Raw genomic sequence first — 57,671 nt, forward strand, 5'->3', positions numbered from 1 at the left:
GAATCAGTTGCGCTTCGATGAGGTGGCGCACGATGTCGAAGTCGGTCTGCGAAGCGGAGGGGAAGCCGATTTCAATTTCCTTGAAACCGATGGCGACCAGCTCCTCGAACAGCCGTAGCTTGCGCTCGCGGTTCATGGGTTCGAACAGCGCCTGGTTGCCGTCGCGCAAATCGGTCGAAAGCCATACGGGCGCTTGGGTCAACGTACGGGCAGGCCATTGGCGGGTGGGCAAGTCCACAACGGGAAATGCGCGGTATTTGGTAGAGGGATCAGCCAGCATAGAGACCTTGGAGTTGAAGAAACGATCACCTGGTCTCCCTGCCCGGATGGGGCTGGCTAAGGCCGGGGTCTGGGAAGACCAGGATGGGACCATGCGCGAACGCGTGCATGCGGACCCCGACCAGATGTCAGAGTCAGTAGGCGTAGCGAAAGCGGGTGGCGGTGTTTCACGGCAAGGTGCTTGATGGAGGCAATGCGGCTACTTTATGTCGCCAGAGGTATAGACTTCTATCGATAGATATTCATTTGTTGTAGAAATTTAGACATCTCATGGGTTTTGCTTCCCCCGAACATGGTGCGCATGCGCTGGATCTGCAGCATGCCCAGGCCTCTTCGCTGCCTGTCACGGGCGTGGAGCAGCGCTATCCGCCAGGCCATGTGGTGCCGCAGCACAGCCATGCGCGCGGCCATCTCATCTATGCGTCTGAAGGTGTGTTGCTGGTCGAGTCCCCCAGCGGCCAATGGCTGGTTCCGCCGACCACGGCAGTGTGGCTACGCCCGGGCATGCTGCACGGGATCACGGCGACCACGGCGGTGCGGGCCTATGGCCTGTTCGTCGACGAGGCCTGGTCCGCACAGCTGCCGGCCCGGGACGGCGTGCTGCATGTCGCGCCGCTGGTGCGCGAGCTGATGACAGCTCTGGTGGCATTGCCCCACGAGGGGCCGCATAGGCCGCGCGATGCCTTGCTGGGCAGTTTGCTGCTGGAGGAACTCAGCGCCCTGGCCCCGCTGCCGTATTACCTGCCCTGGCCCCAGGATGCGCTGATGCGACGTATCTGCGAGAGCATGCTGAGTGCACCGGCGCAGCGCACCACGGTGGAAGCCCTGGCGCGGCAGCACGCGCTCACGCCCAAGACGCTGCATCGCCGCTTTCTGAAAAGCACCGGAATGAACTGGGGCAGGTGGTATCAGCAGATGCGCCTGATGGCTTCCATCCCCCAGTTGCTGCAGGGCATGGCCATCACGACCGTGGCACTGGAAAGCGGCTATGAAAGCCATAGCGCATACACGGCTGCGTTTCGCCGCCAGTTCGGCCGCCCGCCATCGGAGTTTGTTGCGTCGGCAGGCCGGGCTACGCGGCCTTAGCCGTTCTTGCAACGCCTGCCGCATCAAGATCTTTTGCTCCGAAAATAGCTTCCAACGCTTGTTTATCAAGCGCCGGAAGCTATTTTTAATAGTGAAGGTGGATTAGAGCTTCTTCACCAGCACCTGGCTCTTGCGGCCCCAGTTGTACTTGGCCTTGCGGGCCTCGGGCAGCCATTCGGGCTCGACAGGCTGAAAGCCGCGCTTGATGAACCAGTGCATGGTGCGCGTGGTCAGCACAAACATGGTTTCGCAACCCAGGGCGCGGGCGCGTTGTTCGATGCGCTTGAGCAGCTTCTCGCCATCGCCCGTACCCTGGCTCTTGGGAGAGACGGTGACGGCGGCCATCTCGGCGGTCTTGGCTTCCAGATAGGGGTGCAGGGCGGCACAGCCGAAGATCACGCCATCGTGTTCGATGACGGTGTAACTGGCGATATCGCGTTCGATCTCGGTGCGGTCGCGCTTGACCAGCGTGCCGTCGCGCTCGAAGGGCTCGATAAGCTGAATGATGCCGCCCACGTCGTCGATCGTGGCCTCGCGCAGTTCTTCGAGCTTTTCGTCAATGACCATGGTGCCTATGCCGTCGTGCACATAGATCTCCAGCAGAAGCGCTCCGTCGGTGGAGAAGGGCAGGATATGGCTTCGCTCCACGCCATGCTCGCAGGCGCGCACGCAGTGCTGTAGGTAAAAGCCCACGTCGGTAGGCTGCTGTGCAGGCGGGAGTTGGGCCAGCAGGCGGCGTGCAGCGTCCAGCGGCAGCTCGGTATCGATGGGGTTGTTCTCGTCGGCCGGGCCGCTGGGGTCCATGCGCACGCCAGGCACTTCGGTCAGGAACAGCAGCTTGTCGGCCTTGAGTTCGATCGCCACGCGGGTGGCCACTTCTTCCATGCTGAGGTTGAAGGCCTCGCCCGTAGGCGAGAAGCCGAAGGGAGAGACCAGCACCATGGCTTCGGAGCCCAGTGCGCTGCGAATGCCTTCCACGTCGACCTTGCGCACCAGGCCGGAGTGCATGAAGTCCACGCCATCGACGATGCCTACGGGACGTGCCGTGAGGAAGTTGCCCGAAATCACGCGCACGCGCGCACCGGCCATGGGCGTATTGGGGAGACCCTGGCTGAAGGCGGCCTCGATCTCGTAACGCAGCTGGCCGGCCGCTTCCTGGGCACAGTCCAGCGCAATGGAGTCGGTGACTCGCATGCCGTTGTAATAACGCGGCTCCTGGCCCTTGAGGCGCAATTGCTCGTTGACCTGGGGGCGGAAGCCGTGCACCAGCACGATCTTGACGCCCATGGCCTGGATCATTGCCAGATCCTGGACGATGGAGCTGAGCTTGCCCGCATCAATGGCTTCACCAGTCAGGCCCACCACAAAGGTCTGGTGTCGGAACTTGTGGATATAGGGGGCCACAGACCTGAACCAGGGAACAAAGGTGAAATTGAAGACGGTGGACATGGCAGTGCGCGAAAACCTCGAAAAGCGGGAAAAAAGGCCTGCGTCGGGTATTACGCAGGCCTGAGGCGCAAAGTGTAGCGGTTACTCGCGTGCCTTCGCTGGTTGCAGCAGGGTTTTGTGCGCGCTGATCGCACAGTTTGTGGTTTTTGTGGCGCGGTGTTTTCAAAAAATGACGACTTGTATTTGAGCTAGGCTGCCTGGTGGCAGTCAGCGTCGAAACCATGCGAGGCAAAGATAGACACTCGGTCAAGCGTCCGGTTGCCGTTTGCGCAGATCTATCCGTATGTTTCATTTCACGACGCATTCTTCGGCCACGTCGAGAGAGGGCTCCAGCTCAAGTTGTCAATCCACGCGTCATGGAGTGAGCACATGCCCTTTGCAGGTCATTGCCGTCCCTGTGGATTAGATCAAGAGGCTGAGATTGCTTTCAGGATATCTAGTCCGAGAGGTGAATCCGAATCACTGTTGGAGCCCTCACATGCTGCCGGCCATCATGGGCAAGATCATGCGCGCGACTCGAATGATGGCCGGACCCAGAACCACCATGATGATGGCCGGGAAGATGCAGGTTACCAGCGGAAACAGCATCTTGGTGGGAATCTTGGCAGCGAGCTCTTCGGCGCGCATTTGCCGTTTGTGGCGTAGGTCATCCGAGAAAACCCGGAGCGATTCGCCTATGCTGGTACCAAATCGGTCTGCCTGCGTCAGCATGGCCGTAAAAGTGTGAATCTCATCAACACCGGTGCGGGCCGCCAGATTTCGTAAGGCTTTTTCGCGAGTGCTGCCGGCACGCATTTCCAGGTTGGTCCAGTGGAGCTCCTCTGCCAGGGCTTCACTTTTGATGCGAATCTCCTCAGTTACCTTGCCCAGCGCGGCATCCAGGCCCATGCCTGCTTCTACGCAGACCAGCATCAAATCGGCAGCATCGGGAAAGTTTTCAAAGATCTCGCGCTTGCGGCGCAAGGCCATCCAGCGCAGAACAAGATTCGGCAGGTAGCAGGCCACAAGAGCTGCCACCAAGGGGAAGAGCAATCGCTGGGTGCTGTCTGCCTTGCTAGCTGTCAGCATGAGAGAGTACACCGCCAGACCCAAAGAAAGAGGCAGCAGCGTTTTGACTCCAAAGTACAGCAGTGGTGCACTCTCGTGGCGGATGCCTGCATTCAGAAAGCGCAGCCGCAATGGCGTTGCATCAATGTCTTTGGTGGGTGACGACAGATGTGCAAATGGGCCGACCAGTTTGACGACTGTTTCTGTCCAGCCCTTGTCCTGAGAGGTGGGTGTCAGTGACTGTAAGCGCCGTTCGGCGACTGTTGGTGTTGCCCAGAAGAACAAGGCTCCTGCAGCCAGCATGAGGGCGGTGAAAGTGAGCAGGGCGACGATCAACATGGCGTACTCCTTGCGTTTCAGTTGGGCTCATACCCTGATACGGGCGATGCGGCGCAGCAGCAGCAGACCTATGACCATCAGTGCGGCCAACCATTTCAGAATGCTGATGCCAATAGGGTCAGTCCAGAGCGGATGCATGAATTCCGGGTTCATTAGATTGAGCAGAGCGGCCAGTCCAAATGGCATCAAACCCAGGATCCAGGCCGACATTCGCCCGTCAGCGGACAGGACGCGGACCTTGGCATGGAGCTTGAGCCGCTCGCGGATCAGGCGACTCAGGTTGCTGAGCATCTCGGTGAGGTTGCCGCCAGATTCGCGCTGTATGAGTACGGCGACAATGAAGTAGCGCAGATCTGTGATCGGCACGCGCTCACCCAGATTGGTCAAGGCCTGATGTAGCGATGTGCCATAGTTGATCTCGTCATGCACCAGGCGAAACTCGCCGGCGATAGGTTCGGTCAGTTCCTCTCCTGCCATTTGCAGGCTTGCGGAAAATGCATGGCCCGCGCGCAATGCTCGCGCTATCAGATCCAGCGCTTCGGGGAGTTGGCGCTCCATACGTTTCAGGCGCTGCAGTCTTTTGCGTTGCAGAAACAGCCATGGAAAGGAAGCCAGCGCCAAACCTAAAAGCACGCCCAGCTCCATAGGTTGGCGAAGCATGATGGTTGTTAGCATGCCTAGCGCAAACAACGTTGCACTGCCGAGCAGCAAGCCCGAAACCGTCCAGTCCAAGCCTGATTGAACAATGAAACGGTCTAGTTGGTGCGCGCGCGGCATGGTTTGCAGCACCCGCTGCATTCTGGGCATATCGCTAAGTGTGCGCTCCTTGACAAGCTTGGTCGGATTGCTGTTGTCATCGGCTGCTGACAAGGCTCTGAGCCGGCGTTCAAGCCGCTTTGCCTCAGGACTCTTGTACTGTTTCCAGATCGTGTGCAGTGCTTCCAGCAGCAGGAGTACGGCTACAAACACCAGACCGATGATTACAAGGACCGAGTGGGAAGATAAAAAGGACAGCATGGCGGCACCTTTTTGCGGAGTTCATTGATAGTGGCGTTCTGGAGCGAAGATGCTGTCGGGCAAAGCAATGCCGAAGCCTTTTAGCCGATCGGCGAACTTGGGTCTGACACCCGTGGCGTGGAAATATCCTTGGACTTCGCCGCTTGCGCCGACGCCGGTCTGGGTAAAGGCAAAGATCTCCTGCATGGTCACTACATCGCCCTCCATGCCAGTGATCTCCTGGATGCTGGTGATCTTGCGTTTGCCATCCGTGAGCCGGAGTGCCTGCACGACTACCGTTATGGCCGATGCAATCTGTTGGCGTGCGGCCTGATGCGGCAGATTGAGGCCTGCCATGCCGACCATGTTCTCTAGCCGTGCCAAAGAGTCGCGTGGCGTATTGGCATGGATGGTCGTCAATGAGCCTTCGTGGCCGGTGTTCATGGCCTGCAGCATGTCTACCGCTTCGGCGCCCCGGACTTCGCCGATGATGATGCGATCAGGCCGCATGCGCAGTGCGTTACGCACAAGGGATCGCTGCGTGATTTCGCCACGGCCCTCTATATTGGGCGGGCGCGTTTCCATGCGCACCACATGAGGCTGCTGCAGTTGCAACTCGGCCGCATCCTCGATGGTGACCACGCGTTCTACAGCAGGAATATAGCTAGAGAGGATGTTGAGCAGCGTTGTCTTGCCGGCTCCTGTGCCGCCAGAGATGATCATATTCACCTTGGCCTTGGCCAGAGCCTCAAGAACCAGGGCCATGCCAGGTGTCAGGCTTTTGAGGTCGTTGATCAGATTTTCCATGCGCAGCGGGATATGGGCGAAGCGCCGGATCGACATCATGGGGCCATCAAGGGCCACGGGCGGAATGACCGCATTCACGCGCGAGCCATCTGGCAGGCGGGCATCGACCATGGGGCTGGATTCGTCGATGCGCCGGCCTATGCGTGAAACGATCTTGTCAATGATGCGCAGCAAATGCTTTTCATCGGTAAAGACAACGGGCGTCAACTCCAACCGGCCCCGGCGTTCCACATAGATCTGATCGTAGCGATTGACCAGTATGTCCGATACTGCAGGGTCGGCCATCAACAGCTCGAGTGGACCGAAACCCAACATCTCGTGCTGGATATCTCGGATCAGCATTTTTCTTTCAAGATCGTTGATGGCTGCGGAGTCTTCAGCCAGTAGTCGCTCGGTCATGGTCGCAATTTCTTGCTGCAGTGTCTGCACGGATACTGCATCCAGGGCAGCAAGATCAAACCGCTCCAGCAGCTTGGCATGAATGCGGCTTCTGAGTGCCAGATAGGCCGCAGAGTGACCATAGATGGGGGTGGATGGCGGAGGAGGCTCTGTTGCGGGCATGGCCGACATATCTGCGGACTCGGACACGACCTGCAGCAGAGGCTTGGGCGTGCGTGTCGATGGCGCGGTCAAGAAATCTCGTAGTGACATGACAGTCTCCTTCTGCAATACGGATGCCTACGCCCGGCGAAAGAGCCGGTTCAAAAAATTACCGTTTTCTTCATGAGCCCGAGGTGACAGTGCATCGGCCCAGGCCGTCAGCTCGCGCACCACGCTGCTGCTGCGAGCGGATTCGGCCAGCGGTGCTCCAGCATTGATGGCTGCTTGTACTTCCTGGGCAGAGTCGGGAATGCTGCGCCATTGCTGTTCCAGGCCCAGGGTCTTGCGCACTTCAGACAGCCCGATTTCGCTGCGCCTGTCCACCCTGTTCAGCACCGGATGCAGGCGGCTTTCCGGGTAGCCCAGATCGTGGAACATGCGCAGCAGCTTTTGCGCATTGCGCACGGCGGGTACGTTGGGCAGCAGCACAGGAACAATGCACTGCGCTTTGTCGAGCACGCGTAGAGCCAATGGGTCCAGCACGCGCCCCATGTCCAGCAGCACGAAGTCGTAGTGCGTGGCAGCCAGTTGCACGATGGCCTCAATATGCCCGGGCTCCACTTCCATGGCATGCATGGCATCTTCGGGGGCTGCCAGCACATGCAGGCGCGGTGTGATCTTTACCGTGCTGGCCGTGAGAAAAGAGGCGTCAAGGCGGTGAAGGTCACGTGCCACATCCGCCAATGTCGAGCTTGGCTTGCCTTCATGCAGATAGGGCAGCGCATCGCCAAACTGCAGATTCAAGTCGATCAACAGCACGGAGTGCTTTTGCGCCAACGCCCAGCCCAGATTGGTGGCCAGGAAAGTGGCGCCGGCACCGCCCTTGCAGGGCAGAAAGGCCATGACTTGCCCTTGTGCACGGTTGGGGGTGCTGTCCTGCAATTTGCTGGCAAGACGCTGAACGGCATCGGCCAGCGCCTGCGGCGGCGGAGGCGATGGCAGAACCTCGCGCACGCCCGCCCGCATGGATTGCAGCAGAAACTCTGGTGTCTGCTGGGCGCACAGCAGGACCACGGCCATGCGTGGGTGATGGGTGGTCACCTGCTCCACCGGGGCCAGGTCTGAAGGGTCGCAGCACATACCATCGACGATCATCAGATCCGGAAGCTCCTGCTCGGCAATCGTGGGCATGCGGGTCTTGCCACCCTCGAAGGTCTGCACCTGGTGCGACTGCTCTTGCAGCACATGGGCCATCTCGCTGAGATGGGTGGTGTTGGGGGAAATGATGGTGATTTTCATAATGACCCTCGCTGCTCAGCCGCATATACCGGGTGCGCCGCTATTTGGATCTGTACCCATGGATTCGCGCGGCAGATAGGTTGAGAAACCCGGCATCGGAATGGCACCCCGCAAGCTGAAGCCGATAGGGGATATCCATTGATAGTTCAGGTTCTGGATACGGACATTGACAGCGCCGCAGGTGGCTGTTGTACAGGCGTTGTTTTGATTGCCTGCAGCGTCGTACCACTCCACTATTACGTTGTCCGTTGTGAGCTGGGGTAGGAATTTCTGCATCCGATCCAGTACCTTGGCTGAGCCCTTGGCGCATACCACGGCGGTGCGAGCTCCCCAGCGCGTGGCTTCATTGGCTGCATTCCACGTCCAGAGCATGCGGGCAAAGTCCATCAGGCCCAGAAAAAATGTCAGAAAAATCATCAGCACCAAGGCAAACTCAATCATCGTGGCGCCTCGTTGCGGGTTGTTAGCTGGTTTTTTCATAGTGGAGCCCTCATCGTGGCGCTGATATCCGCAAAATTCACCGTGCCGAAATTCACGCCGAAAGCTCCGGAAATGAGCGGTGTGAACTTGTAGCAAGGTGGGGCCGAGGTGGCGCAACCTGCGATACGGATGGTGACCGTGTTGATGACGGGGGACGCGCCTGCATGCTGCCAGGTAGGCTTGGGAATCTGGCTGACCGATAGACCTACGGCCAGTGGGCTCCCTGTATTGGCCACATTGCCAAAAACGACCAAATTTTTAGCGTTGTTAATCAGCCCTTGGGGATCACTGGTTGCAATGCTGGGATCCTGTACAGAGAGATAACGCGAAGCATCGCGCACGGCCTTGGTCAAGGTGTTGTACTGGTAGAGCGCGCGGCCAAATTCGGTGGTGATAAAAGTCAGTATCAGCAGTAGCGGGAGAATCAGCGCGAACTCAATCAGCGCTACACCACGATGGCTGGATAAGCGAGGGGATTGCATGGTGAGTTCTCCTTGGCCTATTGCACCAGTACCGGAACCAATGGTCCGCCTGCATTGGCTGGCAGACCTCCTGTAGCGCAGGGGTTGCCGGTCGTGGTAGATGCGTCGCTGATGAATTCGAGCCACATTTTTTCCTTCTTCCCATTGGCGGCCTTCGCCATTGGGTGAAGCGCCAGCACGCAAGCAAAGCCGGTCAGTTGTAGCTTTGGTGCGGCGCAATCCACCACACCTACCGTCATGATTCTGCGATTTCCCCCCTTGGTGTAGTCGGTGCCCGCATAGTTGCCAGTCGTCTTCAAAGCCTTGGTGTCCGGGTTCTTGTTGTCCCCTTCATAGGGCGCATGCGTGCTGCGCTTGGTGCTGAAAAGGGCGTCGTATCGGCCGGGGTTCTTTCCACTATCGTCTGCGGCATACCACGCATAGCCTGTTTCGTCGGGAGGACTGTCAGCTTGGTTGTATGAGCCTTTGTAAATGCCAAAGCGCGTGTTCCAGGCATCAACGGCTCCGTTGGTTTTGCCATTCTTCGACGGGTCGGTCACGTTGGTGGCAGTCCCGGGCAAGTTGCAGGCACCGTTACCTGCAAGCAGGTTTTTGATTTCATTGGCTCCCCCTCCAGAGCCGGTGTAGTCGAGCCATTTGAACGCACCCGAAGCTTCGACTTCGTCGTTGCTGTTTGTGACGCCCGAGAGCCACTCGCCTCGCGAATAGCCGAACGGCGAGCTTGGGCTCTTCTGGCAAATCCCGATGGGCATCAAGCAATTGGTTTGGGAGGGCGCGCGAGTAGCCACGGCCAGCGCCTTCACCGACTGGTTAGCGCCGTAACTGGCATTGCCACTGAATGCGCCCAGAGCCTGCAATAGCCAAGGCAGCAGGCCGGTGCGGGCGTGTTCGCAGCGGGCGTATTTGGCAGAGGTAACCGGAAAAGTGGTGCTGTAGCTGCCGTTCAGTGCATCACTGAAACTGATGTCTGATACTGCAATGCCAGCGCTGGCGCCCTGGAAATGCACACGGTTGCTATTACCTGCTGCGAGGCCTGCATTGACGGCCCGGGTACGAGCGTCGCTGGCACCGTCCAGTTCCTGGGCTGCTGCCAGTGCACAACTGTCAGTGGCCGTCTGCAGCTCGGTTTTGACCACAAACAAGCGGCCAAAATCCAGCGCAAAGCCCATAAAGCCCAGCAGAAACAGCAAGGCCAGGGCAACGGTGATGATGATGGCACCACGCTGCCGCCGCAGCGCGGCGGCAGAACCGCCCATGAGCCGGGCTGTGGGCCAGAAATGTGGGTGGTTTTTCATGGTGTTTAGCGGGTATGTGGATAAGGCTGCTTTAGCGAAAAGCCAAGACTGTCTTGCGGCAGTAGAGGCTTTTGCTATGAGAGCAGTCAAATCAAGCGCAGGCTCCAGCAGTCGTCAAGCAAGCCGAGACTCGGCCAAGCCAGGCCGCGAAACCGAGATCAGTAACGTTCATCGCAAGAATCAGCGTCAAGGAAACCACGGCAACGATCAATGCGTACTCAATGATCTGCGCGCCTTCTTCGTCGCGGACAAAGGATTGCAGGGAATGGCCAAATTGCTGAGCGATCTTGTTCATGGTGATACCTCTAAAGTGAATAAAGAATGGAAACACATGAGATGCATGCCGACTTTTTGGGGCGGCGGTAAGTGGCGTGCAAGGCCGCGATGCGATCTGCTCTCCTTTCAAATTCAATGGTGTGGAACTGGTTAATCGGCTTCGGGAAATTCCGAGGATTAGGGGGTGCCGCCACCCCCTCCACCACTGGAGTTGCTGGTCAGCGAGCCGCCAATATTGATCACATTGACTGCTCGTGGCGGGGTTCTATAGCTTTGCTCGTAGCGATCCATGGTGTGCGCCGTGGCACGACCATCCATGCCGGTGGCGCTATCCACACCGACACCAGGAGTCTTGCCGGCTTCAGGGTTGAGGGTCATCTGCATGCGGGCGGTGCGCACAGCCTCGCCAAAACGAGCGTCGTAGTGGGGGGTTGTGCTGCTGCAGCCCGCGAGCAGGGCGGCGAGGGCCACGGGAAATAGGATGCTGCGTTCGATCATGGCTTGCCTCCGGTTCAGGTGGGCGGGTTCAGGGGGGCGGGACGGTCAACCGAGGGCTCGGCCGGTGCTTGCGGTTGCAGCTCCTGAGGTGCTGCAACTGGAGCAGGTGCCGGAGCTGAGGTTGCAGTGCCGGATGGCATGGTTGCGGCGGGCACAGTCTTCACGGCTGATGCGGGCTTGGAGCTCTCCAGCGCCCCGTTGAGGTAGACCTCGGCGCGTGAGGGCGGCACATGGTTGTCGGTGGGCACTCTGGGTGCTTCGGCCAGAGCCTGTACCAGGCGCGGAGTGATGATGAACATCAGCTCAGTCTGATCGGTCTGGAACTCGGTGCTGCGGGCCAGCGCGCCGAGTACAGGTATTTCCCCCAATCCCGGAAAGCGTTTGACGGCCTCGGTGATATTGTTTTTGATGAGACCAGCAATGACCAGGCTTTGCCCGTCATTGAGCTGCACCGTGGTGTCCGCGCGCCGTACCGAAAGCGAGGGAATGACCGAGGTGACGCCGTTGATGGCGGTGAAAGGTGACCCTGTCTGAGACAGGTCGGACACTTCTGAGACCAGCTTGAGATTGACGCGTGAGCTACCCAGTACGGTGGGCGTGAACTTGACGCCGATACCGAACTCTTTTTCCTCGAGCGTCATCACTGGCACGCCGTTGGTATTGCTCTGCGACACGGGAATAAAGATCTTGCCGCCCGAAAGAAAGCTGGCCTGTTGGCCGCTGATGGCCATGATGTTGGGCTCGGCCAGAATACGCACCAGACCGTCGTCTTTTTGGCCGTCAATGCTGATCGAGCCTTTGCCTATGCGCATGGCGCTCAGCAGTCCGCCACCGCCACTCAGGAAGTTGGATGCGATGGAGAAGGTATTCATGCCATTGCTGGTGATGCGCTGGCCCGCAAGACTGGCGCCGAGCTTGTCGAGCAATGTCTTGCTGACTTCGGCGATCTTGACTTCCAGCATTACCTGATGCGGTGAAGTGGTGCGCAGCAGGTTGACGATTTTCTTGCTGTCGCTGTAGGCGCCGGCGAGCGTCACCACATCGTCCAGGCGCAGCGGATTGCTGATCTCTCCGCTGAGGACCAGGGCATTGTCGGCGCCCTGGACGCGAATGCCGCGCTCCTCGGGCATGAGCTCGCTGAGCTTGGTTTGCAGCGGCCCCGGGTCCATGGTGACGATCACGTCCTTGATAAAGCAGGCACCCTGGGCGTTTTGCAGGATGACGTTCATGGAGCCCGACTTGCGGCCGCGAAAGAACAGGTCTCTGGGGCTGAGCAACTGCACTTCGATATCGCCCATGCCGTTTTGTACCTGCATCTGCGGCTGTCCGTTGGCGGCTGCCTGGCCGACTCCCGGTGTCTGGCCGCTGACCAGGATGCGCGCCATCGGCGAGTTCAGCGGAATGACCACGGATTTACCCAGCGTGACCGTGGTCGGGTCCTCTGTGTGAATGGCCGTGCAGTTCCTGGCGGGCAGGGTGGTGCGGGGAGCTGCGGGAGCGGCCGCAGCCACCGGGCCGGGCTGGGCAGGCGTGCCCGCAGACTGGGCCAGCACAGGTACTGAGCTGGCGAGCAGCATGCTGGCTGCTATATATAGGTGATGATGTTGCACGGCCGACCTCTCTTAGTTGTTGCGAGTAGAAGATCAGAAGCAGTTGAGAGTGCGAGCACCGCCCTGGATCACTTCGACACAGGTGGCTGTCGAAGCCTGGGGTGCGGGCCTGGCTCGCTGCATCACGGGTTTGGCGGGTGCTGCGACCTTCACGGGGGCAGGCACGGGCTCAGGTGTTCCAAACAGCTGGTGCTTGGTGATGCCAGCGGTGCTGGTGGGATCTTTGTCAATCTGGTTGCGCAGCACCAGTGAGAGATTGCCTACGCTGCGTGCAAGATCGAGTTTCTCGGCATCTTCCGGGCTCAGCTCGAGCGTGACGGCACTCACCACTTTGGGTTTGGTCTCGTCACGATCGGCCTCCTGGGCCACGGCCAGGACCAGCACGTTCTCCAACACGGTTTTGCTGATCTGGCGTGACTCTTCTGTCTTGCCGTTCTGCTCCTGCTGGGCATTGACCACCACGTCCACGTAATTGCCGGGCAGGGCAAAGCCCGCAACACCGACCACATCGTTGACGCGTACCGTCATGGCCCGCTTGCCCGGAGCGATGACGGCAGCCAGTCCGCCTTTGGTGCCTACGGGGGCCAGCTTGCCTTCGAGCACGGCTTCGCCGCGCAGCACTCCGACCTTGACGACGCGATCCTGCAGCTGTTGCATATCATGGAAAGCGCCATCGGGTATGGAGCCCCGCGGCCAGTCCACGGTGTTCAGCATGTTCGGCAGAATCTTGCCGCCCAGTGGAATGTCGGTGGCAGCAACGACCACCTTGTCGGCGTCCAGGCTGCCGCGCTGGGCGACCCAGTTGGCGGCGTAGACTGCAGCCGCCAGACTGGCCAGTACGGCGAGGACAAACAGACCCAAAGCTTTGAGGTTTTTCATGGGAGGCTCCCGCTATGCCGTGATGTAAGTGACTAGACCCAGGTGAACTGCCGAGCGACCAGGAACGCCAGGGTTCCCAGGGCGATGCTGACGCCGTAAGGCAAAGTGCCTACCGAATGCGCCGAGTTGGAGCGAGCATCGGGGCGGATCCCCGCAGCGACATTGACGTAGAGCAACTGCATGGCCTCGGCCGAGTTGCGCACCAACTTGCCTGACGTGCGATGCCAGAGTACGTAGGTGATAGCTACCAGGCCGCCGGTGATGAAGACAAAGAGCACGGTCTGCCAGGCGGCTACGGGGCCGAGAAAGCTGCCGACCATGGCCATCAATTTGACGTCGCCAGCTCCCAGGGCGTGCAGCAGATAGAGAGGCAGCATCAATGCCAGACCTACTGCCATGCCGCCCAGTGCCCAGAAAAAGCCGCCGGTGTGGGGGTGAGGGGCCAGCAGGCCGTAGAGCAGGGCCAGAGCGGCGCCGCCGAAGGTCAGGCGATTGGGAATGCGACGTGTGCGCAGGTCGCAGATGCTGGCTGCCAGCAAAAGCAGCAACAGGATCAGCGAACGCGGCTCGGTGAAAACGGCGGCCACGAGTTCGGATGCTGCGCTGAGTTCGGAAGATGTCATGGTCAATCTCCAGTCCTGTGTTCAGCGAATCCTGTTCGGGCCTCAGAGTTGACGCTGGCGGTTTGCTGCGTTCAGCTCATCTGACTGATGTCTACAGGATTCGGGTGATATGTGACTAAATACAATTTTTCTATCAACTTCATTCTTTTGTTTAATTTTGTGGAAATGCTATTCCTATAGAAATCGCTTATCAATATGAGAGTTCGTAAGGATTTTTCTAATCTGCATGAGATGCAAATGTGACGCCGTTGTAGGTTGCGTAAGCAGTGGTCTCATGCGCTGGCTGACGCAGATTGGCTCACGCCGCATGGTGGGTCTTGGGTCGTGAGCGAGAGACCTGTAAGGCGTGGGGTCGGAGCCTGAGTGTCTGGGCTCTTTGATAGCTTCCGAGCAAATCGCGCCGGCCTTCGAAGGTTAGGTTCCTGCCTGGCATCTGCCATCGGCGCAGGCTTGGGAGCACGCTGAAGTGCGTTTCAAGCGTTACCCATTTTTAGAGGCTTGCAGTGTCTGCCGGTGTATGGCCTGGCTGCCTCGGTATGGTGGCTCGGTGACTCTGGACAAGGCCGGAGCCGGGGTTGAGTAGCCGCTTTGAGGGATGGGATTGAGGTAATCCTCGACAACCCGCAGTCATGGGCCGAGGCAGTTTGTTCGCCAGACGCCAAGGCGGCGGTCTGGCTGCCTGTCTGCTGTGGGTGCAGGCTCAGTCCATCCTGCAATCGCCAGCTTTGACGTTGATAGCAGTCGTCTTGCCGGCTTCAGGCCTTTGCTCTGCGCTGGCTATGCAGGCCCAGCAGCACCAGCACGACGGCCACCAAGGGCAGCATGCCGATATTGATGCCGTTCCAGCCAGCGCTGTGCAGCAGCTGGCCCGATCCGAACGAGGCCACGGCCACTGTGCCGAAGACCAGGAAGTCGTTGAGTGCCTGCACCTTGGCGCGTTCCGAGGGACGGTAGCACTCGGTCAGCAGCGCCGTGGCACCGATGAAGCCGAAGTTCCAGCCCACGCCCAGCAGAATCAGCGAGCCCCAGAAGTGGAAGATATCCAGGCCCATCAAGGCCAGCAAGCCGGCCGCGCCTATCATCAGCAGGCCCAGAGCTGTCACGGGCCGCTTGCCATAACGCGCAATCAGCTTGCCGGTAAAAAAGCTGGGTACGAACATGGCCAGTACATGCCATTGGATGCCCATGGCGGCTTCGCCCACGCTGTGGCCGCAGCCCACCATGGCCATGGGGGCAGCGGTCATGAGGAACGCCATCAGTCCGTAGCTGACCACACCGGCCGCGCAGGCCACGACGAACTGGGGCGTGCGGGCAATCTCGCCCAGAGGCCTGGCGTCACCAGCCACGGCGGTTTTGGTCTGAGGCGGCTGCAGGCGCAGGCCCATGAGCAAGGGCAGGGCCAGCAGGGCCAGCACCGCCTGGCTGTAGAAGCTGCCGGCAAACGGTGTGGCGGGCAGGGCGTCGCGCGTCCAGATCACCACCTGCGGCCCGATGATGGCGGCAATCAGCCCCCCGATCATCACGCGCGAAATGGCCTTGGCCTGTTGCGCGGGCTCGCTCACCATATCGGTGGCGGCGAAGCGGTAGCTCTGCACGCAGGCCGCATAAAAGCCGGCCAGCGCCGTGCCTATGCAGAAGGTGACGAAGTCGCTGTGGGCAATGCCTTGCGCGGCGACCACGCCGGAGATCACGCCCAGAACGGCGCCCAGCACATAGGCCGCGCGGCGGCCCATGCGGTTCATGATCCAGGCGGCTGGCAGTGTGGACAGCGCCAGCCCGAGCTGGTAGATGCTGACCGGCAAGGTGGACGCAGTGGGGTTGGACGACAGTTGCTGCCCGACCAGACCGCCCAGTGAGATGATGATGGGCGGAGAGGCACCTCCCAGGGACTGGGCTGCGACCAGCAGGCCCATATTGCGGCTTTGTTGTGTGTTGTTGTCTGATTGCATAAATCGCTTCGGCTGTCCATGCTTGTACGCAGATTTGTCACATCTTGCAGCATTCATATTGGCCGAACATTAAAAGGTTTGTTGCGGGTATGGTGCAGTCGCGAGCCTGGTGATCGAAGTGAATGGGAGTGATATGACGCTGAAATGCCTTACTGGCCGGGTTGCAGGCCTGAGCACTGCTCTGGCCCTCATGAGCTGGGCATCGATGGTGCATGCCGGGACGGCAGACGCCCCGCATGAAGCGGTGGTCTGGTCGGCCAGCTATCGCGGCGAGATCGCCGGCAAGGCGGTCAAGCTGGAGCTGTGGCGACTCGACGGCGCCGTCGGAGGCAGCTATTGCTACGAGCCCTGCAATCGGCCTGGCGCAACACTTGATCTAAAAGGCTCGGCAAGCGGGCAACTGACCGAGACGCCGATGGCGGGTGCAAGCGATCCCAAGCCTTCGGGCCGCTGGTCGCTGGCGGCCTTGCCTGGCATGGCGCCACCACGTTTGCAGGGCCAGTGGCAGTCCATGGACGGCAAAAAGCGCTGGCCGGTCAATCTGCTGCGCCAGCCCCCGGCTTTCTCCCATGCGCCGCATTACGAGTTGCGTCTGCTGATGGATCAGAGGCTGCGCTCTCTGGCTGACTGCGGCGAACATACGGATCTTCTGGTTTCCGCCATTCAGGTCTATGAGAAGGGGCGTCTCAAGCAAAGCCTGCCAACCGCTGCCGTGGGCAGTTGCTGGCTGGTGCAGCCGCGCTGGGTGGATGCGAATTTTGACGGCTGGCCTGACCTGACCCAGCCGCTGGATCTGCCTGCGGGGCCGAATATTGCGCACCGTACCTGGCTTTACGACCCGGGCACGCAGAAGCTGGTGCTGGGGCCGCAGTCCCTGCAGGACATCAGCTCGCCCGCCTTCGATGGCAAGGCCAGGCGCATCTACAGCGAATGGCGTGCCAGTTGTTGCAGCCATGGCGTAAACATCTATGCCTGGAAGCCTGCGGGGCTGGAACTGGTCGAGCAGGCTGAAAGCTATATGCTGCCGGTGCGCAAGGGCGGCAAGCTCATGGCCTGCTATCAGGTGCCGGACTATGCGCAAGGCCATGTGCGCTGGCCTGCAGGCCTCTACCAGCGGGGAGGCGAGCTGAGTCTGGGGCAGGAGCCCGCTGCCGACTGGTGCGATGATGATCCTGCCGCGACCAGGGGCCAGAACCAGGTACAGGTGCTGGCCGAGCCCAGGCCCGGACAGCCGCCCCAGATCCTCAAGGCCTATGGGGCAAGTTACCGCAAGGTCGATACGCCCAAAGGTGCCCGCTACTGCCCCGATATCGCAGTCTTCGATGCCGATGCCCACAAGGTGGTGCGTGTGCTGATGAGCGAGAACGCCGAGCAGGACTGCGAGGTGGAAAATCCAGCTCGGGTCCAGCATTGAAAACGACTTATCACTATGCATGGAAATCGCTTGCTGCTATCGTTTTAAGAAAGTTTGCTTGTTATACAATTTAACAAATTGAGACTCATTCTCAAAAAGCCTTAGCCACGCACTTCGTTTTAGCCATAGGAGATCAATCAAAACGAGGTCTACATGGCAACCCCAGTTCGTGGCGGCGCAGGCAAGGCGCCGTCGGCTCCAGCGCTCGCATCCACGCAGTTCGCTCCATTCGCGCATTGGCTGTCTTCTGCGGCCTGCCGCAGCCCCCGCTCAGCCGTGGGGCTGGCGGTGTTGGTGGTTTTGAGTGCCGGCGCCCAGGCCCAGTCCCAGACGCCGGACCCGCAGGAAAGACGCCTGGGCGAAGTCACGGTTTCCGGCAAGCAGGACGGCAGCGCTCTGCCCGCGCTGGCCCCTGGCGCCCAGGTCGCCAAAGGGGCGGCGCTGGGGCTGCTGGGCAATGTGGATGTGATGGATGCTGCTTTCAACATCACTGCCTACTCCGAAGAGCTGATCCGCGACCAGAATGCGGCCACGCTGGCTGCCGTGCTGGAAAACGACTCTTCGGTGCGCTTCACCACCAATACCGGCCATGTCAACGAGAACTATGTGATTCGGGGCTTCGACGTCAACGCCAGCGAAGTGGCGTTCAACGGCCTGTACGGTCTGGCGCCCGACAGCCATGTGCCGACCGAGATGGTCGAGCGCGTGGAACTGCTCAAGGGCCCCGGTGCACTGCTCGGCGGCATGGCTCCCAATGGAGCGGTGGGCGGCGTGGTGAATGTGGTCAGCAAGAAGCCGCTGGCCGATGATCTGACGCGGCTGACCACCACTTTCACCTCAGGCTCGCAGCTGCAGGAGCATGTGGATGTATCGCGGCGCTTCGGCCCCGAGCGCCGCCTGGGCATACGCTTTAACGGCGCGCTGTCCAGCGGGGAGACCGAGGTCGACGACCAGAAGCGCCGCCGCCGTCTGGGCGCCGTGGCGCTCGACTATCAGGGCGATCGCTTCACGTTGGGACTGGATGCCTATCACTACAAGGTGAACCTGGACAACGGCAGCCCGGTGATGGTGAGCTTTGGCAAGATGAAGAATCTGATTGCGGCGCCGGATGCCAGCAACAATCTGTTCCGCGGCGTCAACACCGAAGTGGAGAACAAGTCGGTGGCACTGCGCGGCAGCTTCGAGCTGAGCGATAGCTGGCAGCTCTACGGCAGCCTGGGCAAGGCTTGGCATGACTATGCCGGCCAGCCCACGGGCACACGTGTGGTGCTCAATGCCGTGGGCGACGGCTCTGCCGTAGGTCAGACCTATAACCTGCAGGGCTATACCAACAGCACGGCGCTGGACGCGGGTTTGCGCGGACGCTTCAAGACCGGCGATGTGGGCCATCAGCTGGTGTTCTCGTTCAACGAGCTGCAGCAGCAAAGCGGGCGCGCGCTGCCCATCGTGGTCAGCAGCAGCTACACCACCAATATCTACGACCCGGTGCTGCCGGTTCTGGCAGGCCCGCGCAATGCCGTGCGCCAGGAAAACGACAATGTGATCCGCAGTTTCGCCGTGGCTGATACCCTGAGCCTGCTGCAGGACAGGCTTCAGCTGACACTGGGCGCACGCCACCAGCGCGTGAATCAGAAGATGAAGGGCTATGACGAGAGCGCTGTGACTCCCATGCTGGGCCTGGTGGCCAAGCCCTGGGGCGAGGATCTGTCCTTCTACGCCAATTACATCGAGGGGCTGAGCCCCGGTCTCGAGGTCGGTTCCACCTATGCCAATGCAGGGGAGACATTCGCGCCCTACAAATCCAAGCAGATGGAGGCGGGAGTGAAGTGGCGCCGCGCAGGCTGGACGAATACGCTGTCGCTGTTCCAGATCGAGAAGCCTTCGACCACCATCGATACGGCGGCCAATACCCTCAAGCTCAATGGCGAGCAGCGCAATCGCGGTGTGGAGTGGAATACCTTTGGTGCCGTGAGCCCCAGTTTGCGCGTATTGGGCGGCATCACGTACCTGCAGCCCAAGCTGACCAGCACCCAGGGCGCCAACAACGACGGCCATGATGCTTTCGGCGCGGCGCGCTGGGCGGCCAATCTGGCGGCAGACTGGGATGTTCCGGGCGTGGCCGGCCTGGCGCTGAACGCACGTCTGGTGCACACGGGCAAGCAGTGGGTCAACTCGGCCAACACCTTGCGTGCACCGAGCTGGACGCGCTTTGATGTCGGCGCCCGTTACACCACGCGCGTTGCCGACAAGAAAGTGGTCTTGCGCGGTACGGTGGACAACGTCTTTGGTCGCAACTACTGGGCTGGAGCCTTTGCCGACAACTTCCTGACCGTGGGTGCACCGCGCACCGTGCGCATCAGCGCTGCCGTGGACTTCTGAGGCGGAGGAAGCATCAATGCATGAAGATCATCAAGGTTTGTCTTTGCCGGTGACGCGCCGCAGGCCACCGGGCAAAGGGCTGCGCTCTTTGCTTGTTCCAGGTCTGCTGGCAGCGGCCAGCGTCGGCATCGGCGGCCCGGCCGGTGCGGCCCGGCCCTTGCCGGCCGACACCGCTCAGAGCGCGGCCAAGGCGGCCTCGTCGCTTTCGGTGCAGGAGCCGCTCTCCGGCAGGCTGGCGTCGGGACAGAAGCTGAGCCTGCAGCTGGAGGCTCCGGCCGGCGCAGTGGTTCGCGGCAATCTGCAGGCGCTGGGCGTGGTGCTGGATGTGCAGGCACCTGACGGACGCCATCTGCGGCGGCTGAGTCAGGGCGCAGGCGTCGATCACGCATTTACCTGGCAAAGCCGGGGCAAGGCGAAGGAGCGTCTGGTGCTGCGCGCAGAGAATGCTCAGCCTTATGCGTCGTCAGCAAGCGGCATGTCGGTGGCGCAGGGCGGGCACAGCGATGCACCGACCTATGCTGCGCCCAGTCCTGGCGCCTACGAGCTGACGATCACCCAGGTGCTGGCGCCGTTGGCGGCCGGCCATGCGCCTGCGCCAGAGATCGAACGCGAGCCGCTGCGCAGCCCCAGGCTCAAGGCCTTGCAGGAGCGGCTGGCGCAGGGCGGCGACAGCCGCAGCTTCTGGCAGGAAATGGAACGCCAGGGCACGCCGCTGATCGAGCCCTGGGATGCCGAGCATCAGCTTGTGAGCTTTGTCTGGCGCGGCGCCGGGCAGTCCGTGCGGCTGTTCGGCAGTCCCTCGGGCAATCATGAGCCGCTGCAGCGCCTCGGAGGCAGCGATGTCTGGTGGGCCAGTTTCGTCATGCCCAGGGATGCACGGCTCAGCTATGGCTTTGCGCCCGATGTGCCTCAGGTTTCGGCCGATGCCATGATTCAGCGCCGATCCATTCTGTCCACCTTGCAGCGCGACCCCCTCAATCGCCAGAGCTGGGGGCGGTCTGCGGATCTGCAGGCGGTGCAGGATCGCTACGACGGGCGCTCCGTGCTGACACTGGCCAAGGCGCCGCCCCAGCCCTGGAGCCAGTCCCGTGTCAGCGTGGCAACTGGCCAGTTGCAGCGTCACTGGCTGGGCAGCCAGGCACTGGGCAATGGACGCGATATCTGGATCTACAAGCCGCAGGGCTGGCAGCAGGCCGATGCGGCTGGGCGTTCCCTGCTGGTGCTGTTCGACGCCCAGGCCTATCTGCGCCAGGTTCCCACGCCCGCCATCATCGACAACCTGATGGCCGACGGCCTGCTGCCTGCAACAGCCGTCGTGCTGGTGGCCAATGGCGCAGGCGACGCGCGCAGCCGCGAACTGCCGCCTAACCCGGTGTTTGCCGACTTCATGGGCAAGCAGCTCATGCCCTGGCTCAAGGCTCAGGGCATCGCGGCCGGACCTGAGCGCACGGTGATCGCAGGATCGAGCTATGGCGGCCTGGCTTCAAGCTATGTGGCGCTGCGCTATCCGCAGTGGTTTGGCAATGTGCTCAGTCTTTCGGGCTCCTATTGGTGGGCTCCCAAGGGCGAGTCGCCCAATTGGCTGGCTCGCCAGTATGAGCAAGCACCGCAACTGCCCATTCGCTTTTACTTTGATGCCGGCCTATACGAAGGGGCTCGCGGTGGTCAGGCAGGCATACGCGAAACCAGCCAGGAGCTGGGTGATGTGCTGCGTGCCAAGGGCAACAAGGTCGTGCAGCGTGTGCACAGCACCGGTCATGACTATGTGCACTGGCAGGGTTCGCTGGCCTGCGGGCTGCTGGCGCTGACGGGGCGCGAGCCATCGACCGAGGGGCTCAAGGAGCAGGTTGAACAGGCTTGCGGGCTCTGAGTCTGGGAAGCACAAAAAAAGGGGCTGAAAGCCCCTTTTTACTGGGCCCGCAGCACTTGCTGGTGAAGCGCTGGAGGCTTTCACGCAAGCTTCTACTTGAGCTTGTTGCCGCATTCGCCGCAGAACAGGTCATTGGCGGCTACAGGAGCGCTGCAGGCGGGGCAGCTCGGCGCAGCCTGAGCCAGGCGGGCTTTTTCAGCGGCTTGTGCTTCGGCGCGTACCCGGGCCGCTTCACGCTCGGCAGCCTGCTGTTCGGCCTGTGCCTTCAGACGCTGGGCCTCGGCTTGCTGACGTGCTTCTTCAGCAGCCTGTGCAGCGGCGCGCTCCTCAGCTGCCTTTTGCTGTGCTGCGCGCTCTGCGGCCTGGGCTTCGGCCCGCTGGCGTGCGGCCAGTTCCTGAGCTTCGGCAGCCTCGGCCTCGGCACGCTGGCGTGCGGCCTCGGCTTCGCTACGCTGACGGGCTGCAGCCTCTTCAGCGCTTTGACGAGCTTTTTCCGCCGCATCGGCGGCAGCACGCTCGCGCGCCTGCTGCTCTGCAAATGCCTGTTCGGTGGATGCTGCTGTGGCGGCAGTCAGGCCTGCGGCAGCCGCTGCTGCGCCAGCCGTTGCTGCGCCAGTCATTACCGCGCCAGCGTTGGCATTGCTGTCGTTGCCGGGCGGGGTGTCGGTGGCGGCGGGCTTGGCTGTGGCTTCCTGCAGGCGCTCGCTGGCAGCCTGCTTGGCACGCTCGGCAGCGGCCATGGTGCGTTCTGCGGCAGCCATGGTCTGGGCCTTGGCTTCCTCGGCCTTTTTGCGTACATCGCCAATCAGGCTGTCCAGTGCACCCTCGGCCTCGGCAGGGTCCACGCTTTCACGGGCCTGCAGATAGATCAGATTCATGCCCATGATGGCCACCTGGGCCAGCAGTGCGCCCACCACGCAATAGAGAACGCCCAGGCCGGCGATGAGGCCGGTGCTGCCGCCACCCATCATGCCCATGGGATTGAAGCCCCCGCCGTAACCACGGCCGTAGCCGCCGCCCATGAACATGCCGGCCATGGCGCCGGTATCCCCGGTAATGCTCATGGCCATACCGGTCAGGGAGACGGTGGCAGGCACCAGTCCCGCAAACAGCATGAAGCAGACCAGGCCCAGAATGACGTAGAGCACGACTTCCATCAGCACCACTTCGACCAGGCGCTTGCGCGCGATGCTCAGCACATTGGCCAGCGCAGCCTTGACGGACAGGCCGCTCCAAAGCGCTGGGCCCATCAGCGGGCCGACGACCCAGATCATGGCGATCAGCAAGGCTGCGGCGACCAACACCAGAATCGGGTGGACCACAAAGGCAAGAATGCCGCCGAGCACGGGAATCTTGCAGATGAAGTAAATGACGGCAGCCAGCAGGTAGTAGGCCAGCGTGGCAACAAATATCGCCAGACCGACCAGCAGGAATTTGGGAAGGCACAGCAGACCGGCCGATGCCGCCGCCGAGAAGGAGCGTACGGGCTCGTTTCTGGCCTTGTCCATGAGCATGATGCCGACGCCTGAAGAGCCGGCCAGCAGCGCGACGACGGCCGCCAGCATGAAGATCAGGTACATGAAAAAGCCGGCCTTGACCAGCATCCAGGCCGCGCCTGCTATCAGTGCGCCGGTCAGCAGCAGTGTCAGAAAGCACAGCAGCAGCGGTCGCCACTGAGTCAGTCCTTCGGCGGCTCTGGCGAGTGTGCCAAAACGTATTTCTCCCAGGGGTTGCTCTCTCATTTTTCGTCCTGTCTGGTGGTTGAGGCTGGCTGGTGTGGCGCGATGAGCCGCTGGCTGGCCGGGGGTCAAAGCTTGCCGCGGATTTCGCCGGCTTCTATGGTGTAGCGCTCCACGCCGGCGGGCAGGCCAGTATCGATCTTCTTGATGACAGTCACGGGTTTGCCGCCTTTGGACTGGGTGGTGCCAGTGGCGGTATTCACACGCCCGGCCCTGACATCCTCGTCGGACTGATCAACCACGATGCTGGATGAGCCCCGGTTGTCGGCCAGTTCATTGGCCAGTTCCTTGAGCACATTCATGGCCTGCGTATATTCCTTGCGACCCTTGGCAGCCAGCGGCATCTCCACGGTCAGTGCTGAGAAACTGCGCATCTGGTGTGTCTGTCCCGACTGCCCGTCGGCAATGCTGACGGTCCTGGTCTGTAACGGCCCGGCCACGGCGCGTTGTTTGGCCGGCAGCTTCTGCATGGCTTGCACGGCCTGGGCCTGCATGCTCTGCGCATGCTGCGTCTCCTGATCCAGAGCGGCCTGCAAGCGGGCAAAGCGCTCGTTCTGTCCGCCCGAAACAGCGGTTGCGGGCGCGCCGCCGCCAGGGCCGCAGCTAGGGTCTGCGGAATTGGTGACGCGCGAGAGCATGCAGCTCAGCGATGTGGAGGCATCTTGCAAACTGGCGCAGCCGCCGAGCAGGGTTGCGGCGCAGGCGAGCACAGTGAGTTTGAGTTTTTTCATGGCTTTCAATCCAGCAGGTCATCCAGTGATGGCGCGGTGTTCTTCTTGACTGGAGGTGTTCTTGCAGGGGCCGGCATGGGCGGTTTGCCCGACGCTGGAGCTGAGGACAGCTCCGGGCTGGCCGCTGGAGCGGGGGGGGCGCTGACAGTGTCTGGGGTCGTCACCACGGGGGCGACTGTGGTGGCGGGCGCGTTGTCTACGGCGCCGGCAATCGTGGCATTTTCGGCAGGCGCCGTTTGTGCTGTGGTACTGCCGCCCAGCGGGCCGACCAGGGCGTCGGCCTTGGCCTTGTCTTCGGGCGAAATCCCATCCTTGCCGGCTTGGGACGAACTGGATGCGCTATTGCCCGAGCTGGTCAGGCCCTTCATATTGCTTGCCATCATCACACCGCCTGCGATGGCTGCGACCAGCAGTGCCAGCGCCACCCATTTGATCCAGGCATTGCTGCCGCGCACCGGTTCCTGGGGAAAGGCCGGCGTGCGGTCATTGCGCTGCGCAAAGCTTGCGGCAGGCTCCGACTGTGGCGGCCTTGGCGCGGGTGTATCCATGGGCTCGATCAGGGGAGGGGCCAGGCTTGCGCTGTCAATGGTCTGCGAGGCATCTGAAGGCATGGGCGGCGCAGCTGCCACTGCGGCATGGTTATCGCCGGGGCGCTCGAACACCAGGCCGCATCGTGTGCAGAAGCGGGCCTCGGGCTTGCAGACAGCCTGGCATTGGCTGCAGGTTTTTTCAACAGCAGTGATTGCCGCTTCCGGTGCTTGTCTGGCGCCGCAGTTCTTGCAGAACTTGGCATTCGGAGAGAGCGGATTGCCGCATTGGGAACAATTCATGGTCTGCAATCGAGAAAAGAGTCCGCTGGAATGGCCGCTCGGCGGCATTGCTGCCTGGGCAATGCGTGGAATATGGGCCGGTTTTTGCGCATTGGCATGAACCGGTACGGACCCTGAAAAATGATTTGTATCTTAGCGGCGCATTTGCCGCAGCCTGTCGGATCGCTTTACGGGAATGTAAGCACGTTCGGTTTTGACAGCTTTTTGTCAGGCATGGCAATCCATGAATGGGGTTTGGATTAATGGAGCTGCGCGGAGTTTCAAGGGATTTATGGCGTAAGTGACTGATTTGAAAAGAAGGCAATAAATCAGGTGCTTTATGGAAGCCGGGATTGCCGGGAAAAGCTCGGATCTCGAAATCTGTTTGATTTTTGCAAATGCTTCAAATGGTTGAGAGTGTTTTGCGCTGTAAAGATTTCAACGAAATACAAGCCTTGCTGAACCCCAGGAGTCAGCAAGGCCGGTAATCACTGCTGCGCAATCAGCGTCAGCAGCTCGATTCGTGGCGCCACGCCAAGGCGTATGGCAAAACCGGCCCACAGGCCTGCTCCGCTGCTGACCAGCAGCTTCATATTGCCGACGTCATATTCGCCGCGCACAAAACCGTTGTTGACGGGAGCCACCAGCCAGCGGTCCATGCCCAGGATCAGTCCGCCGTGGGTATGGCCCGATATCTGCAGATTCACGCCCTTGTCCGCGTTATCGCGCGCGAATTTGGGCTGGTGCGCCAGCAGGATATGAAACGCTGCGCCGGCCTTGCGGGCCTGGGCGGCAACCGCATCCACATCGGGGGGGACGCCTTCGGCGACCTCGGGGTCGGCGTTGTTGGGCGAGGTCCGGCCGAACACCGGGTCGCCGATGCCGGACAGGGCCAGCTTGCTGCCCTTGATGTTCAGCAGCTGCATGCGGTTTTCCAGCAGATTCAGGCCCAGGCGGCGGAACTCGCCCATCCAGGCGTTGTAGCCGCTGTAGTACTCGTGGTTGCCCGGCGCCGCCCAGACGCCGTAGCGCGCGCTCAAGGCGGCCAGCGGCGCCACATGGGCGCGGCTGGTGGCGACATCGCCGTCCACCATGTCGCCGGGCAGCACGATCAGGTCGGGCGTGGTGGCCAGGGTGCGCTGCACGATGGTCTGCACATAGCTTGCATCATTGACCGGGCTGGCGTGGATATCGGCCAGCACGGCAATGCGCAGGCCCTGCAGGGCGGTGGGCAGGTTTCTGACCGCGATCTGTTGCTCATGCACCCTGGGCGGCTGAAGGGCGTTGAAGATGCCGATGGCGCTCAGGCAGCCGGTCGCCACCACGGCGGCTGCGGTAAGTGCGGGAAGGTGTAGCAGCTGCGCCAGGCTGGTTCGCCCCATGAGTCGGGCAATCAGCCACAGCAGATCGCGCAGCAGCACGAACAGCGCCAGCATCAGCAGCATGGCCAGAATCCAGCCGCCGGGAACCTGCAGGCGCGCCACCACGGCGTAGGGCAGGGCATTCGTCTGCACGGCCTTGAGCAGCAAGGCCGGCGCAATGCCCAGCAAGGCCGTGATCAGCGCGGCCAGCAGGCGGGCCAGACGAGAAGTACCGTTGAGGCTGGAGACAGGCCACCAGAGCCAGAGAGCCAGAAGAGGAATGACGAAAGCAGCAGTCGAAACCATGGGCAGGAGGGAAACCGAAAATTGCCGCGAGCATAGCAAGCGTTGGCGTCCCCGCGATGAACGCTGCTGCTGCCGTCATCTCCGGCGCAACGCAGTGCGTTGAAAATGGCGCGGCACGGCTGCTTTTGCCATTGCTGCGCAAGACTGGTCAAGGACGGGGATAATCCCAGCCCTTATGTCTTTGAAGATCAACTTCCCCGAGTCGCTCCCCGTATCCAGCCGTCGCCAGGAAATCATGGAGGCCATGGATCGCCATCAGGTCATCATCGTCTGTGGCGAGACCGGCTCGGGCAAGACCACGCAGCTGCCCAAGATCGCACTGGCGCTGGGCCGGGGCAGGCTCAATGCCGCGCCCGATGCCAACGGCCAGGTGCGCGGCCATCTGATCGGCCACACCCAGCCGCGCCGCATTGCCGCCAGCTCGGTGGCCAAGCGCATTGCCGAGGAGCTGAACACCCCGCTGGGCGAAGTGGTGGGCTACAAGGTGCGCTTTCAGGACACGCTGCAGAAGAACGCCTCCGTCAAGCTGATGACCGACGGCATCTTGCTGGCCGAGACCCAGACCGATCCGCTACTCAAGGCCTACGACACGCTGATCATCGACGAGGCGCATGAGCGCAGTCTGAACATCGACTTTCTGCTCGGCTATCTCAAGCAGATCCTGCCCAAGCGCCCCGATCTCAAGGTGGTGGTGACCTCGGCAACCATCGACGCCGACCGCTTTGCCAAGCACTTCGAATCGAAGAACGGTCCTGCGCCCGTGATCATGGTTTCGGGCCGCACCTATCCGGTGGAGATGCGCTATCGCCCGTTCGAGGGTGAAAAGGACAAGGATCTGAACGACGCCATTGCCGATGGCGTCGATGAACTCTGGGCCGGCGGCAAGGGCGGCGATATCCTGATCTTCCTGCCCGGCGAGCGCGAGATTCGCGAAGCCGCCGACCATCTGCGCAAGCATTTGCAGCACTCGCCCACGCTGCGCAGCGCCGAGGTGCTGCCGCTGTTCTCGCGCCTGTCGCAGGCCGAGCAGGACCGTATCTTTGACGGCCATACGGGCAGGCGCATCGTGCTGGCCACCAATGTGGCCGAAACCTCGCTCACGGTGCCGGGCATTCGCTATGTGATCGACGCCGGTACGGCGCGCGTGAAGCGCTACTCCTTCCGCAGCAAGGTGGAGCAGTTGCTGGTCGAGCCGATCTCGCAGGCCGCTGCCAACCAGCGCGCGGGCCGTTGCGGTCGTGTGGCCAACGGCATCTGCATTCGCCTGTATGACGAAGAGAGCTTTGTCAGCCGCGACCGCTTCACCGACCCCGAAATCCTGCGCTCCTCGCTGGCCGGCGTGATCCTGCGCATGAAGTCGCTGGGTCTGGGCGATGTGGTGCATTTCCCCTTCCTCGAAGCGCCTTCGGGTCGCGCCATTGCCGACGGCTATCAGTTGCTGGCCGAGCTGGGCGCGGTGGACGATCACGGCCATCTGCTGCCCATGGGCAAGGAGCTGTCGCGCTTGCCGCTGGACCCGCGCGTGGGCCGCATGATTCTGGAGGCGCGCGAGCGCCGCGCTTTGGCCGAGGTGCTGATCATCGCCTCGGCTCTGAGCGTGCAGGATGTGCGCGACCGCCCCATGGAAGCGCAGCAGCAGGCCGACCAGGCACATGCCAAGTTCGACGACGAGAAAAGCGAGTTCAGCGGCTATCTGCGGCTGTGGAAATGGCTGTCGGATGCGCGCGGCGGCAAGGTCGTGGCCAAGAGCCGCAAGGAGATGGCGGCCCAGCACGCGCCTGCGGCCAGGCCCAATGCGCGCAACCAGGCCTTCCTGCCTGTCAGCCAGCGTGCCAGCGGCGCGCAGGTCGAAGGCACGGTTGAGGAGCGGCTGGCGCTGTTCAACCCTGCCGATCAGGCCCAACATGCCGACGAGGCCACGCACAAGATCAGCAACCGCCAGTGGGAGCAGCTGCTGCGCCAGAACTTCATCAATATCCGCCGCGTGCGTGAGTGGCGCGACATCCACTCTCAGCTGCTGACCGTGGTCAAGGAGCAGAAATGGCTGCTCAACAACGAGGCTGCCGGCTATGAGGCCGTGCACCTGTCCATGCTGTCGGGGCTGCTCGGCAATATTGGCTACAAGGCAGAGGAAAGCGAGAGCTATCTGGGCGCGCACGGCATCAAGTTCCACCCGCATCCCGGCGCTCACCTGAGCAAGAAGCCCGGCCGCTGGATCGTGGCGGCCGAGCAGGTCGAGACCTCGCGCCTCTACGGCCGCGGCATTGCGGCCATAGAGCCGCAGTGGCTGGAGGAGGTGGGCGGCCATCTGCTCAAGAAGCAGCTGCTGGACCCGCACTGGAGCAAGAAGCAGGCCGATGTGGTGGCGCTCGAGCGTGCCACGCTCTACGGTCTGGTGGTCTACAACGGCCGCCGCGTGAGCTACGGCCGCGTCGATCCGCACGAGGCGCGCAATCTCTTCATCCGCCAGGCGCTGGTGGAGGGCGAGTGGGAAACGAAGTGGCATTTCCTGCCCGCCAACCTCAAGCTCATGCGCAAGGTCGAGGAGCTGGAGCACAAGAGCCGTCGCCAGGACGTGCTGGTCGACGACGAGCTGATCTTTGCCTTCTACGACCAGCATCTGCCCAAGGATGTGTACAGCGGCGCGAGCTTCGACAAGTGGTTCCGCGCCGAGAGCAGGAACCAGCCCGAGCTGCTGCGCCTGTCCAAGGACGAGCTGATGCGGCACGAGGCCGCAGGCATCACCACGGACAAATTCCCCAAGACCGTGAAGCTGGGCGGTGCCGATTGCAGCGCCAGCTATCTGCACAGCCCCGGCGACGCGCGCGACGGCATCACGGTCACCGTGCCGCTGTTCGTGCTCAACCAGGTGTCGGAGGAGCGCGCCGAGTGGCTGGTGCCGGGTATGCTCAAGGACAAGATCCAGGCGCTATTGAAGAGTCTGCCCCAGCGCCCGCGCAGCCGTTTCGTGCCGCTGCCCGAGAGCGCGGCACGGCTGGCCGAGCTGTTCACCGAGAACGAGCGCTGGGCCCAGGGTGGGCTGATCGACGCCTTGCTCAAGCAGGTGCGCGACGAGACTTCGCTGGATGTGAAGCGCGCCGACTTCAAGCTGGACATGCTGAGCCCGCATCTGTTCATGAACTTCCGCATCACGGACGAGCATGGTCGCCAGCTGGGTCAGGGCCGCAATCTGGGCGCGCTCAAGGCCGAGTGGGGCGCCAAGGCACGCGGTGCATTCCAGGCGCTTGCTTCATTAAAGGTAGCTGCTGGCGCAAGTGATACAAGAATTTCCGAGTCAAAAGCATCTGAAAATGATAAGGGTAAGGCGCAAGCAGCTCCTAAAAATGATAAGTCTGCGGCGGGCAAGCCGGCCCAGTCGCATGATGCACGCTACAAGGACTGGAGCTTTGGCGAGCTGCCCGAGCTCATGGAGATCAAGAAGGGCGGCACCACGCTGATCGGTTTTCCGGCTCTGATCGACCATGGCGACGCGGTCGGCATCGAGGTCTTCGACGAACCCGAAGCCGCTGCAGCAAAGCACCGCGTGGGCCTGCGCCGGCTGTTCGCGCTGCAGATTCGCGATGCGCTCAAGTATCTGGAAAAGAACATTCCCGATCTGCAGAAGATGGCCGTGGCCTATATGCCGCTGGGCACGCAGGAAGAGCTGCGCGGCCAGATCATCGATGTGGCCATAGACCGCGCCTTCCTGCAGGAGCCGCTGCCGAGCAACGAGGCCGACTTCAAGCAGCGCGTGCAGGACGGCCGTGGCCGACTGACGCTGATTGCCAACGAGGTGGCTCGCATGTCGGCCACCATTCTCGCCGAATACGCAGCCGCCGCGCGCAAGATCAAGGACACCAAGAACGCGCCGGAGGCCACCAAGGACGCGAGCGAGCAGCTGCAAAAGCTGATGCCCAAGAACTTCATCGCCGTGGCCCCCTGGGCGCAGCTCGGTCATTACGCGCGCTACCTCAAGGCCATTAGCTCGCGTCTGGACAAGTACCGGGCCGACCCGGCGCGCGATGCCGCCAAGCTCAAGGAGCTGCTGCCGCTGGAGCAGCGCTACTGGCGGCTGGTGGCCGAGCGCAAGGGGCAGGTCGATGCCCGCATGCAGGAGTACCGCTGGATGCTGGAGGAACTGCGCGTGAGCTTTTTTGCCCAGGAGCTGCGCACGCCGTATCCGGTTAGTGCCAAGCGGCTGGACAAGGTCTGGGCGCAGCTGCAGCAGTGATGACGGCCTGACGCGCGCGGCCCTGCCTGACTAGGCGGGCCGGCTTTCGCCCTGCAGCAGCGGATTGCGCGAAAACAGCTCCACGACCCAGTCCACAAAGGCGCGCACCTTGGCGCTGAGGTGGGAGTTGGGCGGATAGACCACGTAGATCGGCAGCAGGGGGTGCTTCCAGTCCTCCAGCACGCGTTGCAGCTGGCCGTTTTCCAGGTACTTGTGAATCTGGAAGCGGCTGAGCTGTCCTATGCCCTGACCGGCAAGGATGGCGCTGATATAGGCATTGCCTTCGTTGACGCCCAGGTGGGCGGGACTGGCGATCTCTATCACTTCGCCGCCCTTGTGGAACTCCAGCGGATAGCGCCGCGCCGAGACAGGGGAGAAATAAATCACATTGCGATGGCCGGACTCCAGATCGCGCGGGTGCCGGGGCACGCCGTGGCGCTGCAGATATTCGGGTGCGGCAACGGTGATGAATTCCAGATTGCCGATGCGGCGCGCCACCAGGGACTGGTCGGCCAGCTCGCCGCCGCGGATTACGCAGTCCACGTTGTCGCTGATCAGGTCCACGGTGCGGTCGCTCACGCCCAGATCGATCTGTATCTCGGGATAGCGAGACTGGAACTCACTCAGATGGGGAATGATGAGCAGACGCGCCACCGTCGTTCCCACATCCACGCGCAGACGCCCGCGCGGCGTGGTGCGGGCCTGGCTGACGCTGGCCTCGAGGTCGTCGAAGTCGGCGAGCAGGCGCACAGCGCGGTCGTAATAGGCCGCACCATCGGCGGTCACGGTGACGCGACGCGTGGTACGGTTGAGCAGCTTCACGCGCAGGCGCTCTTCCAACGCCTGAACGTTCTTGGTCACACTGGCTTTTGGCATTTGCAGCGAATCGGCTGCACGCGTGAAAGTGCCGGCTTCCACGACCCGCGCGAAAATACGCATGGCCTGTATCTGATCCATGGGATCTCCTTGTCCTCGTGAAAACCCGGACTCGCCGAGGATGCGGGATTCTCACACACAGCTCACACCGTCATTGTTCGAGAATTGGAAACAGTGTGGCCGCGTTTGCGGGGTTTATGCCGTCAATTGCTGTTGCTACATTTCTGTTCCATCACCCGGTCCTGTCCGGAAAATCCATGTCAAACACCAAAGCCACCGCATCGCAGCCGATTCCTCATACCGACACCACGATCTCCGTGGCCGACGGTGTACAGGCCGATGTGCGCATATACGGCGGCAAGCGGCGCGGCGAAGTAGTCCCGCTGGTGCTGCATTTCCATGGCGGCGCCTTTGTGGCCGGCGATCTGGACAACGGTTGCACCGTCGGCAGCTCGCTGGCGGCGGCCGGGGCCTGTGTGGTGTCGCTGGCTTATCCGCTGGCACCCGAGCATCCGTTTCCGCGTCCGCTGGAGCTGGGCTACGAGGTGCTGCTGTGGGCCTACAAGCAACGCAGCAAGCTGGCCGGAAAGGGCGCTCCGCTCTATCTGGCCGGTGAAGAGGCTGGAGCCAATCTGGCGGCCGGGGTCTGCATGATGGCGCGCGATCAGCAGCAGCCGCCGCTGGCCGGGCAGATTCTGATCTCTCCCATGCTGGACCCTTGCTCGGCCACGCCTTCGCAGCGTGCCGCTCAGGGCGAGTCCGTCGAATGCAAATGGGCTTCGGGCTGGTGCCAGTACCTGGGCGAGCCGCATGATGCGGAGCACCCCTATGCGGTGCCGGCGCGAGCCCGCCGTCTCGCGGGACTGCCGCCGACGCTGATTCTGGTCGGCGAGGCCGATCCCATGCGGGATGAGGCACTGAACTATGGCGCGCGCCTGGAAGCTGCCGGCCTGAGCGTGCATCGCCATGTGTTTGCCGAAGCCGGGCAATGGCCGCAGGCGCTGCTGGAGCAGCCGCCCGAGTCCTGCCCTTGCGCCGCGCAGCTGCAGGAGCAGCTACGCCAGTTTTTCGAAACCACTCGATGTCGGCTCTGAGCTGATTTTGCCCTGCTGAGACCGCTGACCTGATCCGGCCCCGTGGGCCGGAAGCAGCACGGCTGCGCCTTTTTCTTCTCTTTCTCATTCGATTCCTGGCCTGAGCGCTGGAAGGGATGAGTCTTGCCTGCCGCCGAAAGAGCCGCTACCGCTTTCAACCCTTGAATAAAGACATTGCCATGAACGAGCACTCCAAACTCTCCAACCGCCGCCGGTGGGCCGCCGTCGGCGTCGCTGCTGCCGTGATCGCCACGACTGCCGCCATGCTGGGCCTCTCATCGCATGCCGAAGCGCCCGCTGCGCAAGCCGCCGCGCCGGCTGTGCCGGTTTCGGCAGCCCAGGTCCTGCAGCAGGACGTAACGCTGTGGAATGAATTCTCCGGCCGCCTTGAAGCCGTGCAGCGCGTGGATGTGCAGCCGCGCGTCTCGGGAGCGGTGCAGGCCGTGCATTTCAAGGAAGGCGCGCTGGTCAAGGCCGGTGATCTGCTGTTCACCGTGGACCCGGCGCCCTATGTGGCAGAAGTCGATCGCGCCGAAGCCCAGGTCGTTGCCGCCAAGGCGCGCATGGCCTATACCCAAAGTGAGTCTGAGCGCGCCACGCGTCTGTGGGACGAGCGGGCGATCGCGCAAAAGGAATACGACGAGCGCGTGAATGCCCGGCGCGAAGCCGATGCGAATCTGCGCGCCGCCCAGGCTGCGCTGCAGACCGCCAAGCTGAACCTGGGCTACACCCAGGTCAAGGCTCCGGTGAGCGGGCGCGTGGGTCGCATCGAGGTCACGGTGGGCAATCTTGTGAGCTCGGGGGCCGGAGCGCCGGTGCTGACCACCCTGGTGTCGGTGGACCCGATGTATGCCAGTTTCGACGCCGACGAGCAGATTGTGGCCCAGGCGCTGCAGGGCCTGCAGAGCGCAAGCCAGGGGCGCAGCACGCGTGCGCTGATTGAAACCATTCCCGTGCAGATGGGCGTAGGCACCAGCGGCGGCACGCCTTATGCGGGTCATCTGCAGCTCATAGACAACCAGGTCGATGCCAAGAGCGGCACGGTGCGTGTGCGGGCTGTGTTCGGCAATGTGGACGGCACGCTCATGGCCGGCCAGTTCGCGCGCATTCGCATGGGTCAGCCCCAGACCACCCAGGCCGTGCTCATCAACGAGCGCGCCGTGGGCACGGACCAGAGCAAGAAATTCGTGCTCGTGATTGGTGCTGACAACAAGGCCGAGTACCGGGAGGTGCAACTGGGCGCGCCGGTGGACGGCCTGCGTGTGGTTACTTCGGGCCTCAAGGCCGGCGAGCGCATCGTCGTCAACGGACTGCAGCGTGTGCGCCCAGGCGTGGTGGTCGCGCCTCAGGACGTGCCCATGAACGCCAAGGCAGAGCTGGCTGATGGCCGCAGCGCCGCCAAGCAACCTACGGTCTGAGAACCCTTAATCCTCCGACACCATGAACCTTTCCCGATTTTTCATCGACCGCCCGATCTTCGCGGGCGTGCTGTCGGTGCTTATCTTTCTCGCAGGGCTGATCGCCATGCGGACGCTGCCGATCTCGGAATACCCCGAGGTCGCTCCCCCTTCGGTGGTGGTGCGCGCCCAGTACCCGGGCGCCAATCCCAAGGTGATTGCCGAAACCGTGGCCACGCCGCTGGAGGAATCCATCAACGGCGTGGAAGGCATGCTCTATATGGGCAGCCAGGCCACGACCGACGGCGTGATGACGCTGACCGTGACCTTCGCGCTGGGCACCGATCCCGACAAGGCCCAGCAGCTGGTGCAAAACCGCGTCTCCCAGGCCGAGCCGCGCCTGCCCGAGGAAGTGCGCCGCCTGGGCATCACCACGGTCAAGAGCGCCCCCGACCTGACCATGGTCGTGCACATGGTCTCGCCCAACGGCCGCTATGACATCGACTATCTGCGCAACTATGCCGTGCTCAACGTCAAGGACCGCCTGGCGCGCATCAAGGGTGTAGGCCAGGTGCAGATCTTCGGCGGCGGCGACTATTCCATGCGCGCCTGGCTGGACCCGCAGAAGGTGGCGCAGCGCGGTCTCTCGGCCGCCGACGTGGTGGCCGCCATCCGCGGCCAGAACGTGCAGGCTGCGGCCGGTGTGGTCGGCGCCTCGCCCGGTCTGCCTGGCGTTGACATGCAGCTGTCCATCAATGCGCAAGGCCGCTTGCAGACCGAGGAGGAGTTCGGCGACATCATCGTCAAGACCGGTGCTGACGGCGCGGTGACGCGCTTGCGCGACGTGGCCAGGCTGGAGCTGGGCGCGGCCGATTATTCGCTGCGCTCCCTGCTCAACAACGACCCCGCCGTGGGCATGGGCGTGTTCCAGGCCCCGGGCTCGAACGCCCTGGAGATCTCGGCCAATGTGCGCTCCACCATGGCCGAGCTGCAAAAGCACATGCCCGAGGGCGTGGAGTTCCGCATCGCCTACGACCCCACGCAGTTCGTGCGGGCTTCCATCAAGTCCGTGATCCAGACCCTGCTTGAAGCCGTGGCTCTGGTCGTTGTGGTGGTGATCCTGTTCCTGCAGACCTGGCGCGCATCCATCATTCCGCTGCTGGCCGTGCCGGTGTCGGTGGTGGGTACCTTTGCCGTGCTGCACCTGCTGGGCTTTTCCATCAATGCGCTGAGCCTATTCGGCCTGGTGCTGGCCATCGGCATCGTGGTGGACGACGCCATCGTGGTGGTGGAGAACGTGGAGCGCAACATCGAGGCCGGGCTGTCGCCGCGCCAGGCCACCTACCGCGCCATGCAGGAGGTGAGCGGGCCCATCATCGCCATCGCCCTGGTGCTGGTGGCAGTGTTCGTGCCGCTGGCCTTCATCAGCGGCCTGACGGGCCAGTTCTATCGCCAGTTCGCGGTGACCATCGCCATCTCGACGGTGATCTCGGCCATCAACTCGCTGACCCTGTCGCCCGCGCTGTCCGCGCTGCTGCTGCGCGGCCACGATGCGCCCAGGGACGCGCTGACACGCGGCATGGAGCGCGTGCTGGGCGGGTTCTTTCGCCGCTTCAATGCCTTGTTCCGTCGCGGCTCGGATGCCTATAGCGGCGGCGTGCAGCGCGTCATCGGCCGCAAGGCGCTGATGCTGGTGATCTACGCCGTGCTGGTGGGCGCGACCTGGGGTCTGTTCAAGCTGGTGCCCGGCGGCTTTGTGCCGGCCCAGGACAAGCAGTATCTGGTCGGTTTTGCCCAGTTGCCCGATGGCGCCACGCTGGACCGCACGGAAGACGTGATCCGCCGCATGGGCGAGATCGTCAAGAACAATCCCAATGTGGAGGATGCCATCGCGTTCCCCGGACTGTCCATCAACGGCTTCACCAACAGCTCCAACTCGGGCATCGTCTTTGTCACGCTCAAGCCCTTTGCCGAGCGCAAGCATGCCGACCAGAGCGGCGGTGCCGTGGCGGGCCAGCTCAACCAGGCCTTTGGCAGCATCCAGGAAGCCTTTATCGCCATGTTCCCGCCGCCCCCCGTGGCAGGCCTCGGAACGACCGGCGGCTTCAAGCTGCAGATCGAGGACCGTGCCTCGCTGGGCTACGACGCCATGGACGCGGCCGTGAAGGCCTTCATGGCCAAGGCCTACCAGACGCCCGAGCTGGCCGGCCTGTTCACAAGCTGGCAGGTCAACGTGCCCCAGCTCTATGCCGCCATCGACCGAACCAAGGCGCGCCAGCTCGGCGTGCCCGTGACGGATATCTTCGAGACACTGCAGATCTACCTGGGCAGCCTGTACGCCAACGACTTCAACCAGTTCGGCCGCACCTATAGCGTGCGCGTCCAGGCCGATGCCGCCTACCGGGCGCGTGCCGAAGACGTGGGCCTGCTCAAGGTGCGCTCCACCACAGGCGAGATGGTGCCGCTGTCGGCGCTGATGAAGCTCGAACCCAGCTTCGGGCCAGAACGCGCCATGCGCTACAACGGCTTTCTGGCCGCCGACGTGAATGGCGGGCCCGCGCCCGGCTTCTCCTCGGGCCAGGCACAGGCCGCCGTCGAGCGCATTGCTGCCGAAACCCTGCCGCCCGGCATAGGCTTCGAGTGGACCGAGCTGACCTACCAGGAAATCCTGGCCGGCAATTCCGCCGTGCTGGTCTTCCCCATCGCCATCCTGCTGGTCTTCCTGGTGCTGGCGGCGCAGTACGAAAGCCTGACCCTGCCGATTGCCATCATCCTCATCGTGCCCATGGGCCTGCTGGCCGCCATGACGGGCGTGTGGCTGAGCGGCGGCGACAACAATGTGTTCACGCAGATCGGGCTCATCGTGCTGGTGGGGCTGTCGGCCAAGAACGCCATCCTGATCGTGGAGTTCGCCCGCGAGCTGGAATTTGCCGGCCGCACGCCCGTGCAGGCCGCCATCGAAGCCAGCCGCCTGCGCCTGCGCCCCATCCTCATGACCTCGCTGGCCTTTGTCATGGGCGTGCTGCCCCTGGTGCTGTCCACGGGCGCGGGAGCCGAGATGCGCAGCGCCATGGGCGTGGCGGTGTTCGCCGGCATGATCGGTGTGACGGCCTTTGGCCTGTTCCTCACGCCGGTGTTCTATGTGGTGCTGCGTCGTCTGGCTGGCAACCGGCCCCTGCAGCAGCACGGCAGCCATGTGGCGCCGATCAGCGAGCCGGGTCACGGCGCCTCGGCCCTGCCCATGCCTGCTGCGCCGCGCGGCCATGACGAATAAGCCCAATCAACCATGGATTCCGATATGAAAACGATGCAAGGCATTCGATCCCTGATGCCGTCCCTGAGCGTGCTGACGGCAGCTTTGGTGCTGGCAGGCTGCGCCAGCGCACCGCCCACGGTGGCCGAGCATGCCGGCGTTGCCGTGCCAGCAAGCTTCAGCGCCCAGGCCGCAGCCGCGGGCTGGACGCAGGCTGCCCCGGCCGAGGCTCAGCCGCGCGGTGCCTGGTGGCTGGTATTTGCCGACGCCGAACTCAGCGCTCTGGTGGAGCGCGCGGGTGAAGCCAATGCCGATGTGCAGACCGCTGCGGCACGCCTAGCTGAAGCCCGCGCTTTGCTGCGCTCGGCCGATGCCCAGCGGCAGCCGCAGATCGGGGCCTCGGGCGGCGCTGTGCGCCAGGCCGGGCTGAGCACCGCGAGCGGCATGCAACCCGCAACCCTGGTCACGGCCGGCTTGAACTTCTCTTACGAAGCGGATCTGTTCGGCAGGCTGTCGCGGGCCAGCGAAGCGGCACGCGAGGATGCCAATGCACGCGAAGCACTGCTGCAGAGCACGCGCCTGATGGTGCAGGCTGATGTAGCGCAGACTTATCTGCAGCTGCGTTCGCTGCAGACCGAACGCCAGCTGGTCGAGCAGAGTCTGGTGGCCTATCGCGAGACCTTGACACTGATCGAGAAGCGCTTCCGGGCCGGCGATGCGGCAGAGCTGGATGTGGCGCGCATGCAGACCGAGGTTTCGGCCACCGAGGCCGAGACGCTGGCGCTGGAGCGCCAGCAGGCGGCCCTCACGCATGCGCTGGCCGTGCTGGTCGGCGATGTCGCCACTGGCTTCACGCTGGCTGCACAGCCTGTGCTGGCAACGCTGCCTGTGATTCCGGCAGGCGTGCCTGCGACGGTGCTGGCGCGCCGCCCCGATGTGTCGGCGGCCCAGGCTTCGGTGCTGGCTGCCCAGGCGCGCGTGGGCGTGGCGCAGGCTGCATGGTTTCCGGCCATCACGCTCACGGGCAATGGCGGCTATGCCTCGCCGGAGCTGGGCGATCTGTTCAAGTGGTCGGCACGCTCCTGGGGCATAGGCGCCTTGCTGTCCCTGCCCATCTTCGACGGCGGCCAGCGCGCAGCGCAGGAAGAGGGCGCCCGTGCGCGTCTGGAGGCAGCCGTGGCCGCCCAGCGCGGCCAGGTGCTCGCGGCCTTTCGGGATGTGGAGGATCAGCTCAGTGCCTTGCGTCTTCTCTCGGGTCAGGCCCATGTGCTGGGGCAGGCCGTGCAGTCTTCCGAGCGCGCCACCCATCTCTCGGACGTGCGCTACCGCAACGGTCTGGTGAGCCAGCTGGAGCTGCTCGATGCACGCCGCAACGAGTTGCGCAACCGGCGCCAGGCCCTGCAGGTGCGCACCGCGCAGTACACGGCCACAGTGGCGCTGATTCGTGCGCTGGGCGGAGGCTGGGATAGCGGTGAGCCGCCTGCGGCTCGCGGATGAGGAGGGGCCTGTTCCGGGCAGGCCTGAGCTGGGCCCAGATGCAGCATCATCGCAGGCTCTGTGCCGGCCCGCGTCTACCGCTGTCGGCAGCTGCCTCTCTGCGTTGAGTGATGAAGCTCGGCACAAAGGTCTTCGGCCGCTAAGAGGCGGGCTCTAGCCTATCCCCACGTGGTGACCGGATTGCAAAGCGCAGTCCTCAGTGCGCGTACCGCGCTATCTACCGTGGTGAGTACCGGCAGGTTCGACGCTTGCTCGCAAACCGCCCTGGCTCTTGCCATGCTGAACTGCGCCAGAGCGATACGGGTACATCCTTCGTCTCTCAATCGAGCGGCTTGGGCTGCAATGAGCGCGTCGTGGCGGGCCAGGTCTCCCGCATTCATGGCCTGCAACGCGCCTTCGGCCAGAGCCAGAACGAGGTCGGCATCCGGACCGAACTCGGGCGGCATCGACTTCAGCGTGGGAGCAAAAGTCGCGATGAGTCCAATTTTTCCGGGCTGTCGCAGTGCTTCGGCCACCATGGCCTCATTGGGCCGAAGCACCGGGAGGTCGGCATGCCGCGCAGCGACCGCATCGATGCAGGGTCCGAATGCCGAACAGGTGAAGAGAATAGCCTGGGCACCCGTGCCCACTGCGTAGTCGGCCAGGACCTCGAAGCGCCTGTGCATGGCTGTGTCGAGTCCGTGGCTGCTTCGTGCGAGGTCTGCCGACAGGCTGTCGTCCAGCAGGTTCATGCGAACGGCTTGCGGCCAGTCTCGGTCGAATGCGGCGTTGATGGGCTCGACCGAATGGCTAAGGGCGTGAATGAGAGCAATCCGAGTCATATGTTGGTGCCTGGAAGTTCGAGGATGTCAGATGCCCTTTGAAGAAGGGTTCTCGAAGCCTTCTCTGGTTTCTGCATTGAGTGGGTAGTTGATGTTGGTCCCCTTCGGTGGAATCGGCGACATGAACCACTTTTTGTAGAGTGTCTCCATTTCGCCTGATTTCATCATTCCGACCACCACGCGGTCTACCAGCGCCTTGAACTGCGGGTCGTCCTTGCGCAGCATCAGAGACTGATTTTCTGTGCGCAGGTTTTCACCCGTGATGATGAATTCCTTCGGGTTCTGGGTGTTCGCGATAAGACCTGCCAACAAGATGTCGTCGAGCACGAAGGCGGCTGCGCGGCCCGAATTCAGCAGCAGAAAGGAGTCGAGATGGTCTTTCCCGGACAATTGTGTGACCTCCAGCACCTTGCCACGGTTGGTTTCACGCAGGAGTCGGAACGAAGTCGTGCCTGCGGTGGTGACAACCGACTTGCCTTGCAAGTCAGCAATGCTCTTGATGCCTGAGCTGGCCTTGACTGCCATGCGCACGTTGTATCGGAAGATGTCCGGAGAAAATGCCACGTCCTTCTGGCGTTCTACCAAATTGGTCGTGGAGCCGCACTCAAGGTCGACCGTCCCGTTCGTCACAAGAGGGATGCGGTTCTGCGACGTCACCACCTGGTACTTGATATCGATTTTGGGCTGTTTCAGCTCGGCCTTGATGGCGTCCACAATTTTCATGCAGATGTCGAGGCTGTAGCCGATGGGGGTGGCGGTATCGGAGATGTATGAGAATCCGAAGGAGGCCTCGCGGTGACCCAGGGTGATAGTCCCGCTCTCCTTGATCTTTTTCAAAGTAGGCGACTCCTGTGCGAGGGCATCCAGTGCGGGGACAAGAGCAGTGGCCATCATGGCAGCAGCCGCGACGTTTCGGATAGACAAGCGCATGGTATTCCTGAATGAGAGAGTGGGGTTGAGAACGGGGAGTGGGAGTCTTCAGGCCGCGATGGCGGCTTGCCGGGTGATGGCGTCCACGGACTCTGCCAACAGACTGGCAATGGTCTTGAGCTCATCGCGGCTGGCGATATAGGGCGGTGCAAGCAGCACATGGTCTCCGTTGACTCCATCGACAGTGCCTCCGAACGGATAGCACAGCAGGCCCCGCGCCATGGCGTCCTTCTTGAGATTTGCATTGACCTTGAGCGCCGGGTTGAAGGGGCGTTTCTCGGCTTTGTCTGCAACCAGCTCAATGCCCCAGAAGAAGCCACGACCGCGCACGTCCCCCACGTGAGGGTGGTCGGCGAAGGTTTCGCGCAGCAGCGCACCGAAGAAGGCGCCGTCCTCCTGCACCTTGGCCAGAAGTCCGTCCCGGTGGATGACCCGCTGGACGGCAAGCGCCGCAGCACAGGCGACGGGGTGTCCTAGATAGGTGTGCCCGTGCTGGAAGAAGCCGCTGCCGAAAGACATGGCGTCAACAATGTGCTTTTTTGCAAGCACCGCGCCTATGGCCTGATAGCCGCCTCCCAGTCCCTTCGCGACGGTCATCAGGTCCGGGCTGATGCCTTCCTGCTCGCAGGCATGCAGAGTCCCGGTCCGTCCCATGCCGCACATTACTTCATCGAGGATGAGAAGCACGCCATGGCGGTCGCAGACTTCGCGCACGGCCTTGAAGTAGCCAGGTACCGGAGTCAACACGCCTGCCGTTGCTCCGCCCACGGTCTCTGCCACAAAGGCGATGACTCGCCCCGGACCTTGGGCGAGGATGGCCGTATCCAACTCTTGCGCCAGCCGTTGTCCATATTGCTCGGGAGTTTCTTCGGCGCGTTGTTCGCGATACGGGTAGCAAGGCGCCACATGCGTGGCAGGTACCAGAATGGGAGCGAAAGGGGCGCGGCGCCATTCGTTTCCGCCGACGGCCAGAGCACCCAGGGTATTGCCGTGGTAGCTCTGTCGCCGGGCAATGAAATGTGTGCGCTCAGGCTCTCCGATTTCCACAAAGTACTGGCGTGCCATCTTCAATGCGGATTCCACAGCCTCGGAGCCACCGCTGACCAGATACACATGGCTCATGCCTTCAGGCGCTGTGCGGATGAGCTCGTCTGCGAGTTCCTCGGCCGGCCGAGAGCTGAAGAAACTGGTATGCGCATAAGGGAGCTGGTCGATCTGGGCGTGCATCGCCGCAATCACGTCTGGATGTCCGTGGCCCAGTGATGAAACGGCTGCGCCCCCGGATGCGTCCAGGTAGCTATGGCCGCTGGCATCCTGAATTCGCATGCCGTGAGCCGATACGGCAACGGGTGGGGCGGTTCGCAGATGGCGGTGAAAGACGTGCGTCATGTGGAAGATTCCGAAAGCTGATACGGGTGCTTGGAGGCGTTGCTGTGTTTTGGAACTAATGTTCTATTAAAAGTATTTAATGGAACAAATGTTTCGTCAAGAGGTATTTTGCTGAGTTGTATGCTTTGGGAACATTTGTTCCATAAGCTTTCCAGCCAAGCATCTGGCGAGGAAAGCTTTCGATTGAGTCTTCAACCATGACTGTCAAAGACGAGCTGCGAGGCCGCTTCAACTCACTGAGTCCAGCTCTGCAGCGGATTGCGAAATACGTGCTGGACCATCCCAACGAAGTGGTCACCAGTTCGATGCGCACCGTGGGTATCAGTGCGGATGCACGTCCGGCGACGCTGGTGCGATTTGCTCAGCAGCTAGGATTTGCCGGCTGGCCGGAACTCAAGCAGGCGATTGCGCAGGAGATGGGCTTGGGTCGGGAAGCCTATGGCGACAGGGCCCGCTCTTTGCTGGAGCGCGCCAGTGAGCAAGGTCTGGCGGGCGAGATATTTCAGGTTCACAAGGCGAACCTTGAGGCCACGGAGCGTCATAGCAGGAGCGGGCTCAACGATGCGGCCGTCTTGTTGGAAGCGGCGCCCAATGTTCATGTAGCGGGGTTTCGTGCCTGCTTTCCCATCGCGTTTTCTTTCGTCTATGTGTATCGGCTTTTCAGAAATTCCGTGCATCTCATAGACGGCCAGGGCGGCTCTCTGGAGATGCAGACTCGATCCATGACCGAGGAGGATGCACTCCTGGTCATCAGCTTCGCGCCCTATTCCCGGGAGGTGCTGCAGGTGGTGGAAGCAGGCAAGCGTGCTGGCTGCAAAGTAATTGCCATTACCGATAGCGATGCCTCGCCGCTGTCGCTTTTGGCGGATGTGACGTTGCTTTTTTCGACACAGAGTCCTTCATTTTTTCCATCGATTACCTCGGGGATGGCATTGACAGAGTCGCTGCTGGAACTACTGGTCAGTCGCGCGGGCAAGCCGGTCATCGACCGCATTGAGAGGGCAGAGGCCCACCTGTTCGAGTCAGGCGCCTATGTGGATGCCGGGGGCCGTAGCCGAGGCAGCTAGTACCGCCGAGGGCGCGGGGCACCTAGCTCGTAACAGAGTGACGCGGCAGGGCACCCCATCTCCAATGACGCAGCAGCTCAGGAGGGCATGTATTGGAAAAGCCGGAGACGGCAGCGAGCCGTTGGTGCGGGCAATCGACGCAGCCCGCACGTGGTCGCTATGGTTTCGGTTGATTTGATGGGCGTCAAGGCAAGACTTGAGGCTCTGGAAACGCAGGTGCCAGTGGTGCTAGATTCATTGACGGTCCATGTGGATCGTCAATGGGTGCTTCATGAACATCACTTTTCACGGTGCGGCGCAGTCGGTTACGGGCTCCTGCTTTCTGGTCGAGGCGCATGGGTGTCGCTTTCTGATCGACTGCGGCATGGCCCAGGGCGGCCGCGAGGCTGACGAGCACAACCAGCAAGCCTTTGCCTTTGATGCCGAGGGCCTGGACTTCGTCGTTCTGACCCACGCGCACATCGATCACAGTGGCCTGCTGCCCAAGCTCGTGGCTCAGGGCTTCAAGGGCCCTATCTATGTCACTCTGGCCACCAAGGACCTGCTCGAAGTCCTGCTCAAGGACAGTGCCCATATCCAGATGATGGATGCCGAGCGGGCGGCGCGGCGTCAGCGCGAAGGCAAGCGGCGCGAGCGAGAGCCGGCGGTTCCTCTGTACTCGCTGGCCCATGTGGCGAGCACGCTGGAGCAGGTCCAGGCCATGCCTTATCGCCACAGCTTCGAACCTCATCCTGCGGTGACAGTATGTTTTCAGGATGCCGGGCATATTCTGGGCTCGGCCATTGTGGAGCTGTGGCTGGCAGATGGTCATGGCGGCTCGCGCAAGCTGGTGGCCAGCGGCGATCTGGGCCAGCCGGGGCGGGTGATCCTGCGCGACCCCACGCCGATCATGGATGCCGATCTGCTGCTCATCGAGTCCACCTATGGCGACCGGCAGCACAGGAGCACGGGCGATACCCTGGAGGAGCTGGTCGATGTGGTCACGCGCACGGTTCCCCATGGCAATGTGGTCATCCCGGCATTTGCCGTGGGGCGCACGCAGGAGCTGCTCTATCACTTTCTGCAGCTGATCCAGCAGCAGCGTCTGCCGCCGGTAGAGATATTTGTGGATTCACCCATGGCGGTGGCGGCCACGGACATCACGCTGCGGCACTTCGGCGTGTTCGACGAGGAGGCCAGGCAGTTGCTGGGCAGCGTCAAAAGACTCAAGGAGTCGCCGCACATTCATTTCATCAGCGATGTGGAGGACTCCATCAAGCTCAACCGCATCAGGAGCGGCGCGGTCATCATCTCGGCCAGCGGCATGTGCGATGCGGGGCGGGTGCTGCATCATCTGAAGAACAATCTCTCCAGGCCCGAGTGTGCCGTGGTGATCTGCGGCTTTCAGGCCGAAGGTTCGCTGGGGCGCAGACTGGTCGACGGTGCCAGGCTGGTGCGCCTGCTCGGCGATGAAGTCGAGGTCCGTGCCGGCATCCATACCCTGGGCGGCTTTTCGGCCCATGCCGACCAGCAGGCCCTGCTGGACTGGGCGGCCGCGTTCACCCGCCCGCCGCAGCAGACCTTTGTGGTGCATGGGGAGCCGCAGGCATCCCGGGCCTTGGCCGCGCTGCTGCACGAGCGCCTGCATTTCTCGGTGCAGGTTCCGCAGCCCGGCCAGGTCTTCGAGTTCTAGCGCGTGCCGGGAGTCTCCGATATGCGTAATCCTCCTTGCGCGCGCCCTGTTGCATGATGTTCTGGCGGCGAAGGCTGATGCCGGTCGAGACCGGATTCGTGCAGCGGCTTTTCGGCACTGCGCTGGATGAGCTGCTGCCCGGCATGCGTCTGCATGTGCGGCGTCTGGGCGATACCAGGCGGGCGCTGTCCCTGGGGGGCGGGCGCATCTATCTGCCGCGCAGCTTTTTTGAGCAGGCTGACCCGCATCGGCCGCTGCGGCTTGCCCACCCTGTGGTGGCAGGCGTCTTTGCCCATGAGCTGCTGCATCAGTGGCAGCGTCTGCAAGGCCGAGCGGTGACGTGGGAGGCGTTCGGCCTGCATCTGCGCGCGGCATGCCTGCGGCGCGACCCCTATCACTATCGGGTCTGTGCAGATCCGCAGCAGATGCTGCAGTGCTTTCTGGACGCAAGCGTGGAGCAGCAGGGGCAGATCTGGCAGGACCATGTTCAGGCCCTCGTGCAGGGCCAGCCTCTGGCCTGCATGTGCCTGATTGCCGAGCATGTGTTCCAGGCTCAAGCTGGCCAATCCAGGTTGGGCCGGGTCAGCAAAGGCTAGGCAGCCGGGTTGAGTGCGGCTATCAGATCGTGCTCGTCCACATCGCGCGCCGCGCCGAACCCTGCGACATGCCTGCCGCTTTGCGGCGTGATGCAGACAAAACGAAAGTCGCCCAGAGCCGTCATGGGCTCGGCTTCGGGAAAGCGCTCCAGATAGCTGGCCCGGGCGCCTTGCCACAGGCCGCTGTCGCGTGGCGGAGTGGATGCCACGCCCTGGATGCTGATGCGCTCCAGCGCATGCACGGCTTCGCCAGCGGACTCTGGCCTGCTCATCAGCAGGCTGACGGCGGGATGCCGCTCCATGGCCTGTGTGTGGCTGGCCAGCGCGCTGACATGCAGTACCAGACAGCTGAATTCGCCATTCCAGGCCCATGGCACCAGAGACAGGCCCGGGGCCGGAAGATATCCGGGCGCTGAAGAGCCGGCCTGCGGCTGTACGGCCAGGGCGGCGGTGCGCTGGCTGGCGAGTAGCTGGCGCAGCGACTGCTGCAGGCGTGATTCATGAGGCATTTGCGCATGGTAAGCCATAGCGCAGAGCCGGAGCAGGGCGAGCCGCGCCAGGCCGCACCAGTCGTCACCTGCGTGACCGACTGTTGGGGGCATCCCGGATGCCGGGCCGAGGTTGCAGGCCTAGTCTTGCGGATTGATTAGTCCACCCGGACTATGTATACGCTTTTCTGATTGCCTGACTCATGCCCGCTCACCACAAGTTTTGGCCTAATCGGCTACCATATTCCATCACCGTTCCAGCAACTAGCGTCTGGGAAAACCTTGCTATCAATGCCAGGCGCTACCCGGACAAGGCCGCGCTGGTGTTTCTGGGGCGCACCACGACCTATAAGCAGCTGTGCGAGGGCACGGAGCGCATGGCTGCCTATCTGCATGGCCTGGGCGTGAAAAAAGGCGACCGCGTCATCGTGCTGATGCAAAACAGCTCCCAGTTGGTGCTGGCGCATTACGCCATCTTTCGCGCCAATGCGGTGGTGGTGCCGGTCAATCCCATGAATACGGCAGAGGAGCTCAAGCACTACATCACGGATTCGGGCGCCAAGGTGGCCATCACCACGGCCGATCTGGCGCCGGAGCTGGCCAAGGCCAGCAATGCACTGGAACCCTCCGAGGCGCTGCAGCACTTGCTGGTGACACGGTTCACCGACGGCTTTGATGCCGATGTGCAGGGGCCGGATGCGCCGCCCGAAGCCTGGCGCAACTGGCTGCTGGGCGAGCGCGAGCCTGCCAGCTTGAACCACGGCCAGGTCCATGCATGGACGCAGGCGCTGGCCTGCAGCGAGCTGCCGCCGCCGCATACTGCGGGTCGTGACGACCTGGCATTGCTGCCCTATACCAGCGGCACCACGGGCCAGCCCAAGGGCTGCATGCACCTGCACCGCAGCATCAACCACAATGCCGTTTCCGGCGCGATGTGGGGCACGGGCAGCAGCGAGAACGTGGTGCTCGCCGTCGTGCCCATGTTTCACATCACGGGCATGGTGTCCGTGCTGCACAGTGCCATCTACATGGGGGCGACACTGATCATCATGCCGCGCTGGGAGCGTGAACTGGCAGGGCGCCTGATCTCGCACTATCAGGTCACGAGCTGGACCAATATCCCGACCATGGTGATCGATCTGCTGGCCAGTCCCAACTTTGCGTCCTTCGATCTCTCCAGCCTCAAATACATCGGCGGCGGCGGCGCCGCCATGCCCCAGGCCGTGGCCCAGCGACTGCTCGAGCAGTACGGGCTGCGTTTTTGCGAGGGCTATGGCCTGACCGAAACCGCCGCACCTTCGCACAGTAATCCGCCCGACCATCCCAAGCAGCAATGCCTGGGCATTCCCTTCATGAGTACCGATGCGCGCGTGATCAGCCCCGACACGCTGGAAGAGGTGGCCCAAGGAGAGCAGGGCGAGATCGTGGTCAACGGTCCCGAGGTGTTCGAAGGCTACTGGCAGCGCCCCGAGGCGACCGAGCAGAGCTTTATGGAGCTTGATGGCAAGCGCTTTTTCCGCACCGGCGACCTGGGGCGCGTGGATGAGGATGGCTACTTTTTCATCACCGACCGGCTCAAGCGCATGATCAATGCCAGCGGCTTCAAGGTGTGGCCGGCCGAGGTGGAGTCGCTGATGTTCCGCCATCCCGCGATTCAGGAGGCCTGCGTGATCTCCGCCAAGGATGCCTATCGCGGCGAGACCGTCAAGGCTGTGGTCGTGCTGCGTGCCGGCCATGAGGCGACGACGGCAGAGCAGATCATCCAGTGGTGCCATGACAATATGGCAGTCTACAAGGCCCCACGTCGGGTGCAATTCGTGACGGCTTTGCCCAAGAGCGGCAGCGGCAAGGTGATGTGGCGAATGCTGCAGGAGCAGGAAGCCGCGGTCTGAAATGCAAAGAGGGGGAGTGGCGGAAAGCAGCTGGAGTCGAACCAACCCGGGAGCGGCTGACGCCCCCCACCGGGTTTGAAGCCCGGCCGCGCCACCGGGCACGATTGCCTTCCTTCGAGTCAAGAGTGGAGGTTGCCACTCTTGTAGAAGATAAGACGGTGATTGTAGCCAGCAATCCGGCACCTGATGACAAACAGAACGTCAAGGCCGCATATCCGGCTCTATTCTGATTTGATAGCTTGTTGCGTAAGCGGGATAAGGAATCTGGACTGATTTCCGCTGATTTTCATTGCAGGCTCAGCGTGGCGTGCTATTCCAATGAACATCAGGGCGCAGCAGATGGGCGTCGCGCACGCGGCGCGTGTAGCCGGTTCGGTCGAAGAATTCGAGAATCTGGATGGCGCGCTTGCGGCCCAGACCCGTGGCGTCGCGGAATGCGCTGGCTTCCACTTCACCCCTGGCGTGCTGGCTGGCGATGTCGGCAACCAGGGCGGCGAGTTCGTCCATGCGCGACGGTGCATAGAACAAATCCTTGACGACCTGGAACAGCTGGCCCTGGCGCGAAAGCTTTTTGAGCAGCTGGCGCACCAGCTCTTCGCCAGCTGCATGGTCGCGCGCCAGATCGCGCACCCAGGGCGGGTCATAGCGGCCTGCAGCAATGGCGGGCAGCAGTTTTTCGGCCAGCGTCTGCTCGGCGCTGCTCAGCTGCACGCTGTGCTGCGGCAAATGCAGCCAGGCGCCGGTGCTGGCTAGCAACTGGCTGTTGAGCAGGGCATCGACCAGGCCCTGATAGAGCGCGTCGTAGCTGCCTTGCTGCAGGCCGGGCAAGGCCATGCGCCTCAGTCTGGCCGCGTTGACGCCGGGCTCGTCGGGCGATTTTTCATGAAAGCGCGCCAGGCTGTCGATGACCTGGGTCTGCAACTGCTGCCAGCGCTGCAGGCCAAGCACCAGGGCATCGCCGCCGGCGATGGGCAACTGGATGGTGTCGGCAAGGCTGGCCTCGGGGAAGGCATGGCCGCTCAGACGCACCAGCTGCGAACGCGCAATGCCGTGCGGGGCCTGTGCGATCAGCGGTCTGAAGTCGTTGCGGGCGATTAGCTGCTCCATGGCGTCGAGGTAGGCCATGCGCTCTGCGCTGCGGCGCTTGCGGCTCGGGGCATAGGGGTCGAGCACCATGCCGCCGGCGATGGTGCGGCTGGCCTGGGCGTTGCGCAGAATCAGGCGGTCGCCGGGCAGGGCAAAGACCGGCGCATCGAGCACCAACTGCACGCGGGCCTCGGTGCTGGGCTCTATGGCCTCGTCCTGCAGCAGCGCCACATGGCCCGTGGTGCGCTTGGTGCCCAGGTGCACATGGACTGGCGTCCACTGGGCCAGCAAGGGCGCTTCGCCGAGCAGGTGCAGATGAATGTCGAGGCGGTCCGTGGCCTGCAGCAGGCGTGGGTCCATGATCCAGTCGCCGCGTTCGATCTCGTCCTTGCCTATGCCCGCCAGATTGAGTGCGCAGCGCTGGCCGGCGACGCCGCTGTCGCTGCTCTGGTTCTGTGCATGAATGCTGCGCACGCGCACGGCCTGACCGCTGGTCGAATGCGCCAGCGTGTCGCCCACTCGCACCTGGCCATTGAAGACCGTGCCCGTGACCACCGTGCCCTGGCCCGGCAGCGTGAAGACGCGGTCCACGGCGAGCCGGAACAGTCCGTCTCGGGGACGCGCCTGCATCATCTGGGCCTGCACCTGCAGATGTTCGCGCAAGGCCTTTACGCCGGCATTGCCGGGTTCTGCGGCATTGGTCTCGAAGATGGGGCTGTCGGCCAGTGCAGTGACGCCGAGAATGGCGTTGATTTCGCGATGCACGTCGGCAATGCGCTGCGGCAGCACGCGATCGACCTTGGTCAGCGCCACGCTGCCACGCCTGACACCCAGCAGCTGCAGAATTTCCAGATGCTCCAGGGTCTGGGGCATGACGCCGTCGTCGGCAGCCACGACCAGCAGGGCGTGGTCAATGCCCACGGCTCCGGCGGCCATGGTGTGGACGAATTTCTCGTGGCCCGGCACGTCGATGATGCCCAGCACATCGCCGTTGGGCAACGGGCTGTAGGCATAACCGAGCTCTATGGAGATGCCGCGGGCTTTCTCTTCCTTGAGACGGTCGGTTTCCACGCCCGTGAGCGCACGCACCAGCGTGGTTTTGCCGTGGTCGATATGGCCTGCGGTTCCGATGATCATGGTGTGCTTGTAGTTTTGTTGGCTGCTGGCGCTTGTGTATCAAGCGATGCAAGGTGTTTTTGTATAAATTCCAGGGGCCGGGGCCATGGGACTGCCTCAGGCCAGCTGCGGCAGCTGCGCGGCAAACAGGGCCTGCGCCGGGTGTTCGAGACAGCGCAGATCCAGCCACAACGCATCGTCATGCAGCCGCCCGATCACGGGCCGGGGCAGGGCGCGAAAGCGCGCTTCGAGCCGGGTCAGCTGGCGACCCGCATGCTTGCCGCTGGCCGGATAAATCCTGAGGCCGAAGCTGGGCAGATTTTCCACGGGCAGGGCGCCGCTGCCGATCTGGCTGTTCATGGCCGCGATCTCCACCACATAGTCCTGGCCCAGTGCCTGCTGCAGCAGAGGCTGCAGCTGCTCGGCCTGGATCTGCATGTCGGCGGCCTGGCGCGTGAACAGGCGCAGCGTGGTCAACTCCTGGGCGAGCTTTTCAGGGTTCAGATACAGGCGCAGCGTGGGCTCCAGTGCCGCCAGGGTGATCTTGCCCACACGCAGCGCGCGTTTGAGCGGGTTCTTCTTGATCTGGGTGATCAGCTCCTTTTTGCCGACGATGATGCCGGCCTGCGGGCCGCCCAGGAGCTTGTCGCCACTGAAGGTGACGATGTCGGCACCGGACTCGACCGTCTCGCGCACCGTGACTTCATAGGGCAGGCCCCAGTCGCGCATGTCGATCAGCGTGCCGCTGCCCAGGTCCACAATCATCGGCAGATTGCTGTCGTGCGCAATGCGGGCGACATCGGCGTCGCTCACCGCCTTGGTAAAGCCGGTGATGGCGTAGTTGCTGCAGTGCACCTTCATGAGCGCGGCCGTGTTCTCGTCTATGGCCTCTGCATAGTCTTTCTCATGCGTGCGGTTGGTGGTGCCGACCTCGACGAGCCTGGCGCCGGCGCGGGTCATGACATCGGGAATGCGGAAGGCGCCGCCGATTTCCACCAGCTCGCCGCGCGAGACCACGACTTCCCTGCCCGTGGCCATGGTGGACAGCACCAGCAGCACGGCTGCGGCGTTGTTGTTGACAACGGTGGCGGCTTCAGCGCCGGTCAGCTCGCAGATCAGCGACTCGACCAGATCGTCGCGATCGCCGCGACCGCCATCTTCAAGGTCATATTCCAGGTTGGCCGGGGAGTTCATGGCCTGTACCACGGCATCGATCGCGGCCTGCGGCAGCAATGCGCGGCCCAGGTTGGTGTGCAGCACCGTGCCGGTGAGATTGAAGACGGCTTGCAGGCGTGGCGCAAACCGGGCCTGAAGCTGGCGCTGCGCAGCTTGCACGATGCTGGCGATGTCGGCCTGCACGCTCTGGCCAGGCTGATCGGCAAAACCCAGGAGCTGCTGGCGCAACCCCGTCAGCACATCGCGGACTGCCTTGGTGCAGGCATCGAGGCCGTAGGACTCGCGCAGCACCTGCATCTCGATCGCGAGCAAGACCTTGTCCACGGCGGGAAGCTGAGATGGGTGCGAAATTTCAGGGGCGGTCGCTGCGGTATTGCTCATGGCCAAGGTGTGTCGGGTCGTCAAAAAATGAAAAAGGCGGCAGGAGTTCCTGCCGCCTTCATTATGGTGGCGGTTGGAGCCGGCAGGTTTACGCCGCAGGGTCCACCAGTTCGTGATCGGCCTCGCCTTGCTGCTCTTCGGCCACGGCCACAAACAACAGAGGATTGGCGCTGGCGCGCTGGAACTGGGTCTCGCTCATCAGCAGATCCAGCATCAGGCTGGCCAGATCGTCGACGAGAGGTTCGACCATGGGGTTCTTTTCCTGATTCACGATCTTGCGGTAGCTGCCGCATTCGTCGCATGTCTCGGCCAGAACTTCTTCGCCCGAACCGTCAATGCCCTGGTAGTGGATGCCCTTGGTCGATTCGCAGTGCGTGCACTTGACGCGAACCATATGCCATTCGCAGGCACAGGTGCCGCAATGAGCGTAACGGTGACCGGCCACTTTGCCGCCAATGCGGATGACGCTGGCCACAGGCTCGCTGGCGCAGACGGGGCAGATGCTAGCGGGGTCGGTGTAGGGAACGTCGCGGCCACTGAGACTGGCCGAGCGCTTGGCAAAGGTCACTTGCAGCGCAGCCATGATGAAGGGTGCCATGCCCACGTGGCGGGCGGCGACTTCCTTTTGCAACAGCTTTTTGGCAATGTCTGCACGGGTCTCGGGAGTCAGTGCACGCAGCTCCTTGAGCAGGGGCTGCAGCGGTGCAGGCAGGCCTTCGCTACCCTGCAGCGTGTCGAGCATATTGTCCAGTACGGCTTGCCAGGCGGGATCGATGGTGTCCACTGCGGGCAGCAGGGGCATGGAGTGCTCCTGAGCACGCGCCATGAGTTCGGCATCGGGCGCAGATATCTCGATGGTGGCGGCAGCCTTGTGCTGCGCATCCATGATCTGGGCCACAAACAGCAGATAGTCTGCAATGGGATTGCCGTTGGCCAGCTGGCGCAGGCGTGCAGCGCGTTCGGCGAACAGACTGCTTACCTGGGGCAGCAAGATGCGGGGAAAGCTGGTGTGATCCAGTGCTTCGATTTCACCGGGTTGAAGAATGCGTTGCATTGACAGGGTTTCCAAATGAATCAGCCGCCGAGCGCCGATAAACGCTTGGCGGCTGGGTTGTTAGGGGAGAGGACTAAAAACCTTAGTCGTTGTCACCCGTCATCTTGCGGTACCAGCCGCGGTGGTGTTGCTTGGCCCAGGCTCGCGTTACTGTGCCATAAAGCATGGCGCGAATGGTGCCACGAGTCCAGATGGCGGCATACACGTGCATGATGATCAGGCCGATCATCCACACGGCAGCGATGGCGTGAACCACCGAGGCCGCTCGCACCACGTTGACCGGCAATGTCCACCAGGCGCGCCACATCAGAAAGCCGGTGATCACGATCAGCAGCATGCCGATTACCAGGCCCCAGAACAACAGCTTCTGACCACCGTTGTATTTGCCCTGTTCGGGCATGTCGTGGTCGTCGCCATCGATCATCTTGTTGACGTTCTTGAGCCATTCGATGTCGCGCGGCTCAACGATGTTGAGCTTGGCAAAACGGCAGGCCATGATGACGAAGAATGCGCCCATGACAACCCCGATGTAGGGGTGCAGGATGCGGGTCCAGGGACCGCCACCGAACAGATTGGTCAACCAGAAGAAGGCCGGGTGAAAGAACGCCAGACCAGACAGGGCCAGCAAGATGAAGCAAATGCCTACCACCCAGTGGTTGGCGCGCTCCGATGCGTTGTAGCGCACGAGGTCGCGAGGATTGCGTTTCATTTGCCGTTCTCCTTGTTCAGCGCTTCGGCGTCCTTGCGTTCCATTTCATCCTCAAGGTCCTTGGACACGTCGTTGGGTCCCTTGGTGATGTAGTGGAACAGGCTGCCGATTGCGGCTGCACCCAGTGCGGCCATGGCCAGAGGCTTGGCTACACCCTTCCACAGCGACACCATGGGGCTGATGGACGGATCGTCCGGCAGGCCCTTGTACAGCGAAGGTTTGTCCGCGTGATGCAGAACGTACATCACGTGCGTGCCGCCCACGCCTTGCGGGTCGTAGAGGCCTGCTTTTTCGTAGCCGCGTTCCTTGAGGTCCACGACACGGCGGGACGCTTGCTCCTGCATGGCTTCCTTGGTGCCAAACTGGATAGCGCCCGTGGGGCAGGTCTTGACGCAGGCGGGCTCCTGGCCAACAGCCACGCGATCCGAACACAAGGTGCACTTGTACGCCTTGTTGTCCTTCTTGGAGATGCGCGGAATGTTGAAGGGGCAGCCCGTGACGCAGTAGCCGCAGCCCACGCACTGGTCTTGCTGGAAGTCCACGATGCCGTTGGCATATTGGACGATGGCGCCAGGCGAGGGACAGGCCTTCAGGCAGCCCGGGTCTTCGCAGTGCATGCAGCCGTCCTTGCGGATCAGCCACTCCAGGTTGCCTGTGGCTTCGTTTTCGTACTCGGCAAAGCGCATCACGGTCCAAGACTCCGACGTCAGATCCGTCGGGTTGTCGTAGACGCCTGCGGCAACCGTGCCGATTTCGTCGCGAAGGTCGTTCCACTCCATGCAGGCGGTCTGGCAAGCCTTGCAGCCAATGCATTTGGAGACGTCGATCAGCTTGGCGACTTCCCCCGCGTGCGCACCGCGTGCGCTGGGTGCGGGGGTCGTCGTGGCCGAGCGGCGTTTGATATCGAGAGACATGGTTGAGGACATCAGCGTGGCTCCTTAGATCTTTTCCACCTTCACGAGGAAGGTCTTGGATTCAGGGGTCAAGCTGTTACCGTCACCCACGGAGGCTGTCAGGTTGTTCGCCAGATAGCCCTTGCGTCCCGTCGTGGAGAAGCCCCAGTGAATAGGCACACCCACATGATGGATGGTCTTGCCATCGATCTTCATGGGCTTGATGCGCTTGGTCACCACGGCAACCGCCTTCACGAAACCGCGCTTGGACGAAACCTTGACCTTCTGGCCGGTCTCTATGCCCAGTTCCTTGCCCAGTGCCTCGCCGATTTCCACGAACTGCTCGGGCTGAACGATGTTGTTCAGCTGAACATGCTTGGTCCAGTAATGGAAGTGCTCGGTCAGGCGGTAGGTCGTGCCTACATGCGGGTAGTCCTTGGGGTCGCCCTGCGTGTCCTTGGCAGTTGCCAGGATGCGCATCACGGGGCTGATGACGGCCTGCTTGTTGTTGGGGTACATGGGGTTGTAGCCCAGCGGGTTGTCAAACGCCTCGTAGTGCGTGGGGAACGGACCTTCTGCCATGCCCTTGCGGGCAAACAGACGGGCCACCCCTTCGGGGTTCATGATGAAGGGATTGATCACCTCGGGATCCAGGCCCACGGCCACGTCCGGCACGTCCGCTCCACCCCACTGCTTGCCGTTCCACTTGATCAGCACGCGTTCGGGGTTGAAGGGCTTGCCCTGGCGGTCGCAAGACGCGCGGTTGTAAAGCACGCGGCGATTCGCAGGCCAGGCCCAGGCCCAGTTCAGCGTGTTGCCTATGCCTGTGGGATCGCTGTTGTCACGACGAGCCATCTGGTTGCCGGAAGAGGTCCAGCTGCCAGCCCAGATCCAGCAGCCACCCAGGGTGGTGCCGTCATCGCGCATTTCGCCAAAGCCCGCCAACTGCTCGCCGGCCTTGCGGATGAGCTTGGTGGGGTCCTTGGGATCGAACAGATCCACCAGCGCACGACCGTTGTATTCCTTGGCCACTTCCTCGGAAGAGGGGTGATCGGCTTCGGCATAAGGCCAGTACAGATTGGTGATGGGCTCGGAGAACTTGCCGCCGTCCTTCTGATAGAGAGCCTTCAGGCGCAGGTGCAGACCGGACATGATGGCAATGTCGGTCTTGGCCTCTCCTGGGGGCTCGGCAGCTTTCCAGTGCCACTGCAGCACGCGCGAGGAACTGACCACGGCACCGTCTTCTTCAGCGAAGCAAGTGGTTGGCAGGCGGAACACCTCGGTTTGAATCGAAGCCGAGTCCACGTCGTTGAATTCGCCGTGGTTCTTCCAGAATTCCGAAGTTTCCGTAACCAGCGGATCCATGATGACCAGGAACTTCAGCTTCTTGAGACCGTCGCGCACGCTGTTGCTGTTGGCCAGAGCCGCCAAGGGGTTGAAGCCTTGAGCGATATAGCCGTTGACCTTGCCCTGCGTCATCATCTCGAAGATCTGCAGCATGTCGTACTGCTTGTCCAACTTGGGCAGATAGTCGAACGCCCAGTTGTTTTCAGCAGTTGCGGCCGGGCCCCACCATGCCTTCATCAGGCTGACATGGAACTTGGGCGTGTTCGACCAGTAATTCATCTGACCGGGACGCAGCAGCTTTGGCGTGCGAGTGGCGATGTACTGGTTGTAGTCCTGTTCGGCTTCGTTCGGCAGCGTCAGGTACCCGGGAAGCGAAGCAGACAGGATGCCCAGGTCCGTCAGGCCCTGGATGTTGGAGTGGCCGCGCAGCGCGTTCATGCCGCCGCCAGCGACACCGATATTGCCCAGCAGCAGCTGGATCATGGCACCGGTACGCAGGATCTGCGCACCCGTGGTGTGCTGGGTCCAGCCCAGTGCGTACAGGATGGTGGCAACACGGCCGGCTTCGGCGGTCGAAGCAAGCTTCTCGCACACGTGCAGGAATTTTTCCTTGGGTGTGCCGCAGATGGATTCCACCTTCTCGGGGGTATAGCCGGCGTAGTGCTTCTTGAGCCACTGATAGACGCAGCGAGGGTGTTCCAGAGTGGGGTCCACCTTCACGAAGCCGTCTTCGCCCAGTTCGTAGTCCCACGACGCCTTGTCATAGGTACGCTTTTCAGGGTTGTAGCCGGAGAAAATACCTTCGTCGAACGCAAAGTCCTCGCGCACGATGAATGAGAAGTCCGTGTAGTTCTTCACATACTCGTGGTGGATCCTGTCGTTGGTCAGCAGGTAATTGATCACGCCGCCGAGGAAGACGATGTCCGAGCCGGAGCGGATCGGCGCATAGAAGTCAGCCACGGATGCCGAGCGGTTGAAGCGCGGATCGACCACCATGAAGTGAGCCTTGTTGTGCTCCTTCGCTTCGGTCACCCACTTGAAGCCGCAGGGGTGTGCTTCGGCGGCATTGCCGCCCATGATCAAAATAACGTCCGCGTTCTTGATGTCGACCCAATGGTTCGTCATCGCTCCACGGCCAAACGTCGGGGCAAGACCTGCCACCGTCGGGCCGTGTCAGACACGTGCTTGGTTATCGAGTGCAAGAAGGCCCCAGGAGCGGGCCACTTTGTGTGTGATGTAGCCGGCTTCGTTGCTGGAGGCCGAAGCGGCCAGCATGCCGGTGGTCAGCCAGCGGTTGACCTTCTGGCCTTTTTCGTTGGTTTCAACGAAATTGGCGTCGCGGTCTTCCTTGAGCAGCTTGGCGATGCGGTTCAGTGCCTCGTCCCAGGACATGCGCTTCCACTCGGACGAGCCGGGGGCGCGGTATTCGGGGTACTTGAGGCGGCTGGGGCTGTGGACAAAGTCCAGCAGCGATGCACCCTTGGGGCACAGCGTGCCGCGATTGACCGGATGATCCGGGTCGCCTTCCACGTGCATCACGGACAGACGGGAGTTTTTCCCGCCGTCGCCCAGGGAGTACATGAGGATGCCGCAGCCTACGGAGCAGTAGGTGCAGGTTTGACGGGTTACGGTGGTGGCTGACAGTTTGTACTGTCGCACCTCAGCAAGGGCGGCTGTGGGTGAGAAGCCCATCAGCGCCAAGCTTGAACCCGCCAGAGTCGAACCAGTCACTTTCATGAACTGGCGTCTGGAGAATTGGTCCATTGTGGGGTACCTTTTCGTATGAACGCTTATGTGAAAGCAAATTTTACGACCCCCCCCATTTTTGATAGCAGTTACAAACCCTTAATTCTTGACTAACGTTGAGCGACTTTGAGTTTTATGTTTCGTTTTTGTTTTTCTTAATGACGGCGATAGTTTTCAACCTGCACCTCTAAACCTATCAACTTTCTGCTCGAAAAGCCATCGGTCAGCAGGCCGGGCTGAACAGGAAATCCCTAATCTGTGTCGCTTTTGCGTGTTTCGGCAGGAGGGGGAGCGACGGTGGGAGCAGGGCCTTCTACAGGTTGTTGCGGATCGGTTGTTGTGCGCTTTTGCGCGATTTCCCGGTTCAGCAGCTTTTCCTCCTGCTCCTGCATGGTGGCAAACAACTCCCAGGCCGCC

The 57,671-nt window shown here is 62.3% G+C and carries 44 protein-coding genes and 1 tRNA gene (2 of these 45 running past the window's edge); 13 read left to right on the top strand and 32 right to left on the bottom strand.

What is annotated here, in order from left to right:
- On the bottom strand, positions 1-280 hold the start of the coding sequence (locus tag EIC84_RS02925) for a 2-isopropylmalate synthase (RefSeq protein WP_003067944.1). It extends 1,400 nt beyond the left edge of the window; only the first 280 of its 1,680 coding nucleotides appear in the window; it begins with the start codon at positions 278-280; the stop codon falls past the left edge of the window.
- A 269-nt stretch (positions 281-549) separates the two neighbouring features.
- Here EIC84_RS02925 and EIC84_RS02930 point away from each other — a divergent pair, with 269 nt between their 5' ends.
- Positions 550-1,365: a helix-turn-helix domain-containing protein gene (locus tag EIC84_RS02930; protein ID WP_003067943.1), complete on the top strand. Its 816-nt coding sequence runs from the start codon at positions 550-552 to the stop codon at positions 1,363-1,365.
- A gap of 102 nt (positions 1,366-1,467) precedes the next feature.
- Here EIC84_RS02930 and argA read toward each other — a convergent pair whose 3' ends face one another.
- The 14 genes from argA to EIC84_RS03000 form a co-directional block, all read right to left on the bottom strand.
- Positions 1,468-2,814 carry an amino-acid N-acetyltransferase gene (gene argA, locus EIC84_RS02935; protein ID WP_003067942.1) on the bottom strand — a complete coding sequence of 449 codons (1,347 nt, stop codon included), beginning with the start codon at positions 2,812-2,814 and terminating at the stop codon, positions 1,468-1,470.
- A 474-nt stretch (positions 2,815-3,288) separates the two neighbouring features.
- Positions 3,289-4,200, bottom strand: coding sequence for a type II secretion system F family protein (locus tag EIC84_RS02940; protein WP_003067941.1), 912 nt, complete (start codon positions 4,198-4,200; stop codon positions 3,289-3,291).
- Between the two features lie 27 nt (positions 4,201-4,227).
- Positions 4,228-5,217, bottom strand: coding sequence for a type II secretion system F family protein (locus EIC84_RS02945; protein WP_003067940.1), 990 nt, complete (start codon positions 5,215-5,217; stop codon positions 4,228-4,230).
- A gap of 21 nt (positions 5,218-5,238) precedes the next feature.
- Positions 5,239-6,654 carry a CpaF family protein gene (locus EIC84_RS02950; RefSeq protein ID WP_003067939.1) on the bottom strand — a complete coding sequence of 472 codons (1,416 nt, stop codon included), beginning with the start codon at positions 6,652-6,654 and terminating at the stop codon, positions 5,239-5,241.
- A 27-nt stretch (positions 6,655-6,681) separates the two neighbouring features.
- The gene (locus EIC84_RS02955; protein ID WP_003067938.1) at positions 6,682-7,842 is read right to left on the bottom strand and encodes an AAA family ATPase; all 1,161 of its coding nucleotides are present in this window, start codon (positions 7,840-7,842) and stop codon (positions 6,682-6,684) included.
- A 15-nt stretch (positions 7,843-7,857) separates the two neighbouring features.
- On the bottom strand, positions 7,858-8,322 hold the full coding sequence (locus EIC84_RS02960; RefSeq protein ID WP_034362771.1) for a TadE/TadG family type IV pilus assembly protein: 465 nt from the start codon (positions 8,320-8,322) through the stop codon (positions 7,858-7,860).
- Positions 8,319-8,804, bottom strand: coding sequence for a TadE/TadG family type IV pilus assembly protein (locus EIC84_RS02965; protein ID WP_003067936.1), 486 nt, complete (start codon positions 8,802-8,804; stop codon positions 8,319-8,321). The genes EIC84_RS02960 and EIC84_RS02965 overlap by 4 nt, the downstream gene beginning before the upstream one ends.
- 17 nt (positions 8,805-8,821) lie before the next feature.
- Positions 8,822-10,099 (bottom strand): TadE/TadG family type IV pilus assembly protein, encoded by a 1,278-nt coding sequence (locus EIC84_RS02970; RefSeq protein WP_237704492.1) that lies wholly within the window; start codon positions 10,097-10,099, stop codon positions 8,822-8,824.
- A gap of 91 nt (positions 10,100-10,190) precedes the next feature.
- The gene (locus EIC84_RS02975; RefSeq protein WP_003067934.1) at positions 10,191-10,394 is read right to left on the bottom strand and encodes a Flp family type IVb pilin; all 204 of its coding nucleotides are present in this window, start codon (positions 10,392-10,394) and stop codon (positions 10,191-10,193) included.
- A 158-nt stretch (positions 10,395-10,552) separates the two neighbouring features.
- Entirely contained in the window at positions 10,553-10,873 is a 321-nt protein-coding gene (locus tag EIC84_RS02980; protein WP_003067933.1) for a hypothetical protein, read from the bottom strand.
- A 14-nt stretch (positions 10,874-10,887) separates the two neighbouring features.
- The gene (locus tag EIC84_RS02985; RefSeq protein ID WP_003067932.1) at positions 10,888-12,450 is read right to left on the bottom strand and encodes a type II and III secretion system protein family protein; all 1,563 of its coding nucleotides are present in this window, start codon (positions 12,448-12,450) and stop codon (positions 10,888-10,890) included.
- A 66-nt stretch (positions 12,451-12,516) separates the two neighbouring features.
- Positions 12,517-13,362 (bottom strand): Flp pilus assembly protein CpaB, encoded by an 846-nt coding sequence (gene cpaB / locus EIC84_RS02990; protein WP_003067931.1) that lies wholly within the window; start codon positions 13,360-13,362, stop codon positions 12,517-12,519.
- Positions 13,363-13,394: 32 nt separating this feature from the next.
- On the bottom strand, positions 13,395-13,985 hold the full coding sequence (locus EIC84_RS02995) for a prepilin peptidase (protein WP_003067930.1): 591 nt from the start codon (positions 13,983-13,985) through the stop codon (positions 13,395-13,397).
- Between the two features lie 755 nt (positions 13,986-14,740).
- On the bottom strand, positions 14,741-15,934 hold the full coding sequence (locus EIC84_RS03000) for an MFS transporter (RefSeq protein WP_003067929.1): 1,194 nt from the start codon (positions 15,932-15,934) through the stop codon (positions 14,741-14,743).
- Positions 15,935-16,067: 133 nt separating this feature from the next.
- Here EIC84_RS03000 and EIC84_RS03005 point away from each other — a divergent pair, with 133 nt between their 5' ends.
- The 3 genes from EIC84_RS03005 to EIC84_RS03015 all read left to right on the top strand — a co-directional run bounded on the left by EIC84_RS03005 (position 16,068) and on the right by EIC84_RS03015 (position 21,597).
- Positions 16,068-17,348, top strand: a complete 1,281-nt coding sequence (locus EIC84_RS03005) for a hypothetical protein (RefSeq protein ID WP_034362769.1) — start codon at positions 16,068-16,070, stop codon at positions 17,346-17,348.
- A 153-nt stretch (positions 17,349-17,501) separates the two neighbouring features.
- Positions 17,502-19,727, top strand: coding sequence for a TonB-dependent siderophore receptor (locus EIC84_RS03010; RefSeq protein WP_003067925.1), 2,226 nt, complete (start codon positions 17,502-17,504; stop codon positions 19,725-19,727).
- Positions 19,728-19,743: 16 nt separating this feature from the next.
- The gene (locus EIC84_RS03015; RefSeq protein ID WP_003067923.1) at positions 19,744-21,597 is read left to right on the top strand and encodes an enterochelin esterase domain-containing protein; all 1,854 of its coding nucleotides are present in this window, start codon (positions 19,744-19,746) and stop codon (positions 21,595-21,597) included.
- A gap of 92 nt (positions 21,598-21,689) precedes the next feature.
- On the opposite strand, the gene EIC84_RS03020 is transcribed toward EIC84_RS03015, so the two are convergent.
- The 4 genes from EIC84_RS03020 to EIC84_RS03035 form a co-directional block, all read right to left on the bottom strand.
- Positions 21,690-23,339: a zinc ribbon domain-containing protein gene (locus EIC84_RS03020; RefSeq protein WP_003067921.1), complete on the bottom strand. Its 1,650-nt coding sequence runs from the start codon at positions 23,337-23,339 to the stop codon at positions 21,690-21,692.
- A 65-nt stretch (positions 23,340-23,404) separates the two neighbouring features.
- A complete protein-coding gene (locus tag EIC84_RS03025; protein WP_003067919.1) occupies positions 23,405-24,067 on the bottom strand; it encodes a hypothetical protein in 663 nt (220 codons plus the stop codon).
- Positions 24,068-24,072: 5 nt separating this feature from the next.
- Positions 24,073-24,897: a zinc ribbon domain-containing protein gene (locus EIC84_RS03030; RefSeq protein WP_003067917.1), complete on the bottom strand. Its 825-nt coding sequence runs from the start codon at positions 24,895-24,897 to the stop codon at positions 24,073-24,075.
- A gap of 467 nt (positions 24,898-25,364) precedes the next feature.
- A complete protein-coding gene (locus EIC84_RS03035) occupies positions 25,365-26,543 on the bottom strand; it encodes a metallophosphoesterase (protein WP_134737295.1) in 1,179 nt (392 codons plus the stop codon).
- Between the two features lie 175 nt (positions 26,544-26,718).
- On the opposite strand from EIC84_RS03035, the gene hrpA reads away from it, so the two are divergent.
- Positions 26,719-30,774 carry an ATP-dependent RNA helicase HrpA gene (hrpA, locus tag EIC84_RS03040; protein WP_003066460.1) on the top strand — a complete coding sequence of 1,352 codons (4,056 nt, stop codon included), beginning with the start codon at positions 26,719-26,721 and terminating at the stop codon, positions 30,772-30,774.
- Positions 30,775-30,804: 30 nt separating this feature from the next.
- Here hrpA and EIC84_RS03045 read toward each other — a convergent pair whose 3' ends face one another.
- Entirely contained in the window at positions 30,805-31,731 is a 927-nt protein-coding gene (locus tag EIC84_RS03045; protein ID WP_003066462.1) for a LysR family transcriptional regulator, read from the bottom strand.
- Positions 31,732-31,907: 176 nt separating this feature from the next.
- Here EIC84_RS03045 and EIC84_RS03050 point away from each other — a divergent pair, with 176 nt between their 5' ends.
- From EIC84_RS03050 to EIC84_RS03065, 4 genes are all read left to right on the top strand, one after another.
- On the top strand, positions 31,908-32,744 hold the full coding sequence (locus EIC84_RS03050) for an alpha/beta hydrolase (RefSeq protein ID WP_003066465.1): 837 nt from the start codon (positions 31,908-31,910) through the stop codon (positions 32,742-32,744).
- A 179-nt stretch (positions 32,745-32,923) separates the two neighbouring features.
- On the top strand, positions 32,924-34,162 hold the full coding sequence (locus EIC84_RS03055; protein ID WP_003066468.1) for an efflux RND transporter periplasmic adaptor subunit: 1,239 nt from the start codon (positions 32,924-32,926) through the stop codon (positions 34,160-34,162).
- A 22-nt stretch (positions 34,163-34,184) separates the two neighbouring features.
- A complete protein-coding gene (locus EIC84_RS03060) occupies positions 34,185-37,415 on the top strand; it encodes an efflux RND transporter permease subunit (RefSeq protein ID WP_003066470.1) in 3,231 nt (1,076 codons plus the stop codon).
- Between the two features lie 12 nt (positions 37,416-37,427).
- Positions 37,428-38,891: an efflux transporter outer membrane subunit gene (locus tag EIC84_RS03065; RefSeq protein WP_050788978.1), complete on the top strand. Its 1,464-nt coding sequence runs from the start codon at positions 37,428-37,430 to the stop codon at positions 38,889-38,891.
- A gap of 158 nt (positions 38,892-39,049) precedes the next feature.
- Here EIC84_RS03065 and EIC84_RS03070 read toward each other — a convergent pair whose 3' ends face one another.
- The 3 genes from EIC84_RS03070 to EIC84_RS03080 form a co-directional block, all read right to left on the bottom strand.
- Positions 39,050-39,712 carry an aspartate/glutamate racemase family protein gene (locus tag EIC84_RS03070; RefSeq protein WP_003066474.1) on the bottom strand — a complete coding sequence of 221 codons (663 nt, stop codon included), beginning with the start codon at positions 39,710-39,712 and terminating at the stop codon, positions 39,050-39,052.
- A gap of 27 nt (positions 39,713-39,739) precedes the next feature.
- The gene (locus tag EIC84_RS03075; protein ID WP_080554162.1) at positions 39,740-40,606 is read right to left on the bottom strand and encodes an amino acid ABC transporter substrate-binding protein; all 867 of its coding nucleotides are present in this window, start codon (positions 40,604-40,606) and stop codon (positions 39,740-39,742) included.
- Positions 40,607-40,690: 84 nt separating this feature from the next.
- The gene (locus EIC84_RS03080; RefSeq protein ID WP_034362284.1) at positions 40,691-42,031 is read right to left on the bottom strand and encodes an aspartate aminotransferase family protein; all 1,341 of its coding nucleotides are present in this window, start codon (positions 42,029-42,031) and stop codon (positions 40,691-40,693) included.
- 197 nt (positions 42,032-42,228) lie between these two features.
- Here EIC84_RS03080 and EIC84_RS03085 point away from each other — a divergent pair, with 197 nt between their 5' ends.
- The 3 genes from EIC84_RS03085 (at position 42,229) to EIC84_RS03095 (ending at position 45,366) form a co-directional block, all read left to right on the top strand.
- Positions 42,229-43,098, top strand: a complete 870-nt coding sequence (locus tag EIC84_RS03085) for a MurR/RpiR family transcriptional regulator (RefSeq protein WP_003066482.1) — start codon at positions 42,229-42,231, stop codon at positions 43,096-43,098.
- 271 nt (positions 43,099-43,369) lie between these two features.
- Positions 43,370-44,770 (top strand): MBL fold metallo-hydrolase RNA specificity domain-containing protein, encoded by a 1,401-nt coding sequence (locus EIC84_RS03090; protein ID WP_003066484.1) that lies wholly within the window; start codon positions 43,370-43,372, stop codon positions 44,768-44,770.
- A gap of 77 nt (positions 44,771-44,847) precedes the next feature.
- Positions 44,848-45,366, top strand: coding sequence for a hypothetical protein (locus EIC84_RS03095; protein ID WP_003066487.1), 519 nt, complete (start codon positions 44,848-44,850; stop codon positions 45,364-45,366).
- Here the strand turns inward: EIC84_RS03095 and EIC84_RS03100 are convergent.
- Positions 45,363-45,875 carry a pyridoxamine 5'-phosphate oxidase gene (locus EIC84_RS03100; protein ID WP_171832504.1) on the bottom strand — a complete coding sequence of 171 codons (513 nt, stop codon included), beginning with the start codon at positions 45,873-45,875 and terminating at the stop codon, positions 45,363-45,365. The two genes, EIC84_RS03095 and EIC84_RS03100, sit on opposite strands and share 4 nt — an antisense overlap.
- 182 nt (positions 45,876-46,057) lie before the next feature.
- On the opposite strand from EIC84_RS03100, the gene EIC84_RS03105 reads away from it, so the two are divergent.
- Positions 46,058-47,746: a long-chain fatty acid--CoA ligase gene (locus EIC84_RS03105; RefSeq protein WP_034362288.1), complete on the top strand. Its 1,689-nt coding sequence runs from the start codon at positions 46,058-46,060 to the stop codon at positions 47,744-47,746.
- Positions 47,747-47,763: 17 nt separating this feature from the next.
- Here EIC84_RS03105 and EIC84_RS03110 read toward each other — a convergent pair.
- The 8 genes from EIC84_RS03110 to EIC84_RS03150 all read right to left on the bottom strand — a co-directional run.
- A tRNA-Sec gene (locus EIC84_RS03110) sits at positions 47,764-47,859 on the bottom strand.
- A 184-nt stretch (positions 47,860-48,043) separates the two neighbouring features.
- Positions 48,044-49,969: a selenocysteine-specific translation elongation factor gene (gene selB, locus EIC84_RS03115; RefSeq protein WP_003066493.1), complete on the bottom strand. Its 1,926-nt coding sequence runs from the start codon at positions 49,967-49,969 to the stop codon at positions 48,044-48,046.
- Between the two features lie 96 nt (positions 49,970-50,065).
- A complete protein-coding gene (selA, locus tag EIC84_RS03120; RefSeq protein WP_003066495.1) occupies positions 50,066-51,505 on the bottom strand; it encodes an L-seryl-tRNA(Sec) selenium transferase in 1,440 nt (479 codons plus the stop codon).
- An 88-nt stretch (positions 51,506-51,593) separates the two neighbouring features.
- Complete coding sequence (gene fdhE / locus EIC84_RS03125; protein ID WP_003066497.1) at positions 51,594-52,559, bottom strand: formate dehydrogenase accessory protein FdhE; 966 nt, start codon at positions 52,557-52,559, stop codon at positions 51,594-51,596.
- An 82-nt stretch (positions 52,560-52,641) separates the two neighbouring features.
- Positions 52,642-53,268, bottom strand: coding sequence for a formate dehydrogenase subunit gamma (locus EIC84_RS03130; protein WP_003066500.1), 627 nt, complete (start codon positions 53,266-53,268; stop codon positions 52,642-52,644).
- Positions 53,265-54,194: a formate dehydrogenase subunit beta gene (gene fdxH / locus EIC84_RS03135; protein ID WP_003079546.1), complete on the bottom strand. Its 930-nt coding sequence runs from the start codon at positions 54,192-54,194 to the stop codon at positions 53,265-53,267. The genes EIC84_RS03130 and fdxH overlap by 4 nt, the downstream gene beginning before the upstream one ends.
- Before the next feature lie 12 nt (positions 54,195-54,206).
- On the bottom strand, positions 54,207-57,272 hold the full coding sequence (gene fdnG, locus EIC84_RS03140; protein WP_145914916.1) for a formate dehydrogenase-N subunit alpha: 3,066 nt from the start codon (positions 57,270-57,272) through the stop codon (positions 54,207-54,209).
- 233 nt (positions 57,273-57,505) lie between these two features.
- A protein-coding gene (locus EIC84_RS03150; RefSeq protein ID WP_057092194.1) for an AI-2E family transporter crosses the window boundary here: on the bottom strand, positions 57,506-57,671 show its final stretch. Its footprint extends 1,010 nt past the window's final position; only the last 166 of its 1,176 coding nucleotides appear in the window; its start codon lies off the right edge, out of view; it ends in the stop codon at positions 57,506-57,508.

The organism is Comamonas sp. A23 (assembly GCF_004522605.1).
GTDB classification, from domain to species: domain Bacteria; phylum Pseudomonadota; class Gammaproteobacteria; order Burkholderiales; family Burkholderiaceae_C; genus Comamonas; species Comamonas thiooxydans.

Bases quoted from the DNA above. Each gene is read 5' to 3' on its own strand.
- selA (WP_003066495.1), bottom strand. From the start codon at position 51,505: ATGAGCAATACCGCAGCGACCGCCCCTGAAATTTCGCACCCATCTCAG.
- EIC84_RS03005 (WP_034362769.1), top strand. From the start codon at position 16,068: ATGACGCTGAAATGCCTTACTGGCCGGGTTGCAGGCCTGAGCACTGCT.
- EIC84_RS02985 (WP_003067932.1), bottom strand. From the start codon at position 12,450: ATGCTGCTCGCCAGCTCAGTACCTGTGCTGGCCCAGTCTGCGGGCACG.
- selB (WP_003066493.1), bottom strand. From the start codon at position 49,969: ATGATCATCGGAACCGCAGGCCATATCGACCACGGCAAAACCACGCTG.
- EIC84_RS02955 (WP_003067938.1), bottom strand. From the start codon at position 7,842: ATGAAAATCACCATCATTTCCCCCAACACCACCCATCTCAGCGAGATG.
- EIC84_RS02940 (WP_003067941.1), bottom strand. From the start codon at position 4,200: ATGTTGATCGTCGCCCTGCTCACTTTCACCGCCCTCATGCTGGCTGCA.
- fdhE (WP_003066497.1), bottom strand. From the start codon at position 52,559: ATGCAACGCATTCTTCAACCCGGTGAAATCGAAGCACTGGATCACACC.
- EIC84_RS03065 (WP_050788978.1), top strand. From the start codon at position 37,428: ATGGATTCCGATATGAAAACGATGCAAGGCATTCGATCCCTGATGCCG.
- EIC84_RS03050 (WP_003066465.1), top strand. From the start codon at position 31,908: ATGTCAAACACCAAAGCCACCGCATCGCAGCCGATTCCTCATACCGAC.
- EIC84_RS02945 (WP_003067940.1), bottom strand. From the start codon at position 5,217: ATGCTGTCCTTTTTATCTTCCCACTCGGTCCTTGTAATCATCGGTCTG.
- EIC84_RS03100 (WP_171832504.1), bottom strand. From the start codon at position 45,875: ATGCCTCATGAATCACGCCTGCAGCAGTCGCTGCGCCAGCTACTCGCC.
- argA (WP_003067942.1), bottom strand. From the start codon at position 2,814: ATGTCCACCGTCTTCAATTTCACCTTTGTTCCCTGGTTCAGGTCTGTG.
- cpaB (WP_003067931.1), bottom strand. From the start codon at position 13,362: ATGAAAAACCTCAAAGCTTTGGGTCTGTTTGTCCTCGCCGTACTGGCC.
- EIC84_RS03060 (WP_003066470.1), top strand. From the start codon at position 34,185: ATGAACCTTTCCCGATTTTTCATCGACCGCCCGATCTTCGCGGGCGTG.
- fdxH (WP_003079546.1), bottom strand. From the start codon at position 54,194: ATGTCCTCAACCATGTCTCTCGATATCAAACGCCGCTCGGCCACGACG.
- EIC84_RS03035 (WP_134737295.1), bottom strand. From the start codon at position 26,543: ATGGTTTCGACTGCTGCTTTCGTCATTCCTCTTCTGGCTCTCTGGCTC.
- hrpA (WP_003066460.1), top strand. From the start codon at position 26,719: ATGTCTTTGAAGATCAACTTCCCCGAGTCGCTCCCCGTATCCAGCCGT.
- EIC84_RS03075 (WP_080554162.1), bottom strand. From the start codon at position 40,606: ATGATGGCCACTGCTCTTGTCCCCGCACTGGATGCCCTCGCACAGGAG.
- EIC84_RS03055 (WP_003066468.1), top strand. From the start codon at position 32,924: ATGAACGAGCACTCCAAACTCTCCAACCGCCGCCGGTGGGCCGCCGTC.
- EIC84_RS03010 (WP_003067925.1), top strand. From the start codon at position 17,502: ATGGCAACCCCAGTTCGTGGCGGCGCAGGCAAGGCGCCGTCGGCTCCA.
- EIC84_RS03095 (WP_003066487.1), top strand. From the start codon at position 44,848: ATGCCGGTCGAGACCGGATTCGTGCAGCGGCTTTTCGGCACTGCGCTG.
- EIC84_RS03080 (WP_034362284.1), bottom strand. From the start codon at position 42,031: ATGACGCACGTCTTTCACCGCCATCTGCGAACCGCCCCACCCGTTGCC.
- EIC84_RS03090 (WP_003066484.1), top strand. From the start codon at position 43,370: ATGAACATCACTTTTCACGGTGCGGCGCAGTCGGTTACGGGCTCCTGC.
- EIC84_RS02965 (WP_003067936.1), bottom strand. From the start codon at position 8,804: ATGCAATCCCCTCGCTTATCCAGCCATCGTGGTGTAGCGCTGATTGAG.
- EIC84_RS02930 (WP_003067943.1), top strand. From the start codon at position 550: ATGGGTTTTGCTTCCCCCGAACATGGTGCGCATGCGCTGGATCTGCAG.
- EIC84_RS02970 (WP_237704492.1), bottom strand. From the start codon at position 10,099: ATGAAAAACCACCCACATTTCTGGCCCACAGCCCGGCTCATGGGCGGT.
- EIC84_RS02975 (WP_003067934.1), bottom strand. From the start codon at position 10,394: ATGAACAAGATCGCTCAGCAATTTGGCCATTCCCTGCAATCCTTTGTC.
- EIC84_RS03045 (WP_003066462.1), bottom strand. From the start codon at position 31,731: ATGGATCAGATACAGGCCATGCGTATTTTCGCGCGGGTCGTGGAAGCC.
- EIC84_RS03085 (WP_003066482.1), top strand. From the start codon at position 42,229: ATGACTGTCAAAGACGAGCTGCGAGGCCGCTTCAACTCACTGAGTCCA.
- EIC84_RS03030 (WP_003067917.1), bottom strand. From the start codon at position 24,897: ATGAATTGTTCCCAATGCGGCAATCCGCTCTCTCCGAATGCCAAGTTC.
- EIC84_RS03020 (WP_003067921.1), bottom strand. From the start codon at position 23,339: ATGAGAGAGCAACCCCTGGGAGAAATACGTTTTGGCACACTCGCCAGA.
- EIC84_RS02960 (WP_034362771.1), bottom strand. From the start codon at position 8,322: ATGAAAAAACCAGCTAACAACCCGCAACGAGGCGCCACGATGATTGAG.
- EIC84_RS02980 (WP_003067933.1), bottom strand. From the start codon at position 10,873: ATGATCGAACGCAGCATCCTATTTCCCGTGGCCCTCGCCGCCCTGCTC.
- EIC84_RS03130 (WP_003066500.1), bottom strand. From the start codon at position 53,268: ATGAAACGCAATCCTCGCGACCTCGTGCGCTACAACGCATCGGAGCGC.
- EIC84_RS03105 (WP_034362288.1), top strand. From the start codon at position 46,058: ATGCCCGCTCACCACAAGTTTTGGCCTAATCGGCTACCATATTCCATC.
- EIC84_RS02950 (WP_003067939.1), bottom strand. From the start codon at position 6,654: ATGTCACTACGAGATTTCTTGACCGCGCCATCGACACGCACGCCCAAG.
- EIC84_RS03025 (WP_003067919.1), bottom strand. From the start codon at position 24,067: ATGAAAAAACTCAAACTCACTGTGCTCGCCTGCGCCGCAACCCTGCTC.
- EIC84_RS03070 (WP_003066474.1), bottom strand. From the start codon at position 39,712: ATGACTCGGATTGCTCTCATTCACGCCCTTAGCCATTCGGTCGAGCCC.
- EIC84_RS03015 (WP_003067923.1), top strand. From the start codon at position 19,744: ATGCATGAAGATCATCAAGGTTTGTCTTTGCCGGTGACGCGCCGCAGG.
- EIC84_RS02995 (WP_003067930.1), bottom strand. From the start codon at position 13,985: ATGACATCTTCCGAACTCAGCGCAGCATCCGAACTCGTGGCCGCCGTT.
- EIC84_RS03000 (WP_003067929.1), bottom strand. From the start codon at position 15,934: ATGCAATCAGACAACAACACACAACAAAGCCGCAATATGGGCCTGCTG.